Source organism: Saliniradius amylolyticus, from assembly GCF_003143555.1.
Classification (GTDB): Bacteria; Pseudomonadota; Gammaproteobacteria; order Enterobacterales; family Alteromonadaceae; genus Saliniradius; species Saliniradius amylolyticus.
Genome location: NZ_CP029347.1, coordinates 2,412,602 through 2,469,220, shown reverse-complemented (window position 1 = coordinate 2,469,220; position 56,619 = coordinate 2,412,602). Strand labels below are relative to the sequence as shown.

Sequence of the window (56,619 nt, the reverse complement as noted above, 5' to 3'; positions counted from 1 at the left end):
TTTATGTGGGATGTTATGGGTTCTGAAAGCCTTGAATTTAAAGGCTTTGGGGTATAATAAGTGGGTAATCCACAAGTTTGAGGCTGATCTGTGCCTCCCCCCTGAATTGGTGATCATGGATATCAGTAAATTGGAGCCAGTAGTGCATCGTTGGCTCGACTATAAATTAATGAATGAGGGTAAGTCGGCCCGTACCGTTGATAAGTACGCCGGTTACCTTCTGCGCCTGCAAAACTACCTGGATAAGCCGTTGCTGGAAGCTGAGCGGGACGATCTGGTTAACTTTACCGGCCTGCACTTACATTCTGAGGGGTTTAAACCTCGTAGCCGGCGCGCTGTGGTGGCTGCAGTAAGGGGGTTTTATGCCTGGTGTTTGAAGAACCAGCATATCAGCCAGGACCCGGCCAGGGATCTGGAGTACCCCAAAAGCGGCCAGCGCCTGCCCACCAGTATGAGCCTGAGCCATGCCGAAAAACTGCTGATGCAGCCGGATATTGCCACCTTCACGGGGGTGCGCGATGCGGCCATTTTGGCGTTGATGATGGGCTGTGGCTTCCGTATGGGGGGGATTACAGCACTAAATGACTCGAACCTGATTTGGTATAAACACCAGGATAAGGACCGCCTGGCCATTCGCGTTATCGAGAAGGGCGACAAGGAGCGGGTGATCCCAGTTCCAGTAGAGGCGATGTTGCTGCTGCAGGCCTATCTGGGCCACCGTGAGCTGCATGATATTGATCGGCTGCTGGAGAATGGTGATCGGGTATTGTTTGTATCAACGGGTAACCGTCTGGTACCGGCCTGTGACTATCGTGGCGAGGAACGCCGCCTTAGCGCCCGTTCTATTGATAAGTTCATCAAACGCTATGCAGAAGATGCCGGCATTCCCAATGCTGAGGCTCACGCCCACGCGCTGCGTCACCTGGTTGGTACCGAGCTGGCCGAGGAAAGCGCTACTTCATTCGAGATCCAATCTATCCTGGGTCATGCCGACCCTAAAACTTCCCAGACTTACATCAAGCTGGCCGTGCGTAAGCTGACGGACGTGCTCGATAAGGCCAACCCGCTGGAGAAACTGAACACCCCCATATCACCACTGGCCAAAGAGTTTAAGCGAGCACTATGACCATTAAGCCAATACGGGATCTAATACTGGTGAGACGCCTGGAGTCACAATCAGCCAGTATCATTGAGAACCCAAATCCCAAACCTGAACCCTATGGCATTGTGTTGCGTGTTGGGCCTGCTGTGCGTCATATTGCCACTGGAGAGAAGGTTTATTTCAATCGTTACTCTGGCATTGAACTGGAATCTAATGGTGAGACGTTATTGCTTCTTTCTGAGCCCGAAATCCTCGGATATTACACACCATGAGACTTTTCCCTTTGGGCGACTTTGGTGCTTAGAAATTATATACTTTGTACCACCACTTATTCTTAATCTCAGGTATATTAGAGTTTGACGGATAATTGAATGAGTCTTGGAAACTCCCTTTTGAAACGACCAAACCCTAAATCTATTCAACTGCACACAATAACAATATGCGCGGTTGGGTTAATTGTTATCTCTCTGTATATATTGATTTCACTGAGTTAGTAATATCAGGAGTTTTTATTAATGCGCGGTTCAAACTCTAGAAAAACAGATATAGATGAGTTGATGGGTAGGGTGGGGGCTCGGCATAGAGATACTGTTACCCCCTCAGAGGGGGGGAGGTACCAGAATAACTGCACAGATTTTAACTTTTGCATTGAGCCTACCGATACGGAGCGAATGCTGGCCGAAATACACCAAATGCGGCTTCCTGATGTTTGGCGCGATATCCTCGAAAGCATCGGGCCGTATAACTTTCTCACCGTATGGCGGCTGCTATCGCTGGAGGTCGAGGCGAAAGGTGAATTGCGGGTTTATGTTCCCGCTTTTTCCAAGTTCGAGAAGTTACAGCGCAACCTACTGATTAAAGGGCTGGAACAGGACGGCCTGCGGCCCGCTGAGATCAGAAATCAGGTAAGCGAAGTCACAGGAGAGGATGTGTCATTGAAGACAATACAGAGGGTTTTGCAGTGAATAAGCAGGCGGTTATTTACGTTCGGGTATCAACCAGCAAGCAGGCTGAACAGGAGTTGCCAATTGAAGGGCAGATAGTCCAGTGCAAGGAAAAGGCGCTATCGTTGGGCGCCACGGTCGTTAAAGTCTTTAAAGATGAAGGGCGTAGCGGTCGATCTGATAGTCGGCCAGAATTTCAGGCGGCTCTAGAATACTGCGAGCTCTTTTCCCCTGACTACTTCATCTGTTGGAGTACATCCCGTTTCGCCCGTAATCGGCTTGAATCGCAATTGAATAAGCGCCGCTTGAGCAAAGCTGGCACCCTGTTGGAGTATGTCACTGTTAATTTCGATGCCGATTCGGCTTCTGGGTTGTTGCATGAGGGCATACTGGAACTGTTTGACGAATATTACTCCCACCAGATTGGGGTTGATACCAAGCGCAGCATGATCCAGAACGCTAGGAAGGGGTTTTTCAACGGGGGCAAAGTACCTTATGGATACAACTCAGTGCCGGCTGAGTCCGACCCTAAGCGAAAGGAACTGAGGATCAATGAGTCAGAGGCCGCAGTAGTGCGTAAAATCTTCGACATGCGGCAGAAGGGACTTGGCGGTCACAGTATCGCATCTGAGTTAAACCGATTAGGTTTGATTTGTCGTAACGCCAGGTGGTCAAGGCGAATGGTGAGTAGTTTACTACGAAATCCCAGTGTTGCTGGCCAGATAGTGTTTAACAAAACAGGTCGCCACGGGGTACCTAACAGTCCCGACAAATGGATCGTCATCGACTCCCATCAACCAATAATCCCTCGTGAGATATTTGATCAGGTCCAGGAGATCATTGACTCAGTAAAATTCGACAATAAAACGGCTCATAACAGCACTTACTTACTTTCTGGTCTTGTTTATTGCGGTGTCTGTGAGCGGAAAATGCTTATTGAGAAGGCGAAAGGGGCTAGCAGAAAATACAGTTACTACAATTGCGGTACCAACAGCAGAGGCCCAGGTTGTGATTCTCGGAGAATCAATGCTGACATATTAGATCCATGGCTTGCTGAGCAAGTATGCGACCGAATCCTCACTCCAGAGAACTTATCTGGTTTGCTCAAGGAGTTTGCCGAACTCAGCATGACCTGGGAAAAGAAACAACGCCAGGATATTGGTCTTTTCCAGGCTGAACTAAACCGGTTAGAAGTCGCACAGGAGCGGCTTTATCAGTTACTAGAGCAGCCAGAATCAGGGCTGGGTGTACGCGAGCTGGGAAGTCGCATCAAACGCAATAACAAAAAAATAGACGAGCTTAACCAGAAAATTGCTGAACTCGAGTTACAACCAACCCCTAAAACCAGACTTACAGAGGGGGACCTGGAGGACTTAGCCAACACATTAAAAACCATCATCCTGGATACCGCCAGTCCCGTGAAGGTCCGAGAATTCCTTAGTCACCTGATAGAGATAGTAACGATTGGCACTGAAACGGTGAACATTGTTTACAGGCCTGATGTATTGATAGATGGAGATTGCCGACCGCAAGAACAAAAGTTCATAGCGGGGGCGATGGTGGCCCCACCCTGACTTGAACAGGGGACCTGCCGATTATGAGTCGGATGCTCTAACCAACTGAGCTATGGGGCCATCGGGGAGGTGATTGTTCTGAGTGCGTTAGTCACTCTGAGAACAATGTCGGCGGAGTATAAGCAACTTTAATGGGGATGTCATCAGGTCCGGGAGCGGTGGATTCCTGTTCGTCTAAAAAATCGCCGCTTCAGGCTAACGGAACAGAGAGACGGTGATTGGTTGTGAAAATTGGGGCGTTAGTCGTTGTCCACTTGATTCTCGATGACTTTAGTCCGAGCATTGGCACTGTGATTATTAACGGAGACACGTCAATGGCATTGCGGTGTGTAATGGCCGTGTTGCTGCTTATCTTTCTCAGCGCCTGCCATCCCTGGCAGAAGTCCAATGTATTGCCCGCTCAGCTTTGGTTTGAGGGCAAAGCCTTGCGCTGCGAACAGGCGATACTGATCAACGGCAAAAAGTGGCACCTGCAACATGCACAGTTGTTTTTGACCGATTTTCGTGATCAGGATGGAAATCCCTTACCCCTAAAGCCCGGGCTTTGGCAAAGTGAACATACGGCACTGCTGACATTGGAAAAGTTAGGTTGCTTGCTGGATAAGCAGACGCCCGCCAATCGTAATGTTGTGTTTGCCGAGTCGGTGAACTGGCAGGAACTCAAACAACTGCATTTTACGGTGGGCGTGATACCAGAAGAAAACCAGCACCATCCTCGGGTGCAGCCTTCGCCACTGGATCTGGCGGGAATGATTTATTCGGAAGAGGGCGGGCATCGATATGCTCGCGTGGACTTATTATCTGTGGCCGATCACTGGAGCTATACGCTGGGTTGTCCAATGCCTCATGAAACATCTGAGCTCTGCCCGGAAGGCGGACCCGTTCGTTATCAATTGGCGGTGAGCGAGGACTCGGACGTGCTGATTTTTCATCTGGACCAGCTAGTGAAAGGGCTTAAAACCTCAAGGCGGCATAGCTGCAGCCGAGACTTGCGCTATGAAGCTACCTGTCAGCGGGGTCGGCAAAATCTGGCCAATGGTGCTTTTACTCTGGAAGAGGATTAGTTTAGAGCATTTCTCCGGGGAATAAGAATGTGGCTCGCAAGCGCGCAGTCACAGGGGCTGGGAGAATAAAAGGTGCAGCCTGATAAAAACTTTGTTATCTTGCTTTAACACTCTGATTACTGAACCGATAACTTGAGTCGTGGGGTACGAATATGACCGAGAGGCCTTTTCTACTAAGTGGGCGTAATACTATTATTCATAAGCTGAGAAAGCTTGATCTGCTGGTGCTGAATGGCGACGATATGCCGGCGGTGGTTGTGACCCACAAAGGTGTTAAGGAATACGAGGGTAAGATTCCGGAAAACAAGCGCGAGGCCAAGATGATGGATATCGAGCTGGTGGATGTGACGCTGGGCGATAATTTTGGCGAAGAAAAGATCCTGCTGTTTGTCCAGACCCTCAACGGTAAGGAATACAAAATTGACTACAGCAAGGTGGGTTCGAAGTACTTCATCACCTTGCATCAAGCCAGCTTCCTGTAAGCCGAGCACCGAACATAAAAAGCAACGCCTAGGTGCGTTGCTTTTTTGTGTCCGGTGTTCACTGATCTCAAGATGGTAGTTGTCACAAAACCGACATATTTCTTTTCTCTCATACCGCTGTTAGCCTGATAGTCGCGCTGGCTGTCGGCCCGCCTTCCTTCATGGCTCTGCTTGTCTTAGTGCCAAGCGTAATCCTTGCGATAAATGTAATAAAACTGTCATAGATAATCCCTATCCTGTGCGCGAATTCGGCGGTCAGCACGACGCTGATCTTATGTCACAACCTAGGGTTTAAATTATGAGGCTTTTGAAATTACTTCCTCTGGCACTGCTCTCGCTGGCAGTGGCAAATCCATCTTTCGCACAGGATGACGGCCATCTGGAGCCTGTGATCGAAGAAGCAGGCAAGATCAACGAGTCTGCGGCCAAGTCACAAGCAGAAATCAACGACATGGCCAACACCATCGACGGCAAGGTGCAGAAGTTCAAGACCTTGAATAAAGAAATCGATGGTCTGGAAGTGTATAACCAGCAGCTGCGAAAGCAGATCAGCAACCAGCAGCAAGAAATGGAAGAGCTTAACGCCGCCATCGATGAGGTGAGCGTGATTGAGCGCCAGATAACGCCTCTGATGTTGCGTATGATCAAAGGCTTGCAGCAGTTTGTTGAGCTGGATGTGCCTTTCCTGCCGGAAGAACGCCAAGAGCGCATTACCAAATTACAGAATCTGATGGACCGGGCTGATGTGGCTCCGTCGGAAAAATTCCGCCGAGTAATGGAAGCCTACCAAATCGAGATGGACTACGGCCGCACTATGGAAGCCTACAGCGGCTTGCACATGGTGGATGGCCAGGAGCGTGACGTCGAATTCCTTCGCCTGGGCCGTACCGTTCTGGCATATCAAACTCGTGACGCCAGCAAGCAAGGCATCTGGAATAAGCAAACCCGTCAATGGGAAGAGCTGCCCTCAAGTTATCGCAGTGAGATCACCAAAGCACTGCGCATGGCCAAGAAACAACTGGCACCGGATCTGCTGATGCTGCCGGTAGCACTGACCGAATAAGAGAGCGAAGCGATGAGAACTGTATTTAAATATTTAGTAAGCGGACTATTTGCTTCGGTTGTCGCCACCGGCGCCGTCGCTCAAGAGCAAGACAAAGCCCTGGACCTCGACCAGTTACTGAAGCGTCTGGAGCAAGGTCAGATAGCTCAGAATCAGCAGAATGAGCGTCGTGAGCAAGAGTTCCGTCAGAAAGTAGCGCAGCAAGACCAAATGCTGGAGCAGGCACGTCAGGAACGTAATCAGAAATTAGCCACCAGTGAACAGCTGGAGCGCCAGTTCCAGGAAAACGAATACAAGTTGGGCGATATGAACAAAGCCCTGAGCGATCGTATGGGCTCACTCAAAGAGCTGTTCGGTGTACTGCAGCAAGTGGCGGGCGATACTAAGAGCAAGTTCCAAAACTCGGTGATTTCGGCTCAGATCCCCGGTCGTATCGAGTTTCTGGAAGACATGGCACAGTCTATGGGTAAGAGCTCGAAGATGGCTTCCATTGAAGAGATTGAGCGTGTTTGGTTCGAAATTCAGCGCGAGATGACTGAATCCGGCAAAGTCGTGAAGTTCGAAGCCGACGTGATTGAAGCCGATGGTGAGAAAGAGCGTGAGCAAGTGGTCCGCGTGGGCAGCTTCGCCCTGATCTCCGAAGACGACTACCTGATTCATAATCCAGCCACGGGCACCATTTCTGAGTTAGTGCGCCAGCCAGCCGACCGTTACGGCGATTCTGCTGAAAGGCTGCATGAATCTGACGGCGAACTGGTGAAATTCGGTGTGGACCCCACTGGCGGTTCTATTCTGGGGCTATTGGTACAGGCGCCGACACTGAAAGAGCGTATCGAGCAAGGTGGCCTGGTGGGCTACATTATTCTGGCTGTGGGCGCCATTGGTCTGCTCTTAGCGCTGGAGCGCCTGTTTACGCTGAGCATCATCCGCGCCAAGGTCAAAAAGCAGCTTAAGTCCGATACTATCAAGCAAACTAACCCTCTGGGTCGTGTGCTGCATGTGCGTGACGAGTTCCCGGATGCGGATACCGAGACTCTGGAGCTGAAACTCACCGAAGCCATTTTGGCGGAAGTACCGCGCCTGAGCCGCAACCTGACGATTGTTAAGATCATCTCTGTCGTGGCACCGCTGATGGGTCTGTTGGGTACAGTAACTGGTATGATTCTGACGTTCCAGGCGATTACCCTGTTCGGTACCGGCGATCCTAAGCTGATGGCAGGTGGTATCTCCTCGGCCCTGATTACCACGGTACTGGGTCTGGTGGTCGCCATTCCGATGACCTTGCTGTACGCCATTTTGAATACGCGCAGTAAGAACATCGTCCACATCCTTCAAGAGCAAGCTTCCGGTGTGATTGCAGAACGCGCTGAGCGGAGTTAATCATCATGTTCTTCATGGAGTTTTTTGAAGCCATTCGCGATTTTGTTGAGTCAGGAGGCCAAGTCCTCCTGGCCATCGGCATCCTGATCTTCGTGATGTGGCTGCTGATTCTGGAGCGCGTATTTTACGTGTTCATCTGGCACAAAAACTACAAGAAAGAAACCATTGCTAAGTGGAAGGCGCGCGAGGATAAGTCGTCCTGGAACGCCGAACAAATCCGTCAGGCGATGATTTCCCGGGTGAGTTTGAAACTGAATTCCAGTATCCCGGTAATTCAGGCGTTGGTCGCCCTATGTCCGTTGTTAGGCCTGATGGGAACGGTGACTGGCATGATTGAGGTATTCGATGTGATGGCCATTTCCGGTTCCGGTAATGCCCGTTCCATGGCGGCGGGGGTGTCTAAGGCCACCATTCCGACTATGGCTGGCATGGTGGGCGCGCTGTCGGGCGTTTTTGCCTCGACTTGGCTCAACCGCACCAGCAAAGCAGAACGCACCCACATCGAAGACGCACTGCCGTTGGATCACTAACGGACGAATTAAGAGAGACGTGTTATGAAACAGCATTTTCAGAATCTGGTAGAAGAAGAAGAAGCGCAAATCGATATGACCCCCATGCTGGACGTGGTCTTCATCATGCTGATCTTCTTCATTGTGACGGCGTCGTTCGTCAAGGAAGCCGGGATTGACGTGAATCGTCCTGAAGCCAGTACGGCAGTGAAGAAAAGCCGCGCCAACATTCTGGTGGCGATCAGTGATAAGAACCAGGTTTGGATTAACAAGCGTCAGGTGGATGTACGGGCCATACAGGCCAATATCGAGCGTCTGTACGCAGAAAATCCTCAGGGCAGTGTGGTGATTCAGGCTGACAAAGAAGCCAAAACCGAGACCCTAATCAAGGTTATGGATGCCTCGCGTGCCGCTGGCGTTTACGACGTATCCATTGCTGCCGCAGAAGAGTAATAGATTATGGCTAGACTTCTGATTGCACTTGTTCTGTCAGCGGCCATCACTCTGGGACTGTTCTTCCTGATGCAGTCCCTGATTAAAAGCGGTGGCAGTGCGATGACAGAGCCCCCGCAGGGCAGTGTGCTGGACTTTGTGCGGGTGAAACAAGAGGAAACGGTGGAAGAAAAAGACCGTAAGCCTAAGAAGCCACCCAAGCCGAAAGAGCCACCACCGCCGATGGAACAGCCGCAGATGGATTCGCCAACGCCCAATGCCGAAGGTGGTGCGGGCATGGACTTTAGCGCCGATGTGGGTGATGGCATGGCCCTGGAAGGTGGTTTAGCGCTGGACAGCGGTGACGGTGAATACCTGCCGATTGTCAAAGTGGCGCCGGTGTACCCTCGTCGGGCCTTGCAGCGCGGTATCGAAGGCTATGTGATCGTCGAGTTTACCGTCACCAAGCAAGGCACCGTTCGAGATCCGGTGGTCGTGGAAGCCAACCCCGAAGGTATCTTTGAACAGGCGGCCATGGACGCGGCTGTGAAGTTTAAGTACAAGCCTCGGGTGGTGAATGGCGAAGCAGCGGCTGTAGCCGGTGTTCAGAACCGCATTACTTTCCAGATCGATGGGTAAGGTGGAATGATGTTGAATAGAAAAATCATCACTAAGCTGACCTTAGTGGCATTGGTCACCGGAGCTGCCTATGTTTCTCCGGCACTGACCCCAGCTGGAAGCGCCCAAGCTCAGGAACAAGAGGAAAGGAAAACCCGCCGCACGCCTGCACTTCGTTCCAAGGTCTATGAGCAGTTGTCTCGTGCTCAGTCTCTGGCTGACGAAGATAAAGTCGAAGAGGCTCTGGATGTGCTTCGTAATGTGGAAGATAAAAAGCACTCCATGAACAGCTATGAAAAAGCCATGATGTATAACTTCCTGGGCTTTATTCATTACAACGCCGAAGATTATGCCAAGGCAGTAGAGTCTTTCGAGCAGGTGGTCGCTCAATCTCCCATTCCCGTGAAGTTTGAGATGACTACGCTTTTCTCACTGGCCCAACTGGAAATGATGCAGGGCAACTTCGATGCCAGTGTCAAATATCTGGAACGCTGGGAAACGCTGAACGAGGGAGAGATCCCAGCTAAGAATTACCTGCTTAAGGCTCAGGCGAAGTATCAGCAACAGTCTTACGAAGAAGCCCGGGACTATATCGACACTGCCATCGACAAGGTTAAGGCGGAGGAGAAAGTGCCCGAAGAAAACTGGTATGTGCTGCAACGTGCGATTTACTATGAGTTGAAGCAACCTGAGAAGGTTCGGGATATTCTCGCTGAGATGGTAAAGCACTACGATGAGGGTAAATACTGGGTTCAGCTTGGCGGTATGTACGGTGAGCTCGGTCAGGAAAAAGAGCAACTGGCGATTCTCGAAACCGCTTATCAAAAAGGTTACATCGAAAGCGGCGCCGATATGTTCAACCTGGCTCAGCTGTATTACTACCACAAGGCACCTTACAAGGGCGCTCGGCTGATGGAACTGGGCATGGAAGAGGGCAAGCTGGAACGTAACCTTCGTAACCTTAAGTTCCTGGCCAACTGCTGGACCCTGGCGAAAGAAGGTAACAAGGCAGTACCTGTATTGCAGTCGGCGGCGGAGCTGTCGGAAGACGGTCAGCTGGATGCTCAGCTAGGTCAGTTGCTGCTGAACATGGACCGTTTTGAGGAAGCCATCGCTGCGGCGGATCGCGCCATTGAAAAGGGTGGTTTGCGTAATCCGGGACTAGCGCATCTGGTGAAAGGCATGGCGCTGTACAATACCGAAGAGTATAACGGTGCCTTAAATGAGCTGGCCAAGGCCGAGGAGTATGACCGTACCAGGCGTATGGCTGAGCAGTGGAAGAAGTACGTCACCTCTGAAAAGCAAAACAAAGAGGCGATTGAAGCCAGTTTGTCGTCTTAATTACAACCTTAATGGGTACTAAAAAAGCCACCAGTATTAAGGTGGCTTTTTTATCTCAGGCGTTGTCCTTGAGTCGCAGAACAGAGCGTTAATCTACCCGCTGATAGCCGCCCTCGATGCCGTCTTTGGACAAGACCCACTGCCAGAGCTGAATGTCGCGGGCACGGAAGGCGCCAGCGCAGGACAGCAGGTAATAACGCCACATACGATAGAACCGCTCACTGAGCTTATCTTTGAACTGTGGCCAGGCGGCTTCGAAGTTTTGATGCCAGGCCATCAGGGTTTTGTCGTAATCGGCACCAAAGTTGTGCACGTCTTCCACAACGAAGAGATCATCTGCGGCATCGCCAATCTGGCCCACGGAAGGCAATTCGCCATTAGGGAAGATGTATTTATCAATCCAGGCATTGGTGGGCGTAGACCGGTCGTTCTTGCCGATAGTATGCAGCAGAAACTTGCCGCCTTCTTTCAGGCAGCGATGAGCCACTTCCATATAGGTTCGGTAGTTTTTATGGCCCACATGTTCGAACATGCCAATGCTAACAATATGGTCGAAGGTTTCATTCATCTCCCGGTAGTCCTGAAGACGGAAATCCAGCGGTAAGTCACGGTAGCGTCGCTTGGCCCAGTCGACCTGCTCTTTGGAAATGGTCACACCGACACACTCGACACCGTAATGCTCGGTGGCATAGGCCATAAAGCTACCCCAGCCACAACCGATATCCAGCACCCGCATACCGGGCTTGAGATCCAGTTTGCGGCAGATCAGATCCAGCTTGGCTTCCTGAGCCTCATCCAGTGTTTCGGCGTCTTTCCAGTACCCGCAGGTGTAGGTGAGACGTTTATCCAGCATGGTTTCGTAGAAGTCATTGCCCAAATCGTAGTGGTGCTCACCCACCTCCCAAGCCTTGTTGCTGGTCTGCCTGTTAAGTAAGCGATATTTTAAGGCATGCCACAATAGTCGGCTGGGTTGTATATGTTGCTCCAGGTGTGCTTTCAGGGCTCGGCAGATAAATTGGTCCACCGCCTGGCAATCCCAGGCGCCGTCCATATAGGCCTCACCCAATCCCAGATTGCCGTAGGCAAACACCCGTTCCGGCACGCCGGGCTCGGTCAGTTGGATATCCCACGGCTGATTGCCATTAACCTCAATGCCTGCCTTGGCCAATAATTCTGTAAATTCGTTATCGGCCCTGGAGTGACTGTCCGGCGCCACTCGGGTACTCATAGTGTCAGATTTCATTGGGTGCTCAACTCCCTATGTTCTTAAATCAGAAACTTATGGAATACAGCTTCGTCTTCTACCTTAGTACAAAGCCGCCGCTTTTTTAACCGCACTATTGATTTGAATGTTTTTCAGCGCAATCAATACAATACAGTACGCTGGGGTCGTACTCTAAACGGGCCGGTGCAATTGGCTCGCCACATTCAAGGCAAAAACCAAAGTCATCTTGCTCAAGACGCCGAAGTGCCATCTTGACCAGGTTGAGTCGGTGCTGGCGGCGCCGTTCCTGCTCTAGGGCCATCTGTTGCGCCTGCAACGCGTCCACGCGGGACAAACGTCCAACACTGGTTTGATCCAGAGTCACAGTATCCTGATCGCCACTCTCATCGCTGGCTTCGGAGGTGGCTTGTAACTCCTGTTGCATCTGCATCAGCTTCTTGTGGTATTGCGCATTTTTATTGGCCATCTCAGGCCGCCTTTTTGTTCTTGGCTTGCAGGTAGCTTAGGGCGGTATGCAATAACAAATTGGTGCCATCTTCGATGTCTCGCCAATGGGTCCACTCATCGGGAGCGTGGCTGATACCGCCAAGGCTGGGGACAAAGATCATGCCGGTCTCAGTGATACGGGCCATAAACTGTGCATCGTGCCCGGCTCCGCTGGGCATGACCTCGTAATCCAGGCCCAGCGCTTTGGCATGACGGCGAAAGGCATCGATGGCAGCTTTTGCCATAGGCTGAGGTTCGAGCCAACTGAGTTGTTCAAATTCGAACATCAGGTTATGACGCCGGGCGATGGAAGACAGCACTCGGCGACAGGCGTCGGCCACATTGCGCATCACCTGAGGGTCGGTGTCACGGCCTACCAGCGTGAAGTCAGCCTCGCCGGGCACCGTATGGGCGTACCCGGGTTTCAGGTCCACTTTGCCCACGGTGAGTCGGGTTTTGTCGGTGCCTTCTTCGTCAATAATACGGGGTATCTCATGGGCAAAGTCGGCCAGCCCCATAAAGGCATCGCTGCGCATGTCCATGGGCGCAGTACCGGCGTGGTTGGCCTTGCCAATGAGTTTCACAATCCACTTATAAACCCCTGAAATACCCTCCACCACGCCAATGGGTTTCTTGATTCTCTCCAATACAGGACCCTGTTCGATATGCAGTTCAAGGAAGGCACGAAAGTGTTCGGGTTTCACATGAGCATCCAGTGCATCAAACGCGTTCAAGCCGCACTCGGCCATGGCGTCTTTAAGGTACACTCCACTGGGGTCGTGGGCGTTTTCCAACCACTCTGGCGTGAGATCGCCGGCAATGGCCTGCGCACCGAGCATACCGCCGAAACGGCCTTCCTCCTCAGCAAAGGCATACACCTCCAGAGGCATCGGACAGTCCAGTTTGTTATCCCGAATTACCCGCATAATTTCCAGGCCGGCCATAACACCCAAAGTGCCGTCGAACATGCCTCCTGCGGGCACGGAGTCGATGTGAGAGCCAATCCCTAACACGGGCCCCTTCGGGTCTTTATGATTACAGCCAATAACATTGCCAGCACCGTCCATGCGGGCATGGAAGCCTTCTTTTTCAAACTTATCAATGAGCCAGCGGCGAGATTCCATATCGGCGGGGCTAAAACCGGGCCGGAAGATCCCCTTGGTTTCAGGGTCATATCCAATGTGTGACAGTTCCAGCAGATCATTTTGTAACCGCCCTATATCTATCGCCAATTGACTCATACACGCCTCCTGAAGTGATCTGTTAACAAATTGTTGTCATACTTTATTTTGTTTACTAACAAATGTAGCATGATGTTTAGCCAATTGAATCAAAGGTGTTCAATGAGGGGAATTCAGGGATGTTTGGTTATTTTACTAATACTTCTGTGCAGCCCGGTGACTGCGCAGGAAGAAATTATCTCTCGGGAAGGCTACTTTGTGCTGAATTTCGATAATTACAGCTCAAAGTATGACACTCTGATTATTGAACAAACCTCGCCCGATTCCTGGCAGCAGCGCTTCGATGTTACCGGTCAAAGGCAGGTGACTCTTTCTGGCTTTGCCGATGGCCTTTATCAGGCCCGCCTCACCGCTCCCGGGGAGGTGGAAGAGCCTGTGGTATTGGCCTCGATTCACGTAAAACATCACTCCTTAAATCAGGCTCTGACCTTATTTGGTTTGGGCTTACTCACTTTTTTGGCTTTAGTGATAAGCCTGATTACTCTGAGTCGCAAGGAGCATGAGAATGTTTGAAGCTCAGTTGGATGCCACGCTGGCCATCGCCATCTTGATCGGCTTTGGCGTTTTATGGATAGGTTTTGGTTGGTACCTAGGCAAGGACAACCGAAGCATTGACGACTTTGCTCTGGCAGGTCGCAATGTGGGGATCGCCTTTGCCACTGCCACCGCTATGGCGACGTGGATTACCAGTAATACCACTTTGGTCGCGCCCCAGCTTGCTTACCAATTCGGGGTTTGGGGAATGATAGGATATTCCATGGCGGCGCTGGGGCTGATTTTGTTTGCGCCCATGGCCAAGCGCATCAAAGAATTGATGCCTCACGGTTTTACCAGTGGCGATTTTATCCGCACCCGCTATGGTCGGTCCGCCTGGGCGGTGTTTATGGTGATTTCTCTTTGTTACGCCATGGGCTGGCTGGTGAGCCTGGGGATGGCGGGAGGCATATTACTGTCCTCTCTCAGCGATCTGGATTATCACACCGGTATGACGGCCATTCTGATTATCTGTGTGGGCTATACCTTGCTGGGTGGTTTAAAAGCTGTAATCGCGACCGACTTTGTGCAGTCTATCCTGATTCTGGTGGGCGTGGTCGTGATCGCCTGGTTTTGCATCGACAAGGTTGGCATCGATCAGATCCACGATAATGTGACTCAGTGGCAGCCTGAGCTTTTGAATCTGGCTTTTCCTGCCGCAATTATGTTCCTGTTCAATAACATTTTCTTCGGTATCGGAGAGATCTTTCACTCGAATGTTTGGTGGTCGCGAGCCTTTGCCTTTAAAGGCGGTGTGGGCAAGCGAGCTTTCCTGACCGGCGGCCTGCTGTGGTTGCCGATCCCCATCGTAACCGGGTTTATTGCTTTGGCCGCGTTGTCGCTAGGTATATTGCCGCCCAGTGCCGATATGGTGGGGCCGATGGTGGCTGCCCGGGTTCTGGGGTCAATAGGGGCCGTGTTTGTGTTTGTGATTGTGTTCTCAGCACTGGCCTCCAGCATGGACTCACTGCTGGCCGCGACCTCCGACCTGATTACCCAGGATGGCTATCGCAAGCTGATCAATCCCAACGCCGACAGTGATCGTTTATTGAAGATCTCTAAGCGGGTGATCATCGGCCTGGGGCTGATTACCTGGCTACTGTGTCTGCCCAAGATCACCACCTTGGGCGCGTTGCTGAATTTTACCGGCGCCTTTGTTGCATCGGCCATCTGGCCCATTGTGTTTGGGCTTTATCATCGTGGTTTGACAGGTCCCTTTGCCACTGCTGCCATGGCGCTAGGCACAACCACAGGCTTAGTGCTTTACTTTGTCATCGGTTTTTATGTGGCAGCCATCAGTTCGGCAGTGGTGTCGCTGCTGATCTGCGCTCTTGGATTGCTACTGGCTCGTGGCCAGTTTGATTGGCAACGATTCTCTGAGGAGGGGGCCAATGTATCTGAGTGAGTTTTATCTAACGCTATTGGTGACTATCGCGCTTGTCGGCACGGTATTGGCACCGATAATTTTACTATTGCTATATAAGCGAGATCTGAAGGATAAATCGTTATGGTAGATCCCAATCTTGAAAAGGTGGTGCATTTTGAACGCGACCGTCCCGATGTACAGGGCGACGCCCACCCGAAGAAGTTGCTGCGGGCGATAATTGAGGATGGTGATCACCTCACCAAACTATCGGCCCAGCACATTTATTCGGCGGATCAATTCGATCGTGACACTTTATTGCAATTATTCCGACTGGCGGCCAAGTATGAGGCTAATCCAGGGCGCTTTGCCACCTCGCTGGACGGTCAGATTCTGATCTCCGCTTTTTATGAGCCCAGTACCCGGACCCGTCTGTCTTTTGAAAGTGCCTGGCATCGCCTGGGTGGTGATATTATGTCTATCACCGATCGTTCCACCACAGGCATTGCCAAAGGTGAATCGTTGCGGGATGTTGGGGAGATGTTCAATAACTACGGTGATTGCGTCGTTCTCAGAGACACCGAAGAAAGCTCGGTGCGGGAGATGATGGGCGCCTTGCGTATTCCTATCATCAACGCCGGTAACGGTACCGATGAGCATCCGACTCAAGCCCTGGCTGACCTGTATACCATTTTTAAATGGCGGCCCGACCTGCTGACCGAAGAGCGCGGCCAGCCGCTGAATCTGTGTATCGTCGGTCTGCCCTCCAAAATGCGCACGGTACGCAGCCTGTTGAAGTTGCTGTGTGACTTCCCTGAGTGCTTCGGTACAGTCACCATTATCAACGATTTGACCATTGAAGAGATGTTCTGCCAGGACCAGCTGGAACAACTCACCGAAGCTGGTCTGAATATTAAAACACTGGATTGCCTGAATGATGCACTGCCGGAGGCGGATGTGGTGTACATCAACGCCATCTCCTGGGAAGGGGACTCCTTCAAGCAATACGGTAGCGTCTATCACCTCGACGCTGACTCTCCACTGAAAGAAAACGCCATCATTCTCCATCCCCTGGCCCGTGGCGAAGAGCTTTGCACCAGTTTAGACAGCACGCCCCACAACTGGTATTTCTCGCAGGCTCGCGGCGCGGTATTTCTGCGTATGGCTTTGCTGACCTGTCTGGTACAGCGAGCCGAACGCGTATTGGACGTCATTTAATTTTCCCGCCCCGGAAGCCCCGGGGCCTGTAAACCAGGAGACTCTATGTGTGGAATAGCGGGTATTTTTGCCAAATCTCCCAGTCAGGAAATCGACTCCCAGATTCTGGTCAATATGGCGGCCATTCAGCATCATCGTGGCCCCGACAACTACGGTTATTGTAACCCTAAGGACGTGGGCGTGGGTATGAGCCACGCCCGACTGTCGATTATCGATTTGAATGAAACACGAGGCCGCCAGCCTTTTTTCCTCAATGGTGGCCATACCATCTTTGCTCACAATGGTGAGTTTTATGACTTTCAACGCCTGAGAGCACAGTTGACCGCCGATGGTGAGTACTTTGTCAGTAAGAGTGACTCAGAGATAGTCCCCCACCTGGTCAAGCGTTTTGGTATGCAAGATACGCTGCCTTACCTGCGTGGTGAGTTTGCCTTTGCTCTGTTCGATGAGCAGGAAGACGCTTTGTATTTAGTGCGGGACCGTTTTGGCATTAAACCGCTGTACTGGACTCAGACCGATAACAATATTGTGTTTGGCTCCGAGGTTAAGGCGGTACTGGCTCACCCGGAGGTGACTCCAGAGTTCGACAGTCAGGGGTTGTTTCACCAACTGATCCAGGTTATGGTGCCGGGAACCACGGCCTTCAAAGGGGTCAACCAGGTAGAGCCGGGACATATGCTAAAAATCACCCGTGAAAACGGTGAGTTTCAGGTGCAAACCACCAAATACTGGGATATGGACTTTCCCGAAGCCGATAAGCGCGAGAAGAAAGACGAGCAGTATTATGTGGACGGTGTCAGAGACCAGCTCCTGGAAGCCGTTCAACATCGTCTGACCGCCGATGTTCCGGTGGGCTGCTACCTGTCCGGTGGCATCGATTCCTGCTCCATTCTGGGCTTGGCATCGGCCGCCTCGCAGCATCCGATCCGCGCCTTCACCATCAGCTTCGATAATGACGACTACGATGAGTCTAAGATCGCCGAGCAAATGGCTCAGGCCACAGAGGCTGAACAGGATGTATTGCAACTGAATGCCGACCTGCTGTATGACAACTTTGCCCGCACCATCTGGCATACCGAACGCACCATATACAATACACTGGCGGTAGCTAAACTAATGATGAGTCAGCATGTGACTCACAACAATTACAAGGTGGTGCTCACAGGCGAAGGCTCCGATGAGCTTTTTGCCGGTTATCCTGCCTTCCGCAAGGATATGTTCCTGCATGGTATGGAAGGGCCTGACGAGGCACAAACCGATGACTGGCAGAAAACGCTGGCCGAGTCGAACAAATTGTTTCAGGGGGCCATGCTACCGAAAGATGAGTATATCTCGGATGATATCGACAGTAAGGTGGGTTTTACCCCAAGCTGTCTTCAGCCTTGGTTAGGGTGTTCAGAGTATGCGTTTAACCTGCTTTGTCCCGAGCGGCGCAATGAGCTGGAAGGTTATGAGCCAGGCTCCGCCATTGCTGAACGGCTGGATAAAAACTTTCTCGAGGGCCGCCATCCGTTGGATAAGGCACAATATGTTTGGATCAAGACTATGCTGGAAGGTCAGATTCTGACCTGGGGTGGAGACCGCGTTGATATGGCCAACTCCATGGAGGCCCGCCCGGCGTTTTTGGATCACCACCTGGCCGAGTTTGCCGCCCAGATTCCGCCGGAATTCCGCATTAAGGGCTCGCGGGAGAAACACGTATTGCGAGAAGCCATGAAAGGGCTGCTGCCCGAGGTGTTGTATAACCGCCAGAAGTTTGCCTTTATGGCTCCGCCGGCACACACCGATGATAAAAAGTGGCGGAAACTGAAAGCCTTGTTCGCCAAATACGCTTCTCACGAACAGATAGAACGCGCGGGTATTATCGACGCCGATTATCTGGATAGCCTGATTGCTAAACAGGAGAGCCCGGAAACGCCTGATGCCGATAAGGTACAGATCGATGCGGTTTTAAACCATGTCCTTGGCATTATGGTATTGCATCATCATTTTATTGAGCAGGACATCTCTGAGTTGGCTCACGATAAGGCCCAGCAATTGGGCTGGGTGGTATAGAGGAAATGCTAAAGCAGTAAAAAAAGCCCCGCATCTGCGGGGCTTTTTGTGTGGCCCGGCATCTAATCGGCCTGATACACAATCTGTTCTTTCAGGGGGGCCAGTGCCGCCAGAATCCGGTTCTCCTGCTCGTAGGTTAATCCAATCAGACGCATGGCCTGTTGCACATGCTCTACTAAGCGGAAAAACTCGGCGTCGGTGACGTTTCGATCTGCATGAGCCTCATGCATCGACTTGCCCTCGTATTCACAGGGGCCGCCAATCAGCTCGCAGGTTTGGTTGGTCAACTCGGTGCGCAGATGGCGTTTCGGTACCCCTTCAAAGTGAGGCCCCAGAACAGGGTCGTTGTAGATGCGGTTGATGGCCAGGCCATAGACTTTATGAAGCGTTTGTTTACCGCCTATGTCGTCATAGAGGTTGGTTTTCGGGGCGCTGGCGCAGCCGAACAAAGTCAGTGCAGTAAAAATCAATAAACCGAGTCGAATCATAAATTCACCGTTAAAGAGAGATAAAAGCCAGTAGGATCGTCGTCAAAGGGCAGTTTGCCTAAATCGGTATAGGCTGCCGTCAATGACCAGTGTTTGTCCGGGAAGTAGGCCACAAAGATATCCTTGATGGTATCCGCTTCGCCCAGGCCTGTGAGGTTATCCGGCTGAGTGCGCCATTCAAAGCCGATGGCGGTATTGGGTGAAGGTAAAACCGCCAGGGAGCCTTCCCATTGCAACTGATAACTGTCTTCGGTGGCGCTCTCAAAGCCCAGTAAACCGAGGGTGTTGGCCTTGGTCATACGAGCGGTAACATTGGCCAGTAAATTATTCCCCCAGGCGCCGCCAAGCCATAGTTTAGTCGCGGACAGATACAAGTCGGTACCGCTGTCTTCGGTGGCCCCCAGTAGCATGGGCACACCTGTGTTCGGTAAGGGTACACTACCATCAGAGATAGCCAGTGATTGGTCGAAGTCATGGTTTTTTCGGTATTGTAGCCCCGCGGCAACTTGCGGAAGCCAGGGTGACGGACTGAATACGGCATCGCCGAACAGCTTGACCTTAAGACCAACGATGTCCTGTTCAATATCGGTGCCAGGCGCGGTTTGAATGGCTCCTGAAGTCAGCGCACTGAAGGTGTTGCCCACAACGCCACTGCCGATCTCCAGTGATTGGCGTTGAAGCGAAAGCTCCACGCGATCATAAAAAGTCACTGCCGCGCCCAACGTGTTAATCTGGTAGTCTCCGGCGCTGATATGTTGCAACGAGGCGGCCCCCTGAATTTCTTCCTGGCTGGCGTAACCGGCCATGACCGCCCAGGGCGTAATACCGCCACCGGCGCTGCCATCCACACCGGTAATACCGCCAGTGGCTAAGAGCTGGCTACCGGTATCGGCAATTGAACTGGCGCTTCCCAGCAAACCAACTAACAATAAAGAGAGCGAATGCCTCATAACATACCTTATGGTTGGAGTTTTACTCATGGTAGTGAAAAGCGGACTCAATACCAATCCACATAGACGTTTAATCACTTAGAAACACGAGTCATTATTCTGGCTTTGTCAGATCGGTTGGTGCAAAGTCTTCTTTGCAGTAACTCGGCTAACGGAGTATGTTGAAACCATTACAATGCAAGCGATAGTCTATGTTCTCAGTATTAATATGTGATGATTCTCTGGTCGCTCGTAAACAGGTGGCCAAGTGTTTGCCTACGGACTGGGATGTATCGGTACATTTTGCCAAGCATGGTGAGGAAGCTATCGAGGCCTTAAAAGAAGGCAAGGGTCAGCTGTTATTGCTGGATTTAAATATGCCGGTAATGGATGGCTACCAGGTATTGGAAACCATCCAACAGCAGCGGTTAAATACGCAAGTTATCGTCATTTCCGGCGATGTGCAGCCCGAGGCCCATCAGAGAGTGAAAAATCTTGGGGCATTGGCGTTTATTGAAAAACCCATTAAGCCCGAGCTCTTCCTGGAATTACTCAGTAAGCATGACTTGTTTCGCCAACATTCAGAGGCTGCGGCGCCTGAGTTGACCGATATTGATCCCAAGATGCGCGATGCCTATCAGGAAATCACCAACATAGCGATGGGACAGGCGGGGGATCATCTGGCTCGCATTCTTAATGTATTTGTCGAGCTGCCCATTCCCAATGTGAATCTTATCGAAGCGGCGGAATTGCAGATGATGCTGCAAAATATCGAAGACAAAGAGTCGGTGTCCGGTACCTGTCAGGGGTTTGTTGGACCGGGGATCAGTGGTGAGGCGCTGTTTATTCTCAGTGAGTCCAGCTTCTCTGATGTGGCAAAGATCCTTAATATCCAGGGCGCGGTGGATGACCGTTTGCAACTCGAACTGTTAATGGATGCGGCTAATATTCTAATCGGCACTTGCCTTAATGGGTTAGCCAATCAACTGGATATGCACTTTAGCCAAGGGCACCCGGTGGTATTAGGGCAACACCGCAACATCAGTGAACTTATCTCGGTCAATAAGACCCGCTGGCGCCGGACCTTGGCCATCGAGCTGAGCTATGGTCTGGAAGGGTATGACGCCCATTGTGAATTGATTCTGCTGTTCTCAGAAAACTCCCTGCCAGTATTGAACAATAAGCTGGCTCACCTGGTGGAGGATGCGTAATGAACGACAGTATTATGAGTGAGATGACCGAGTTTCACTGGATGATGGATATGCTGCAAACGGTGGACGTGGGACTGGTCGTACTCAACCGCCGGTTTGAAGTGAAGTTGTGGAACGGCTTTATGGAGAGCCATTCGGGCCTGTTGCCCAGCCAGGTGCGCGATAAATGCCTGTTTGATTTATTCCCTGAAGTGGATAAACAATGGTTTCAGGATAAGGTACGGCCTGTATTCGAACTGAAAAACCGCTCATTCATGGTTTGGGAGCAGCGTCCTTATTTGCTGAAGTTCCCCAATTACCGCCCAATTACCGGTACCGAGGATGTGATGTACCAAAATATTACCCTGTCACCGCTCACCAGCACCACGGGGCAAGTGGATAATATCTGTATGATGATTTATGACGTTACCGATGTTGCGGTGAGTAAGAAGATATTGGAGTCGGCACAGGTGACGTTAAGCGAATTAGCCGAAAGAGCAGAGTCGTAGAACGCAGATTTTGATGGCTTAGTCCGAATGTTGTTGCGATTTGCGTGGTAAGGCGCACAATATTTAATGAATTCTTAGTATCATCGGTTTATGCGTTATTACTTTGCGATCATCTTAGTTTCTGTCTCTGGCTGGGTTCAGGCGGCACTGAAGTGTGATGCCGATCTCCAGTACGGCGTTGTGGTTAATGAAAACCATGTACGGGTGCAGAAACACTCTCGCACTCTCTACCAGATCAATCAGCACCAGCAGCTTATCGTGCAAGGTCACTGGATTGAACTGCCCGCCCCTCAACAGCAGCAGTTAACCGAGTTTGCTGAAGGCTTGCACTATTCCATTCCCAAGGTGATTGTGTTGGCGACCGAAGGCGTCGAGTTGGCCATCAGCACCGTGGAGCAAGTTTACTCTGGCCTAATCGGCCAACGCAGCGATGGCTATGACCGCCTGCAGGATGCTTTATGGCGTGTCAGACGCAAGGTGCAAGGTAAATTCATTCATGCCAATTTAAATAATTACATTGGCCCACGCAGTTTAGAAAATGTGGATGCTATCGTGGAACAAGGCTTCGAATCGGAAATTGAACAGGCTTTCTCCACCTCATTAGGAGGCATATTATCCGCAGTAGGAGGTATTGCCAGCGAGGGCAATGACAACCTTGACGAACGGGTGGCAGCCCTAGCCAAACGGTTGGAGCGGATGGGCCAGAAGATTGCGCCTCAGGCCGACACCCTGAGAAAACAGGCAGAATGGTTTTGCAATGAAGTGAAACGCCTTGATGGCATTGAAGAGCAACTGCGTCGGCAAGTGCCGGAACTTCGACCTTACGATCTCATTATCACTGAGAACTAATGCAATTTGGTATAAAGTTTTTTGCTGTCCGCTACGATAAAGGCAAAAGCAGCCTGCACAAATAAAAAAGGTGTTTTATGATGCAGGTCATAGTAGCGAACAGGCCAGACGTCATAATAGGACGCTGAGTCGATACGGGGGATGGACTATTGCTGGCACTCTATTATCAAATTGAGAAAACCTTTTTCTACACCCTGACCCGCAAAATTGTGGGCAACGTGACTTTTTTATTTCTGTTTCAAGTCTTAACTCTGTGGCTGCTAATTTCGGACGCGCCCTGGACCCAAAGTGGCTGGCTAGTGGGTTTATTAGCAGTGATCTCCGTGTTGGCCTTCGTTTTTACCATTTTTTATCTGACGTATCTTATTGTGCGCCCGGTGCGCACAATTTTGAAAAACTTTGAGGATATCAACCAGCAGCAAGGAGATCTCAACGTACGCCTGCCTAAATTTACCTATGACGAATTTCGTCAATTATCGGACAGCTATAATTTGTTTGCCGACAATCTGTCGCAGATCCTGGGGGATATTGGCCGCCATGCGTTAAACGCGAAGAACCAAAACCAGGCCGTTGTCAGCAAAGTCAATGACACGACAGACAGTGTTCAACAGCAGGATGGGCTCAGTCAGGAGGTCATGGCCTCCAGTCAGCAGGTTAATGATGAGATTCAGGCCATTGTTGAGCGCACCGATGCAGTGGCTCAGGCCACCCGCAGCAATCAGCAAACCGCCGATGAGGCAACCCGTAAGTTGGTGTCACTGGCTGACGACATTGGCAATATTGACCAGTTACTCCGGCAGTTTGCGGCAACGGTGGATGGTCTCAAAGATAACGCCGATAACATCCGTAATATCCTTAAAATGGTGGAAGAGTTTTCCGACCAAACCAATTTACTGGCACTCAATGCTGCGATTGAGGCAGCCCGTGCCGGGGAAGCGGGACGAGGCTTTGCGGTGGTCGCCGACGAGGTCCGTTCGCTCTCGGTCAAGGTGAATGAAGCCACCGGTAAGATCAATAGCTTTATTAATGAAATGGAGTCCCTGGTTAAGGAGACTCAGTCCGAATCGGAAAATCTGATCAGCGTCTCGGATAAGGCCCAGAGTGAGATTACCGATACCTCAGAACAGTTCCAGGGTATGTTGCAGGAGCTCATCGCTAACTCCGAGCGCCTGGAACATGTGGGTGAGTCGGTGCATACTCTAAACCACACCTACAACGCGGCCCATGAAGCGGTGGGTAATATTTCCCGTCTTGGCGGTGATATTCGCGATAATATGCAACAGATAGAGCAGCAGATGCGGGAGTTGACGGTGGAAACAGAGACCACCGAAACCCAATTGCAGCGATTTTTGAAATAGTCCGACTGGTGCTAAACAAAAAGCTCCAGCAGGCTGTTGAGATAACGCCGTCCCTTGGTCGTGACCTGCCAGTGACGGTTGCTGTCGGCCAGAAGCCCCTGGTCGATACCTCTTTGGAGTGCATTGCTTACGCCAAATTCGGTTGTTGTCAGTCCCGTAAAGTGTTCGTAATCCAGCTTGGGGCAGGGCTCTACCAGGCGTAGCCGGTTCATCAGAAACTCAAAAGGGCGCTCCTCCGCCGGGACCTCGGTGCTCTGATAAAGGTAAGGACGGCTTAGATCCATATAACCCTTAGGGTGTTTTACCTTGACCCGCCGTTCGATGCGTCCCTGGTCGGCATCGGTGATTTTGCCATGAGCCCCACAGCCGATACCCAGGTAATCGCCAAAACGCCAATAGTTAAGGTTATGCAAACACTGCTGGCCGGGCTTGGCATAGGCGGATATCTCATATTGTTCATAACCTGCTTGAGAGAGCAATTTATGACCCTGCTCCTGAATTGCCCAAAGAGTGTCGTCCTGAGGCAGCTCAGGCGGCTGGGAGGCAAACAGAGTGTTGGGTTCGATGGTCAACTGATACCAGGACAGGTGCGGGGGCGCTTGAGCGATAGCCTGTTTGAGGTCGTCCAGCGCCTCTTCGGTGCTTTGGTCGGGGAGGCCGTGCATCAGATCCAGATTAAAGCTACGCAGCCCCGCCTGGTTGGCGTATCCGGCGGCCGCTTTTGCCTGGGCGCTGTCGTGAATCCGGCCTAAGCGCTCAAGCTTGTCGGCCTGAAAGCTTTGTACACCGATGGACAAGCGGTTGACTCCCGCTTCGGCAAAGCCAGCGAACTTTTCGCTTTCCACTGTACCGGGATTGGCTTCCAGAGTGATTTCCGCCTCAGAGGCCAGATCGACCCGCTCGGCTACGCCCTGCAACAGGCGGCCAATCCCCTCGGGGCTGAATAAGCTCGGGGTCCCCCCGCCAAAGAAGATGGTGCTGACCTGTCGGCCCTTTACCAATGGTGCGTCTTCTGCCAGATCATCCAGCAGGTGACTGATGTACTCGGCCTCCGGAAGGCTCTGTTGCTTTTGTCCGTGAGAATTGAAGTCGCAGTAGGGACATTTTTGCACGCACCAGGGAATATGAATATACAGCGACAGTGGTGGATTAACCAAATTCCGGCTCCAGCTTGCCGATCAGCTTCTGCGTGGCCTTACCGCGATGGCTGATACGGTTTTTGACCTCGGCACTCAGCTCGGCGGCGGTACAGTTGTATTCGGATACCCAGAACACCGGATCATAACCAAAGCCGCCATTACCCTGACGTTCATGGGCGATGCTGCCGAACCACTCGCCCTGGGTGATAATGGGCGTGGGGTCATTGGCGTGACGCATCATTACCATCACACAGACAAACTTGGCCTGGCGCTCCTTATCGTCCGTTTTTACCAACTCACGCAATAACTTACGCACATTTTCATCATCGCCGGCTTTCTCGCCCGCGTAGCGTGAGGATATCACCCCCGGCGCTCCCCCCAGGTTGGGTACCACCAGACCTGAATCATCGGCCACAGCAGGCAGACCAGTGGCCTCACAAGCATTTCGGGCCTTAATGATGGCGTTTTCCACGAAGGTGGTGCCGGTTTCGGCTGCTTCGGGGACATCGAATTCGCTCTGAACCCGCAGATTGACATTGAGCGGCGACAATAAGCGATTGAGTTCTCTAACCTTGCCCGGATTGCCCGTAGCCATAACCCAGTTGTGTTGCATGCTCGCTCCCGCAGATGGTATTTATTTATCCCTTAGTTTACCCTGAGAAGCCTTGTTACGCGATCCAAGCTTAGGAGCAGTCTGTGGTGCCTTTGGTCTTTGACCCTATCTACAGCCAGCTAGATTTACCTCGTCGGCATCGTTTTCCCATTGAAAAATACCAGGGCATTTACGATGCACTGATCGCCCAGGGTATAACCGAAAGCTGTTTTCATCGTCCGCAGCCTCTCTCTGAACAGCGTATCCTCGCTGAGTTTGATCCCGATTACATTGGGCCGCTGCTAGAGGGGGCATTGGATGCCAAAGCCATGCGGCGAATTGGCTTTCCCTGGTCATCGCAGCTCATTCGGCGCACTCGTACCGCTGTTGCAGGAACCCTGCTGACCGCCGAGTTGGCGTTGGCCCACGGTAAGGCGCTGAACCTGACCGGAGGCTATCATCACGCCCATTATGATTTCGGCTCCGGATTTTGTCTGGTCAACGACCTCTATCTGGCTGCCAACGCCATGTTAGCTTCACCGGATATTGATAAGGTGCTGGTCTTCGACTGTGACGTGCACCAGGGAGATGGCACGGCGGCACTGGCACAGGGGCGAGATGACATCATCACGGTCTCCTTACATGGCGAGAAAAATTTTCCCCACCGCAAACAAGTATCGGATATGGATTTCGGTCTGCCTAAAGGGACTCAGGATAATGAGTATTTGCCCGTGGTGGAAAATGCGCTGGATATGGCACTGAATCTGTATCGACCCGATGCAGTGATCTACGACGCCGGGGTGGATATACATATCGACGACGATCTGGGGCATCTGGATATCAGCACTCAGGGCGTCTATCAGCGGGATAGGCTAGTATTCAACCGCTGCGAGCAGGAGGGTCTGCCGGTAGCCGCCGTTATCGGTGGCGGTTATCAGCGGGATATTCCGGCGCTGGTGGAAGTACACCTGCAACTGTTTAGAGCGGCGGGTGTGATTTCGAATACTACCAGTCGGTCAGCGCCCGCATACTGAATTGCTGGCCGCGAAAGGCCATCACCACGTGCTGCGGCTCAATACGAACGATACGCAGATCGTCGTTAATGGCATCGCCTTCACCCAGTTCCTGACCGTTGACATTGACCCAGCGATCCTCAGGGTTTGAGGCGTACATATGGGCCGAAAAGCTCATGGAGGGTAACTCAGTCAAAGCCCAGGCAGGCAGCTCATGCACCATCACCACTTCATCATCAGGCAGGCTGGACTCGGGCTTGGTCACGGGGTGATCTTCGCTTTCTATGGCAGACACTGCCTGCTCGAATTTGCGCAATAACTCCGGTGAGATCTTATCGGGCTGATTGCCGGCTTGTTTTTCGGCCTCAGGAATAAGACGCTCTGATCCTTTTGCCGGATCGGGAGCCTGGTTAGTTGTGTCTGCGACCGTTTGTGATTCGGTTGCAGAGGTCTGAGGCTGAGTTTTCTGCTCCGGGGTCGTTGATGATACCGGAGAGGTGTTTTTGTCGGCTTCAGACGCGGTTACCGGGTCAGGCTCACTGAAAGACTGTGAGGTTTGTGAGGGCGTACCGACCCTGTCGGCTGAAGGAGCTGGCTGCAACCACCATTTTGGAGAGGTCGCCAGTAACCAGCCGATGGCAAAGCCGCTCAATAACATCAAGCTTAAGAACCCCGCTCGGCGGCCATAATACTGCCAAGGGGCGGGCAGCGACTGAATCGATGGCATAAACAGACTGCGATTAAATTGATCGGTGACGGCCTGTTCATGTTGGGGAGAGTTGCCGCTGGCAAAAAGCTTTTGGGTATCCGACAGGCTTTGCCGGTCTTTTGGCGTATCGTCCAGTTCTACGGTTTGGTCCGGGTCGATGGCCAGCTCCATCACGCCCATTTCTTTCAGGCCGTGTACCATGGCGTCGCTGGTGACCAGACCGGATTTGCGGATCTTCACCGGGCCATCCTGCCGGGTGATTTGCAGGATCACCATGCCGGGCTTGAGCTGGTTGATGGGAATCGTTTTAGCCATACCAGACTCCTGTCAGCCAGCCCAGGCCCACGCCTATAAGTCCGGTCGCGGCGACCAGGGCCGCCCAGCTTCTGTTTTGGCGCTGTTGCACTACGTCGGCGCCCAGTATTTGCTCGGCGGCGGCGACCAGTATATAGCGTTTTACCACGGGCAGCTGTTTGCTGAAGGTGAGTGTCAGCGCGCGGTCACACAACAGGTTTATCACCCGAGGGATGCCGCCGGTAATCTGATAGACCGCCGACAGCGCTGCTGCGCTGAATATCTGACTGTCGCCTCCGGCGATATGCAGACGATGGCCAATATAGGCCTTGGTTTCATGGGCGTTGAGTGGCATCAGATGGTAGCGTGCGGTGATGCGCTGGGCCAGCTGGCGCAGTTCATTGCGCTTTAAAAGCTGTTGTAGCTCGGGCTGGCCGATCAGCACCACCTTTAATAATTTCTCCCTGTTGGTTTCCAGGTTGGTTAATAATCGCAATTGCTCCAGCACTTCCGGCATCAGGTGCTGCGCTTCGTCCACAATCAGTACGGTACTGATGCCCTGACGGTGATTGCTGGCAAGATGAGCCAGAATTTTATCACTGAAATTTTTCAGACTGGGGTGCTGGCGGTCATGGTCGATACCCAGCTCATCGCATAACGTGGCGAGCAGCTCAAGAGCCGACAGGCTGGGGTTTAATATCATCGCCACCTGGGTGCTGTCTGGCAGTTGTTGCAACAGCTTTCGAGATACCGTGGTTTTCCCGGTGCCCACTTCGCCGGTGAGCATCACAAAACCGCCGCTCTCGCGCAGACCGAAGGTCAGGTGCGCCAGCGCCTCTTTGTGGCGGGGACTCATGTACAGATAGTCTGGATTGGGGGCGATGGAAAAGGGGTTATCCGTCAGCCCGAAATAGTTAAGATACATGCGCTCGCTATTATGCCCGCTCAGATAGAGCATTGGTCTAATGATGATTAGGTGCCTAAGTTAACCACTGCCGCAGGATCAAGTCAAAGTTGGTAGCGGGCTCCGACGTCTGTGATTCATTGTATATGATGAGTACAATAGCTTTATCCAAGTAAAGAGGCGATTTATGCAAACCTATCTGGTGGGCGGCGCGGTGCGCGACAAGCTATTGAGGCGGGAGGTCAAAGAACGCGACTGGGTGGTAGTGGGCGCGACTCCACAAGCCATGATCGATAAGGGGTATCGACAAGTCGGAAAGGACTTCCCGGTATTTTTACACCCCAAGACCGGTGAAGAATATGCGCTGGCCCGCACCGAACGAAAATCCGGTCAGGGCTATACCGGCTTTGACTGCTACGCCGCGCCTGATGTGACGCTTGAACAAGACTTGGTGCGTCGCGACCTGACCGTGAACGCCATGGCCGAAGATGAGCAGGGGCAGCTGATCGATCCCTTTAACGGTCAGGCCGACCTGGAAAAGCGCATTTTTCGCCATGTGTCCGATGCTTTTGTGGAAGATCCTTTGCGGGTGCTGAGAGTCGCCCGCTTTGCCGCTCGTTATCACGGTTATGGTTTTAGCATTGCCAGCGAAACTCAGGCTCTGATGAGTGACATAGCGCAAAGTGGCGAGTTGGAGTTACTCAGCGCTGAGCGTGTCTGGAAGGAAACCGAGCGCGCCCTGACCGAGCCCTGTCCAGAGGTGTATTTTCAGGTCTTGCGGGATTGTGGAGCACTGAGAAGCTGGTTTAGCGAGCTGGATGCGCTCTGGGGCGTGCCTCAGCCCGAGCAGTGGCACCCTGAAATTGACACTGGCGTTCACAGCCTGATGGTCCTGGAGCAGGCCGCACGCCTGTCTGAAAAAACCACAGTGCGCTTTGCTGCGCTGATACATGATTTGGGCAAGGGCGTAACCCCCAAAGACAAATTGCCCAGCCACCACGGCCACGAGCAGGCAGGCCTGAAACTGATTAAACGTCTGTGTCAGCGTCTCAGGGTACCCAATGAATTTCAGCAGCTTTCCTTGCTGGCCGGCGAGTTTCATACCCATATCCACCGTGCTTTTGAGTTAAAACCCGCTACAGTGGTGAAGGTCTTTAACCGCTGCGATGTCTGGCGCAAACCGCAGCGCTTTGCCGAGGTGCTGGTGGCCTGTGAGGCCGATGCGCGCGGTCGCACTGGCTTTCAAGACCGTGATTACCCGCAGGCCGAGTACATTGAGGCTGCATTTCAGGCCGCGCAGGCGGTGGATCCTCAGAAGATTGTAGCGCAAGGTTTTGAGGGCAAGGCTATCGGCGAGCAGCTTAGTCAGCAGCGCCAGCAGGCAGTGGCTGATATCAAGCGACAGTGGCAACAAAACTTATGACGCCGCCGGGTAACTTCTTTATACTCGCGCAGCATAACAACTGGAAAGTAAGAGTGTGTCTATCTTTCATAGACGCGCTCTGCTGGAGGTCGTTTTTTCATCCAGCAAGGCAGAAGGAGCGAGGTTTAGTGGTTCTAAATGAGCGACTGATAACACAGTTGGGTGGAAAAAACGGCCCCAGCCCTTTGGGTTGAGGCTAAAAATGCGTCACTCTGTGTTACTTCGCGGTTCATTTAGATGGCTAAACCACACCGCTCGTGCCTTGATTGACGCATTTTTTGCTCTCAACAGAGACGAATATGAAAGATAGACACACTCTAATAACCATGAATAAGATTTCTTTCGAGCAACTGGACCTGGACGACAAACTCGTCGGGGCCTGCAAAAAACTGGGCTTTCAGCATCCTACGACCATTCAGCAGATGACGGTGCCGGTGGCGATGGAAGGTAAAGATATACTGGCCTCGGCCCCCACAGGCACTGGCAAGACGGCAGCGTTTTTGTTGCCAGCCTGTCAGTTCCTGCTCGACTTTCCCCGCAAGGATCCCGGCTCCTGCCGTGTGCTGATCTTGTCACCAACCCGCGAGCTGGCTTTGCAGATACATCAGCAAGCCGAGGCGCTGACTCGATTCACCCATCTGACTTGTGGCGTCATCACAGGCGGCATTAACTATGGCACCGATCACGCCCAGTTAGACAAAAATCTGGATATTCTGGTGGCAACGCCGGGACGGTTGTTTGAGCATATAGAGAATGAGGCCTTCGAATGTCGGGATATCGATATCCTGATTCTGGATGAGGCCGACCGTATGCTGGATATGGGCTTTGGTAAAGTGGTCAATCAGATCAGCGCCGAGGCGCGTTGGCGCAAACAGAGCATGTTGTTTTCAGCTACACTGGAAGGGGAGGGTATTCGCCGTTTCGCCGAATCCATCCTCAAGGAGCCTGAATTGTTGCAGGCCGAGCCGCCGAAGAGTGAGCAGGGGAAGATCCTACAGTGGTATCATCTGGCCGACAGCCTGGAGCATAAGTTTGCCTTGCTGTGCCATATTCTAAAACAACAAACCGACACGGCTATCGTGTTTGTGAATAAGCGAGAACGCTTGCAGTCACTGATCCATCAGTTGCAAAGCCAGGGCATTGAAAATATCTATCTGCAAGGTGAAATGCCGCAGGACAAACGCAATCAGGCGCTGGCCCGCTTTAAGGCCGGAGAAGCCAAGGTGCTGGTGGCCACCGACGTGGCGGCGCGCGGTATCGACATTCCCAATGTGAGCCATGTGATCAACTATGACTTACCGCGCACTGCGGATGTGTATGTGCATCGCATTGGACGCACGGCGCGAGCGGGCGCCAAAGGCACGGCCATTTCGTTGGTGGAAGCGCATGATTTCCCCATGATCCCGCGTATCGAACGCTATATCGACCAGCGTCTGAAGCCTCGGGTCATCGACGAGCTTAGACCCAAGCACAAGGCACCCAGCCTGCCGCCAAAGAAGAAGAAAACGAAGGCTAAGAAAAAGCCAGCCACGAAAGGCCGTAACAAAAAGAAATAGAGCTATAGGGCTAATTTGCCATCAAGGGTTGGGACCACACCGACACGCCGTTAATCCGTCCATGGGGCGCGCCTGTTCGGCCTCCTTGCCTCACAGGGTCGGCTTTGGCCCCAACCCTTGATAGCCTGAGTCTTTAGCGGGGCGAGCCGAGTCAACCTCTGCGGGTGGGTTAGCCCTCACTCACCTCGGCATTATGATAGATGTTTTGTACATCATCGCAGTCGTTCAGCATATCCATGAGTTTTTCGAAGCTGGGCACGTCATCGCCGCTGACCTCGGTGTAAGTCTGAGGAATAAATGTGATCTCTTCCTCTTCAAACTCAATGCCCTCGAAAGCATCGGTGAGTGCGGTTTTGACCTTAAAAAACTCGGTATGTGGGGCATAGACCGTCACCATGCCGTCTTCCACTTCCACATCGTCTGCGTCGGCATCGCCTTCCATTAAGGCTTCCAGCACGGGCTCATCGTCCTCGCCCTTAAAGGAAAACACGGCCTGGTGGTTGAACATATGGGTTACCGAGCCCGGTGCGCCCAACTTGGAACTGGTTTTTGTAAAACAGTTCCGCACCTCAGTAATAGTACGATTTGGGTTGTCGGTCAGACAGTCTACAATGACCATACAGTTACCCGGGCCATAGCCTTCGTAACGGGCCGGGGAGTAATCCTCGCCAGCGCCTCCCTGAGCTTTCTCAATGGCTTTGTCGATGACATGGGCCGGAACCTGGTCCTTTTTTGCCTTGTCCATTAACTGGCGCAGGGCCAGGTTTGCGTCAGGGTCGCTGCCGCCGTTTTTGGCGCACACATAGATTTCTTTACCGTACTTGGAATAGACCTTACTTTTCGCGGCTTGCGTTTTGGCCATTGCAGCCTTGCGCACTTCAAATGCTCTGCCCATGGTTTGCTCTTGTTATCTTCGGTTGTTGTATTCAGTAGCGCTAGATTTTACCGCTATATTGGCGCTGATGGCTAGTGCCTGGCATCATCCTGCCGGCAAGTAACCCGCAGATAAAGCCACTCAGGTGATATTCCCAGGACATCAGATAATGTCCGCCGGGCAGCAACCCCCAAAAAAGTCCGGCATGCAGCAACAATAAGCCGATTGCGATAGCAAAGCGCCAGAACTTACCACTGGTGAAGCCGCTATAGAGCAAAAAACCAAGCAGACCATAGACCAGGCCACTGGCGCCGACATGAAGACCATCGCGACCAAATAGCCAAACCAGAACACCGGGCATCAGAATCAGCCAGAGTAATACTAGGCCAACCGCCCGTTGCCAGTGCAGTAGCAATGTCAGCCATAAGAGGGGAATCAGAATCAGCAGGTTGGAGGTCAGGTGGGACCAGCTATGATGCAAAAAGGGGCTGAAGACAATCCCCCACAGGTGATCGCTGTTGCGTGGAACCAGGCCCAGTGTCAGCCACTGACGACCCGTCAGAGTGTTAAGCACTTCCAGAATCAGTAATAAGGCGCAGAACCAGACTAAGTACTGGATCTGCGTCTTTAGCACGGCTTTCTTAATAATCTCGGTTACACCTGGTCACTGCGTAACTGTCTGATCGCCGACGCCATACGATCTTTTACTGCCGAAAGAGTCTCATTATCTTGCTGACAGGAATTGGCATGTTTGTCATTTTCAGCGGCGACTTTGGCCAACTCGGACATGTTTTGGCGTATATCCTGCGTAATGGAGCTTTGCTCTTCAATAGCGGTGGCAATTTGAGCATTCATTGATGCTATGGTGTTGATGGCTTCGGTTACCTCTTTCAGGTGAGAATCTGCTTCATGCACCTTTTCAACACTGGCCGCAGTTTGAGACTGCCCTTGCTCTATGGCCTCTACTGCACTTTTGGCACCATTTTGCACATTGGAGATCATCTGCTGGATCTCTTCAGTGGATTGCTGAGTTCGGGCGGCCAGTGTGCGGACTTCATCGGCAACTACCGCAAAGCCGCGTCCTTGCTCACCGGCGCGCGCCGCCTCAATGGCTGCGTTCAAGGCCAGCAAGTTCGTTTGCTCGGCGATGCCCTTTATCACATCCAATACCGAACCAATTTTATTGGCGTCTTCATCCAATGAGGCGATGACCTTGGAGGTGTTCTCAATTTGGTTGGAGGAATGGGTAATGGCATCAATGGTTGCTTTCATTACCTGGATGCTGGTGTCGGCAGCCGTGTTTGCGGAACTGGCCGCGGAGTCGGCCTCTTGTGCATTGCGGGCAATATCATCGCCCATCTGACCAAGCTGCTCCATAGAATTAAGGGCATGATCAGTGCCGTCATTGGTGCTACTTACCCCTCGGGTAATCGCGTTCGCACTATCGGACAGACTCAAACAGACTTCATCAAGTTGGCTTTGAGTATTATCCATCTGCTGGCAGACATTCAGAAGTTTAATCCTGAGTGTCTCTACGCCGCGGGACATTCGACCAATTTCATCCTCGTTATCAATCAGTAGCTGCTTGTCAAATTGTCCCTTACTGACATTACGTAAATGCGTAATCAGCGACACCAGTGGATGCACCACCATGCGGTTCATTATGAAACTTGAGATAACCAGACAGCCGACGATGGCCAGTAGCATGATGACAATGGTAATGGTAATAGCGGTGTTAGCATCTGACTGTAATTGTTGACTGTGTGTTGTGGCGGCAGAGGCAAGAGCCTCTCCGAGTTCTTCGAGCTGTTTGGTAGGGGCCCGATCGATGCCAGATACGGCATTGTCTCCGGCTTTGTGATCAAAGTTAGTGGCCAGGAACGCGTCATACCCTTTCTGATACTTTCTTTTAAGTCCTTCGTGAGTGTTCTGAAACTCCCGCATCTGGCTTTTAAAGCGATTGTCGACGGGCAAGCCTAAGAACTCATTTGCCATCTTTTGGATTTGTTCCTGACGCTCATTAAAGCGTCCCCAGTATTTGTCCAGCTGATCTCGGTCGTGTCCCCGCAACAAAACGTTCTTCCACTCCTGAACCTGACGTTTGAAGTTCAGATTCATCTTATCTGCCAGAGTCGCTGCACGAACCTCCTGCTCAACCAGCATTTCGTATTCTGATACCTGCTGAGAGAGGAGGCTGATACAATAGATGGCGACCAGCCCGACAAGTACAATACTGGCACCCATAAGGGCCATAATTTTGGGACGAAGTTTGCGCATGGAGGGACTTAACATCGTTGCTTTCCTATTTGATTTTTAAGGCGTTAGCGAAGCAGGCCTCACGCTAAAGCCAAAATGTGACAGAAATATGTCAGCACCTTACTAGTAACTCTTATCTGTAATCTTGCGTTAGCGCAAGTATTTAGTCATTGCTGTTAATTGCAGTTGCTGCCTGCGGACCGTAAAATACCCCGCTTGTTTTATAAGGCCACGCTATGAAAGTATCCGATTTTCACTTTGAACTGCCTGACCATTTGATCGCCCGTTACCCCAGTGCTGAGCGCACAGCCAGCCGTTTACTGACGCTGGACGGTTGTACCGGACAATTTCAACATCGGCGCTTCAACGATATTCTTGAGCTGTTAAACCCCGGAGATTTGCTGGTGTTTAACAACACTCGTGTTATTCCCGCCCGGTTATTGGGCCAGAAAGCGTCGGGGGGCAAAGTTGAGGTATTGGTGGAGCGAATTCTGGATGACCATCTGGTCCTGGCCCATGTGCGAGCCAATAAATCCCCGAAACCGGGCACAAAGCTTGTGGTAGGGAATGACCTAGAGTTGGAGATAACGGGGCGTCGTCAGGCGCTGTTTGAGGTCCAGTTCCCCAAGCACGAGCCCGTTCTTACTCAGTTGGAAGAGCATGGTCATATGCCCTTACCACCCTATATTGACCGCCCCGATGAAGACAGCGATAAAGAGCGCTACCAGACCGTTTACGGTGAAAAGCCGGGCGCGGTCGCTGCTCCCACTGCGGGGCTGCATTTTGATGAAACTATTCTGCAGAAGCTAACTGATAAGGGCGTTAACCAAGCGTTTGTGACTCTGCATGTTGGGGCGGGCACCTTCCAGCCGGTACGTGTGGAAAACATCCACGATCATATTATGCACTCCGAATACGCCGAGGTGCCGCAAGAAGTGGTCGATGCCATACAGGCTACCAAGGCTGCGGGTAATAAGGTGGTCGCCGTGGGCACTACTTCGGTGCGTTCTTTGGAGTCGGCAGCGCAAGCCTCGAAAGACGCACTGATCGCGCCGTTTTATGATGACACCAGCATCTTTATCTACCCCGGCTATGACTTTCAGGTGGTAGATGCCATGGTGACAAACTTCCACCTGCCCGAGTCTACCCTGATGATGCTGGTCAGTGCCTTTTCCGGCCGGGAACACATTATGAACGCCTATGCCGAAGCGGTGGCAGAGGAGTATCGGTTTTTCAGCTACGGCGATGCGATGTTTTTAACCCGTCAATAGAACGGCCGCTTAGACTCCGAGGGTGGCTTACTTTATACTGACCACCTCTGGTTTTTTCGGCACTGGACTGTTTTCCGGCGGCTGACAGGAATGATGATGAAATACGAATTATTAAAAACCGACGGTGCCGCACGGCGCGGTCGGTTGGTGTTTGAGCGCGGAGTGGTGGAAACCCCCGCCTTTATGCCGGTGGGGACCTATGGCACCGTGAAGGGGATGACTCCGGAAGAGTTGGCCGAGTCTGGTGCAGAGATCTGCCTTGGGAACACGTTCCATTTGATGTTGCGCCCGGGCACCGAGATCATGAAACAACACGGTGATCTGCATGACTTTATGCATTGGGACAAACCGATTCTTACCGACTCGGGTGGCTTTCAGGTCTTTAGCTTAGGGGACCTGCGGAAGATTACCGAAGAGGGCGTGACCTTTCGCTCGCCCATTAATGGTGAGAAGATCATGCTGACCCCGGAAAAGTCCATGCAGGTACAACGGGATCTGGGGGCGGACATTGTGATGATCTTTGATGAATGTACCCCTTATCCGGCTACCCGGCAGCAAGCGCGAGAGTCCATGGAACTCTCCTTACGGTGGGCCAAACGCAGTAAGGACGCCCACGAGGGAAACAAGGCGGCGTTGTTTGGTATCGTTCAGGGCGGTATGTACGAGGACCTGCGCGATAAGTCACTGGAAGGTCTCTGTGAGATCGGCTTCGATGGCTATGCCATCGGTGGCCTGTCGGTGGGCGAACCGAAGGAAGATATGATTCGGGTATTAGACAATACCGCCCACCAGATTCCCGTCGATAAACCTCGCTACCTGATGGGAGTAGGCAAGCCAGAAGATATTGTCGAAGCGGTGCGCCGCGGGATCGACATGTTCGACTGTGTGATGCCGACGCGTAATGCCCGTAATGGTCATCTGTTTGTGACCGAAGGGGTAATTAAGATCCGAAATGCGCGTCACCGTACCGATACCGGACCGTTGGATGAAAATTGTGATTGCTACACTTGTAAAAACTATTCGCGGTCATATCTACATCATCTCGACAAATGCAATGAGATTCTCGGCGCACGTCTGAATACCATCCACAACCTGCGTTATTATCAGCGGGTTATGGAAGGGCTAAGAGGTGCCATTGCCGACGGTAAACTGGATGACTTTGTGCAGACCTTCTACGCCCAAAAAGGGATGGAGGTGCCTGCATTGACAGCCGCACCCTCGTCGACCAATAACGAATAACAACAGTAACTATTAGGGGAACAATGATGAGTTTATTTATTTCCAATGCCTATGCTCAGGACGCTGGTGCCGCTCAAGGCGGTGGTTTTGAGATGTTGATCATGCTGGCTATCTTCGGCCTGATCTTTTACTTCATGCTGTACCGCCCTCAGGCTAAGCGCGTTAAAGAGCATAAAAATCTGGTTAACTCGCTGGGCAAAGGTGATGAGGTGTTGACTCAAGGCGGACTGGTAGGACGAATCACCAAGGTCAGCGAAGAGAAAGACTTTATCGAAGTGGAACTGAACGAAGACAACCGTATTGTGGTGCAGAAGAACTCGGTAACAGCCGTACTCCCCAAGGGCACCATGAAAGGCATTTAATGCAGACCACAGAATCGGGCATCACGCCCGATTCGCTTTTTAAGACAGTGTAAAGGAAAGATGTTGTGATTAATCAATATCCGCTATGGAAGTACATTATGGTGATCCTGGTGGTCGCCGTGTGTGCTCTGTATGCGTCTCCCAATCTCTACGGTGAGGACCCGGCGGTGCAAGTATCGGCCGGCCGTAACGCCGAGGTAAACACCCAAACCCTGGAGCAGGTGCAGCAAACCCTTCAGCAACAGAATATTGATGCCAAAGGCGTTGCCCTAGAAGAACAGCAGATCTTGGTGCGCCTGAACAGTGATGACGCTCAGTTGCCGACCCGTGAGGCGTTAGAACGCGCCCTGGGCGATGATTATGTGGTGGCGTTGAATCTGGCACCCGCAACCCCCGATTGGCTGGAAAGCCTGGGCGCCGGCCCCATGAAGCTGGGTCTGGACTTACGCGGTGGTGTGCACTTCTTAATGGAAGTGGATATGAGCGCGGCACTGGGCCGGGCACTGGAAAACCTGGAAGAAGATTTTCGCACCAGTCTGCGCGAGGAGCGCTTGCGTTATCGTCGGGTGGAGTTGGTTGAAAACGGTCTGGAAGTGCAATTCCGTGACGCCGAAACACTGGAACAGGCGGTCAGCTTTCTGGAAGAAAAAAATCCACAGCTGCGCATTGTTGAAGGCGATGAGCTGACGATTAAAGCGACACTGACCGAACAACGCTTAAAAGAGATTCGTGAATACGCTCTGAAACAAAATATCACTATCATGCGCAACCGAGTCAACCAACTGGGTGTGGCAGAGCCGGTGATTCAGCGGCAGGGCGCCGATCGCATCGTGGTGCAGCTGCCCGGCATTCAGGACACCGCGCGAGCTAAGGAAATCCTTAACGCTACTGCGACCTTGCAGTTCCGTATGGTGGATTTGGATCATGACGTGCGCGATGCGGTAGAAGGTCGTGTGCCACCAGGATCGCAGTTGTTAATGGACCGCAACGGTCAGCCACAGTTATTGGAAAAGCGCATTATGCTGACTGGCGATCATATCGTCGATGCCAATTCAGCGTTTGATGAATACGGTCGGCCTCAGGTGAGCATTAAGCTGGATTCGGAAGGTGGTGATAAGATGTCGCGTGGCACCAAAGATAATATCGGTAAGCCTATGGCGACGGTGTTTATCGAGTACAAGCCGACCCCTGAGAAAGACGACGAAGGTAAGACGGTGTTTGAAAAACACGAAGAAGTCATCAACGTCGCTACGATCCAGGCGCGCTTAGGTCGTGATTTCCGAATCACTGGCCTGGACTCGCCTCAGGAAGCACAAAATTTGTCGCTACTGCTGCGTGCCGGTGCTTTGGTGGCGCCGATTCAGATCGTCGAGGAGCGTACCATTGGTCCGAGCCTGGGTGCTGAGAACATTAACCTGGGTATGCAGGCCATTATCTGGGGGCTGTGTCTGGTGCTGGCCTTTATGGTTCTCTACTACAAGAAGTTCGGTATCGTGGCCAATATGGCGCTACTGGTAAACCTGGTGATGATCGTGGGCGTGATGTCTCTCATCCCCGGAGCCACGCTGACGCTACCGGGCATGGCAGGTATTGTACTGACGGTGGGTATGGCGGTAGATGCCAACGTACTGATCTTCGAGCGGATCCGAGAGGAGCTGCGCGATGGCCGCAGTCCGCAGCAGGCCATTCATCACGGCTATGACAGTGCCTTGTCTACCATCGCCGATGCCAATATCACCACCCTGATCGCGGCAATTATTCTGTTTGCTGTCGGTACCGGACCTATTAAAGGTTTCTCGGTGACGCTGGCCATTGGCATCCTGACATCGATGTTCACGGCTATTGTCGGAACCCGTGCGATCGTGAATTCAGTCTGGGGCGGTAAACGTCTCGAGAAGCTATCCATCTAGGGGGCAAAGATGCGCTTATTTAAGTTTGAAAATGAAGTTCGTTTCATGTCCCTGCGCATTCCGGCCAGTATCCTGTCCGGGGTGCTATTGCTGGTTTCTCTGGCATCGCTGGCGGTCAATCAGCTGAACTGGGGGCTGGATTTTACCGGCGGTACGGTGATCGAGGTGGGCTATCAGCAGCCGGCCAAGCTGCCCGACGTTCGTCAACACCTTGAAGCAGAAGGTTTTGGTAATGCCGTAGTACAGCATTTTGGCAGCAGTCAGGATGTGATCATCCGTCTGGCTCCCCGTGATGATATTAAGGCGGCGCAGCTCAGCGAGATGGTGCTGGATGCTCTCAAGGCTGGAAACACCGAGGTGGAAATGCGTCGGGTGGAGTTCGTTGGTCCTCAGGTGGGTCAGGAGCTGACCGAGCAAGGCGGTCTGGCCATGCTGGTGGCGCTGATCTGTATCCTGCTGTATGTGGCGATGCGTTTCGAATGGCGTTTTGCACTGGGCTCGGTAGCGGCCTTGATCCACGATGTCATCATTACGCTGGGATTGTTCTCGGTGCTGCAGCTTGAGTTCGATTTGACGGTACTGGCGGCTGTGTTGGCTGTCATTGGTTACTCCCTCAACGATACTATCGTGGTCATGGACCGGATCCGAGAGAACTTCCGTAAGCTTCGCAAGGGCGGACCGGAAGAGGTGATCAACGTCTCTCTGACGCAGACCTTTAACCGCACCATGGTTACCTCCATCACCACCGTGCTGGTGCTGTTAGCGCTGTTCTTTAAAGGTGGTGCGTTGATCCATGGCTTTGCCACCGCACTGCTGTTCGGGGTGATAGTGGGGACTTACTCGTCCATCTATGTCAGCTCCAGTGTGGCGCTGGCGTTGGGCATCAGTAAAGAAGACCTGATTCCGCCACAGGTGGAAAAAGAAGGTGCCGATCAGGATCCGATGGTGTAATTCTCTGGTTCTGATAAAGGCTCATAAAAAAACCCGGCGGATGCCGGGTTTTTTTATTGGAAGTTGTTGTTAGCCTTTCAGGTTGCGGGCGATGGCCTGTACCACTTTGGGACTTCCGCAGATAACGCTGCCGTTATCGAACATATCGTGGCCACCTCTGAAGTCGGTGACCAGACCGCCCGCTTCACGCACGATCAGTTCACCAGCGGCGATGTCCCAGGGCTTGATGCCTTTTTCCCAGTAGCCACCAAAACGGCCGGCAGCGACATAGGCCATATCCAGTGCTGCGGACCCTGTGCGGCGCACATCTTCGCACTGTTGGAAGATGTTAGTGAAACTGTTCATATAGCTAGGAAGACTGGCCTTATCCCGAAATGGGAACGCGGTTGCCAGGATGGCGTTCGATAAGTCTTTGTGGTTCTGACAGCGGATACGGTAGCCGTTCAGCTGGGCACCGTTACCACGGCTGGCAGTGAATAGCTCACCACGAAGAGGATCGAAAATCACCGCCTGGTCCAAACGTCCCTTGTACATCAGTGCGATGGATACACAGAAGTGGGGAATGCCTTTGATAAAGTTACTGGTGCCGTCCAGCGGATCGATGATCCACTTGAAGGTGTCATCGCCCTCGGTCAGGCCGCTTTCTTCGCCGACAAAGGTGTGTTCGGGATAGGATTGTTGAATCTTAGAGATGATGGCTTGCTCGGCTTCTCTGTCGATACGAGTGACAAAGTCGTTCTGCCCTTTCTCCTCGGTCATCAGATCATCACGATTTTCATAACCACGGGTAATAATGTTTCCGGCCACGCGCGCAGCGCGCACCGCTATATTCAGCATAGGATGCATAAGCTCACCACCAATTTTATAAAGAACGAATTCGGTTCGGCTGATTAAAAAATACACCAGCTCGAAGGGGGCGAGAGTCTACCAGAGCCGGACTGAATTGCAATCATAAAGGCATTATGTGGATTGGTCTTACCCTGTGATAAACTGCCGCCATCGAATACCTACGTTGATCAACATTTCTATGCACGACATTCGTATCGTTTTGGTGAATACCTCACACACTGGCAATATAGGCTCGGCGGCCCGCGCGATGAAGACCATGTGTCTGGACAGCCTGTATTTGGTCGACCCTGTGTCTGAGCCCGACGGCCATGCCAGCGCCATGGCTGCCGGGGCCACCGATGTCTTAGCTAAGGCAAAGACAGTGGCAACGTTGGAAGAGGCTATTGCCGATTGCGGTTTAGTGGTGGGGACCAGTGCCCGTGACCGGAGCCTGTCCTGGCCGATGTTAGGTCCAAGAGAATGCGGTGCGAAGATCGCCTCTGAGGCGCGCAATTATCCGGTAGCGCTGGTGTTTGGACGGGAAAATAGTGGCCTAACTAATGACGAGCTTCAGCAGTGTCATTTTCATGTGAATATTCCCGCGAACCCGGACTACAGTTCGCTGAATCTGGCCGCGGCGGTACAGACCCTCAGCTATGAGGTGCGTATGGCACTGCTGTCTGAAACAGAGATCCCCAACGAAGAAACCGAGTATCCCCTGGCTGAAGATTTAGAGCGTTTTTATAGTCATTTGGAACAAACGCTAAAGAAAACGAATTTTATCATTGAGAAGCATCCGGGTATGGTGATGTCAAAGCTTAGACGCCTGTTCAACCGTGCTCGTCCCGAGTCGACGGAATTGAATATACTCAGAGGAATTCTAACTTCCGTGGACAAAAGCATTAATGGTGAGTCCCGGTAGCCATAATAATTATGTTTGCCCGAATCAAAGAAGACATTCACAGCGTATTTCACCGCGACCCTGCGGCTCGTAACACCTTCGAGGTGCTGACTAACTATCCCGGCTTGCACGCCATATGGCTGCATCGTCTGGCCCATAAGTTGTGGCGGGCCAACTGGAAATGGCTGGCTCGTGCATTGTCCACTTTTTCACGTTGGCTGACAGGCGTTGAAATCCACCCGGGAGCGACTCTGGGGCGGCGCTTTTTTATCGACCATGGCATGGGTGTGGTAATTGGCGAAACCGCGGAAATTGGTGACGACGTCACTCTCTACCATGGAGTCACACTGGGAGGCACCACCTGGAATGCTGGTAAACGTCATCCCACCCTGGAGGACAATGTGGTGATTGGTGCTGGCGCTAAGGTGTTAGGCCCCATTACCATCGGCAAGGGGGCCAAAATTGGCTCCAATTCTGTGGTGGTTAAAGATGTGCCTGAGGAGGCCACCGTCGTGGGGATTCCTGGCCGGGTAGTAGTGCAGAAGCAGGACAAGCAGAGTGCCTCTAACCGGGATAAGATTGCGCAGAAATATGGCTTCGATGCCTATGCGGTGTCACCGGATAACCCCGACCCAGTTGCGAATGCTATTGGCCAGTTGCTGGATCATCTGCACTTGATCGATACCAAGGTGGAGGATATCTGTAAGGAAGTGAATGCTATGGGCGGTGATGTTTGCGATGAGTCGATACCCAGCATTGATTTAGATGACTTTGAAGGCATTGATACATCTGCCGAAGAGCCGAAAGACCACGACCAGTTTGACCCGAAGATCTGACCTAATACTTGACTGTTTTAGTCGGGCTTATACTTGACTAAAACAGTCGGACATGACATAGTATTTCCAGTTTTTAGTTCGGACTTCCTGTTATGAAACTCACTTCCAAAGGCCGTTATGCGGTGACCGCCATGCTTGATGTGGCCCTGCATTCCCAGAAGGGGCCGGTACCATTGGCGGACATATCCGAGCGTCAGGAAATCTCGCTTTCTTATCTGGAACAGCTCTTCTCTCGTTTGCGTCGTCATCAGTTGGTCAGCAGTGTGCGTGGCCCCGGTGGCGGTTACCAGTTAGGGCGTGGCGCCCATGAAATCGCCATTGGTGAGGTGATCAGTGCCGTTGATGAGTCGGTCGATGCTACCCGTTGCAATGGGCAGTCCGATTGTCAGGGGGGACAGCGTTGTCTGACCCACAGTTTGTGGTCCGATTTAAGCGACCGCATTTCGGTGTTTTTAAACAGCATCACCCTGGGTGAACTGATGGCCAAGCGCGATGTGCAGGAAGTAGCTGGCCGCCAAGACCAGTCCACCCGCTCAAAAGAAGACGATGATCTGAAGATTCGCCTAGAAATCACCTCGTAAACCGCAATGAAAACCCCTATTTATCTGGACTATGCCTCCACGACACCGGTGGATCCAGCCGTTGCAAAGAAAATGGCTCAGTGTCTGACGTTAGAGGGCTCCTTTGCCAATCCAGCGTCCCGATCTCACCGTTATGGCTGGCAGGCGGAGGAATTGGTCGATATTGGCCGCAATCAGGTGGCTGAGTTAGTCAACGCCGACCCTCGTGAGATTGTTTTTACCTCGGGTGCCACCGAGTCTAACAATCTGGCTATTAAAGGTGCCATAGAGGCTAATCACGGAAAGCATATTGTCACTGTTGTCACCGAGCACAAGGCGGTACTCGACCCCTGTGAAGTGCTTGAGTCTCGTGGTGTGGATGTGACCTATTTAACGCCGGAACAGGATGGTCTGATTCAGCCTGAGCAGATACGTCAAGCGCTGCGTGAAGATACGGCGCTGGTGTCGGTGATGCAGGTCAACAACGAAATCGGCGTGATTCAGGATATTGCCGCCATTGGACAAATTTGCCGTGAGGCGGGTGTTCTGCTGCATGTGGATGCGGCACAGAGCGCTGGTAAGTTGCCCATTGATCTGCAGCAGTTAGACGTGGATCTTATGTCTTTCTCAGCTCACAAAAACTACGGCCCCAAAGGAATTGGTGCGCTCTATGTTCGCCGTAGTCCGGATGTGCGTATTGAGGCGCAGATCCACGGTGGTGGCCATGAGCGTAAGATGCGCTCTGGCACCTTACCCACCCATCAGATCGTGGGCATGGGCGAAGCCTTTGCCCGCTCTCAACAGACAATGGAGGAAGAACGCCAGCGCATAGCACGCTTGCGTGACAAGCTCTGGGAAGGTATCCAGGACTTGCCAGGCGTTCAGGTAAACGGCTCTATGAGCCAGCGCGTGGCAGGGAACTTAAACGTCAGCTTTGCCGGTGTGGACGGGGAGGCCCTGATTATGTCTCTAAGAGATATTGCCGTATCCACCGGTTCTGCCTGTACCTCGGCCAGTGTAGAACCTTCCTATGTACTCAAAGCCATTGGGGTGTCCGATGAGCTTGCCTACAGCTCCATCCGCTTTTCGGTGGGGCGTTTTACCACTGACGACGATATCGATCATGCTATCAGCCACATCCGTCAGACCGTGAAACAGGTCCGGCAGATGAACGAGCTTTGGTAACCAATAGAGAATAGCTGAGAAGCCAAAGGGCGAATATAGAGTAGTTATAAAAGGCGACGCTCTATTCGTTAACTTTGTTTAAAGACAGCAATTAGGACTTGATTGCATAAATATTCTGCCTTTTCGTATCTTTGTCCGAAGTTCATATAATCCTTTAAAAATAATAGCTTACAAGTTAGTCACAGGGTGGCGGTAATAACATCATATGTGATAAATTCGCGCGCGCTTCAAACAAGCAAGGGAGAAGGGGCTCTCCTAAAAAGAAACAAGTAGCTCCGTATTAATCAACAAAAGGAACTAAAATGGAATTACGTAAATTGTTACCGCTTATTGCACTGTTGTCAGCCATAGCCATGCCTGTGACGGCAGGTTGGAATATGGGCGCTGGCTATACCAATTTTTCATCGGACCATAACCTGGTGAACATCAACCTCAAGGGAGTTACCTTCTCCGCCGGTTATGAATTTAAGCAGAAGGGCAGCAACTTTACCTGGATGCCAGAGTTCCGTTATGGCTTTGGTATAGGTGATGATACCGTCTATACCGGAGGCGCGGACGTTAGATTTGAAGCAGATAACTTTATAGCAGTGGGTGTGCGCGGCACTTACCATGTTTCACCTGAATTCAACCTGTTTTTCCAGCCTTCCTACGCAAACCTGGAGGTTACCGCAAGCGTTTTGGATCAGTCTGTCTCTGAAGACGACTGGGAGTTTGGATACGGCGGTGGTTTTGCTTTTAACGCCACAGAAAGAGCCTCTCTGGAGTTACTGTATGAAAACTTCGATGAGACGGATGTGGTCTCCGCAGGGTTTCGCTATCGCTTCTAGCCATAAGGCTTAGAACCCGCTTAGTACTCAGGCCTCAATCGGGGCCTGCTTCGTTTTAAGAGTTAAATAAAGCATTTTATTTTCAAAGACGTAATAGCTCCTTTGGCGCTGAGACCTCATGTCTACACGAATCAATAACGCCCAACTGGGAATTGACCTTGCTCTTGGGCTGGTCTTAGATTAGAGCAAGGATCACAACACCACAGGATCCATATGTTCCACTACACACTGGCGTTTTTCTTCATCACGCTCATTATGACTGGTTCAGCAAAAAGCGCTGAGCAGCAGTTGAATCTCTATACTGAGCATTTCCCTCCTTATAACTACCTTGAGAATGAGGCTGTTGTTGGTATTAATACCGAAGTGGTTCTGGCTCTTTGTGAACGTTCGGGTATCCAATGTCAAATTCGGCTCTATCCATGGAAAAGAGCACTGCATATGGCACTAAATGACCCGAGTGGAGCGGTGTTCTCGACATCCCGGACTTCGGAGCGACTCGACGAGTTCCAATGGGTTGGTCCGCTGAGCAATAGCAAAAGTTGCTTTTACAAACTAAAACAGCGCACGGATATCGTAGTCCACCGTCGAGAGGACCTGCTTAACTACACACTTGGAATCGTGAGGAACGATGTTTATCAGTATATTCTCAACGATTGGGGATTTGAGACAGGTAAGCAGCTGCTTGTTTATGCTGATAAACACCAGGATATTAGAGCATTTCTGGGGGGCAGACTGGATCTTATTATTGGCTCTCGAATCACCCTTCCCAGGCAACTCCAGGGGTTCGACCTTTCGGTCGAAGATTTGGAGGCAGTATTCCCGATTGAGGACCCCAGACTGCAAGGAAACTATCTGGCTTTAAATAATTCAATTAGCCCTTCAGCGGTAAGGAGACTGCAGCGTTCTCTGGACAGGCTGAGACAAGATAAAACGTTAAATAATATTGTTCGTCGCTATATTGAGCCGGTCGATGCGGACCGCCCCTGCCTGGTTAGGGAGACAGGGTAACATTCCAACGTTTTCGAATGTCAGACAGACTGCCATTTTTCTCAATCGCACGGAACGCGCGCCGGTACTTTTGTACCAGTGCTCTGGACGATTTGCGGTTAAACGCGATGCACAGAGGATGGTTGAGTGCCGTTAACTCAAACAGGGGGTGCAGTCTTTCAGGTGCTTTGCCCATTTTCCGGGCTCGTTCCATGATGGACGCCCGGGCACTAATAACGGCATCCACCCTTTGTTTGTATAGCATGCCCAATGCCTGTTCGGGCTTTACGATACGTACCAAGTTGTCGAAACCATTCTGACTGAGGTATTGCTCAGGATTGGAAGACTTGGTCACAGCGATAATATACTTCTGCATGTTGGCCAGCGACGAAACCGGACCTACTCCTGAGTCCTTCAACCCCCAGAAGAACAGTCGCTCTATATCCAGCACCCCGATGCAATGAAATCTTGGTTTGCGAATGTCATTGTATGCCAGTGAATAAATCATAGTGTTGGGCTTGAGCAAAGCCTGACGGTAAGTTCTGGCCCACGGCATTACTCGAATAACAGGAGTGTCTTGGGTATGCTCAAACAGAGCTCGGACAACCTCTGTTGAGTACCCTCCTAATGAGCCATCCGGGCGTTTCATCTGGTAGTGGTTCAGGTACTCGGTTACCACGTTGATTGTTTTAGCCCTGCCCGGAAAAACAACCAGTAAGAGAGAACACACTAGGATGGCCCGGGCCCATAACGTCATAGGTAATCCCCGAAAAAAACTACGCCAATACAGGCAAACTCACAGGCCGCAAAGACAGAAGTAGGACAGCTCAATAACATTCGCCTTAGTACCAAAGTTCGACTAACCGCCTTCTATGACTGCAATTAGTATTCAGTTTAATCAAAAAAGACTAACATGAATATGCTTTGGAGCGCTTTCACTCTGGCGAGTCCATGCCTTGGGGACAATGGGAATCGCGTATGCTGACCCAAATAAGACCCAGACCCCGAGCAGTATAGTGGAGTCGTACTCTTATCTACATGCCAAATACCCAGGGCTGCAGCGGGCTGACTTTCTACGCGCAAAACCCAACTTAGGGAGTAGGCAGTCCAGCGATAGTTGAATTAGGCGAAGTCATCGTTAAAACTCGTAGCTGATACTCACCTGAGCGCGCAGCGGCCTGCCAACAAAGTATCGGTAGTTGCCAAAGGCGTAGTCGGCCCGCTCGGCATAGTCTTTATTCAACAGGTTGTTGACTACCGCGCGAACCTGCCACTCGGGGCTGAGCTGCCAGCCTGCACTCAATGAAACCAATTGGTGACCGGGATATTGATGCTGGTTTTCCGGTTCCAGATAGTAGTCATCAATATAACGCCAGTTCAGGCTCAGGCGCAGACCGTCTTGCATGGCCCAGTTGAGTCGTGCATTGAGCAGTAACGGCGGTGCGGTATCTACCTCATTACCCTGAATCACAAGGTTGCCGTTCTCGGGGTTGTTGGCGTATTGGTGCTCAGACCAGCTGCCACTGACGCTGCTATCCAGGTTGCTACTGATACGCCACTGCCACTCGGCTTCTATACCCTGATGGTCGGTGTCGATGCCATTCACAAATTGCCGATCGCTGTTGCGATAGATACCGTCTTCTTTTTGGAGATGGTAGACGCTGAGGTTCAGGTAGTGACGCTCCGGCATCCAACGCAATCCCGCTTCCCATTGGGTGGCAGAGACACCCTGAATATCCGCCAGTTGTTGGCCGTTCTGCAGCCGGTACAGCTCTGAGGTATGTGGCGCGCGAAAGCCATCATCCCAGCTCAGGTATGCGGCCAGGTTTGCTGTGAGTTGATACAAGGCGCTGGCGCTGACCGAGGTTCGTGAAAACCGGTCGTTACGTGAGGCCGGGCGAGTATAACGGCAGCCGCCAAAACCACAGGCTTCACCGTTGTCGGTGAGATTCCCGGCCGCCATGTTGTTGTCATAGTCATAGCGGCGTTGCTCCCAGCGAACCCCGAGTGTCGTGCGAAGGCGTGTATTGATCTGGTACTGGGCCTGAGTGTAGATAGCGGACGTTTGGCTTATTACATCATAATCATAGTGTTTGCCTTGGGGCAGTACGGCGTTGAGAAAAGCCGAGTTGGTTTGGGTGGGCTCTGCCTGCGTCTGATGAAGAAAACCGTTACTGTAATCCAGATCCACTCCTGATTTTAGCGCCAGTCTGGCGGTTATTTCATTGTCCATGCTTGCCTGAAAGCCCAGGCTGTGGTGGCCATTTTCCTCTAATGGCTGGCCAGGCAGAAAATGCATCAAAAAAGTCATGTCATTGACTCTCAAGTAGGGCATGAACTGCCACCGGCCTAAGTCGGTCTTGGTTTGCCACTTGCTGGACACTCGTAGCGCACGGCTTTTTCTGAAGGCGTCAGGGGATTCGTTGACCCGTTTCAGACTATCCACTGTGTAAGCCGCCTTGCCTTGCTGCAAATAACCAGCGGTTTGCTGGTCCAGATCGGTGAGCGTCAGTCGGTTATCCACCTGCCACTGGCCGAGTTCGAATAGCGCCCCGCCGGACAGCTTAAATTGATCGTAGCCAGAATCATACTGGTAGCCGCCATCGGAGGCGGCGGTCAGGTGAAGTCGATAACGCGTCGAGTCATAACGTCCGCTGGTTCCCAACCCCAGGCGGTAAAAGGCATCGCTACCAAAGGTGGTTTTGACTTGGGAGGGATTATTATAAGAAGGTGCCAGAACATTCATCACACCATGAATCGCGTTACTGCCGTACAGCGCCGCCTGAGTTCCCTTCACCACCTCGATGGCGCTGGCCCACTCGAAATGGCTGTCAAACAGTTGGTTGACGTTACAAAAACCGGGCCCACGCAAGGGGATGCCATCGGCCAGCATCACAAACTCGGAACAGGATCCGGGGCCGGTGAGCACTGGAGAGCGGATGGACAATAACGATTCCTGCCCGTTACCACGGCTCAGCCAGCTCCCTGCACTGTGTCTGACTAACTGGTTTAGATGCTGAGCATCGGTATCGGCGATAACCTCTCCAGAAATAACACTGGTCTGGCCCACCGAATCCGCCTGGGTTACTTCGGTTCGGTCGGCTGTGGTGACAACCACTTCAATATTTTTCTCGCTGGCAGCCAGGTTCGTCGCACTGCCGAGCATAAGCAGCCCCAGCAGTCGTGTTAGTTGTTGATTCACCGCAGATGATCCCTTATTGAACTTGATAAGTAGTGCAAAGGCACAAAGTGTATTAGCTTTGGCAACAGGTACCTACACTAATAGGATCGGGATCAGAATGAAAACGACAACTGGATGGCTATTAGCGGTGAGCGCCGCTCTGAGTTTTACTTCACTGGCGGACAATGAAACCAGACAACTGTATTTGGAAAACTGTGCCTCGTGTCACGGCGACAATTATGGCGGTGGGATGGCGCCCAGTATGCTGGATGATGAATGGGTGAATGGTGGCTCTGTTAAGGCCATTGCCAGCTCTATTCGTCATGGCATTGAATCGCGCGGGATGCCAGCCTGGGAAGCTAAGCTTTCTGAATCTCAGATACAGAATCTGGCCAAACTCCTCCACTCGGCAGGGCAGCAACAATCGGATCCCCAAGTGACAAAACCAGAAGCGGGCTTTCATTCTGATTACCATAGCTTCGACCTGCAACAGGTACTCAGCACCGATGGGGTTATCTGGGCGTTTGACTTCCTGCCCGGTGGGAGCCTGATCTTTACCGAACGTAACGGGGATTTAATGCTTTTTGAGCAGGATCGGATGAACCGTATCGCCGGAACACCTGAAGTCTGGCACTTTAAACAGGGGGGCTTGCTGGATGTAAAGGTAGACCCGGAGTATACCGACAACGGTTGGATCTACCTGTCGTACAGCCAGAAGACAGGGAAGAACGACAATGGCACGGATGTCGGGTCGTTGGTCGTAATTCGCGGCCGCATTCAGGACGGACAGTGGGTAGACCAGCAACGACTCTGGGCGCCGCCAGAAGCTAAGCACATCAACCGTGGCTGGCACTTTGGCTCACGCTTTGCCATCGACGGGGACTATCTGTTTTTCAGTAACGGGGATGAGGGGTATCGGGACAGAGCCCAGGATATCGACATTCAAAACGGCAAGATCCACCGTATCTATAAGGATGGCCGAGTCCCTGAAGACAACCCATTCGTCGGCAACCCCGATGGTATGGACAGCATCTGGAGTTATGGTCACCGTAACCCTCAGGGCATGACGTTTACACCGGATGGCCAGACTTTATGGGCCACCGAGCACGGCCCCAAAGGCGGTGATGAGTTAAACCGGATTCAGAAGGGCGGGAATTACGGCTGGCCCAAGGCCACTTTTGGTATCAACTACGATGGTACCCCCATTACCGAACATACCTCATTGCCCGGTATGGTGGATCCGGTTCACCACTGGACGCCATCCATTGCCGCGGCCGGAATAAATTTTTATACCGGCAGTGCGTTTCCCCGTTGGCAGGGGGACCTCTTTGTGAGCAGTCTGGCAATGCAGGAACTGCATCGGATCAGGTTGAAGGATAACGAGGTGCTGGAAGACGAAGTCGTCTTGAAAGACGAAGGCCGGATCCGGGATGTCGCGACGGCGCCCGATGGTACCTTGTTCATCGCAATCAATGACAATGAAAACGGCGTTCACCGGATTATGCGGTTGCACCCGGCCGGTGACTGACGCTTAAACCTTTTTCGGGCGATTAAACAAAGACAGATATATTAGAAGTACAGTACGGGGCTCCTGAATAGGCAGCCCCGGTATCAGCGACAGGCTTTGACCTGACAGCTCTTCTGCATCAGTTAGAAATGGTAGGACACTCCCCAGCGCACCACGACAAGTCCGGAATCAATAGCTTGCTCATCATTAAGATCTATTTCATCACCGCTTACCGTCAGTTCTAGATGAGAAGAAAGGCTTTGATTGAACTGGTAATCAAAACCCACTCCATAAATATGACCGAAGCGGCTTTCCCCGGCGGTTCTGTCGCCAAGCTGAATATTGTAGTCGTATTGGGCGACACCCAGAGTGCCGTAAAGGCTTCCTCCCCAGCCCCATTCATGACCTATCATGGCCTTAACGCCATATTGATTTTCAACATTGACCGTATCGCCATTGTCGTAGGCTTTCGAATGAGACGTATTGTTAAAGAACACCTCACCGGAAACAAACAGGCCGCTTTCCAGCACTGACTTTTTGTATCCCGCATAGACCCCTCCAGAGGTCTTAGACTGATCGCGCTCCAGTGTACTTTCGCCTTCATCCAGCACAAATCCTGAGTGGACCATGCCCGCACCTGCGTAAATGCCTTCACTGGCGAATGCTGTGCTTCCCGAGGCAAGCATCCCTAGGGCGACGACGGGTGGTAGTAAAATAGGGTTGAGGTTTTTCATTGGACTTTGCTCCTTTTTGAATAAATCCATTATTTCCATACGACGATCGGTGTCTTAAGCCGATGAATCCCGAGTTTTATCTTCGACATACTCGAGTATGTCTCCGGGCTGACATTCCAGAACTTCGCATAGTTTCTCCAGGGTGGAGAATCGAACAGCTTTCGCCTTGCCTGTTTTGAGAACTGACAGATTGGCCAAAGTAACGCCAACACGTTCGGACAGCTCAGACAGGCGCATCTTTCTTTTCGCTAAAATCACATCAAGGTTGATAACAATTGCCATAAAAATACTGTGCCCGACAGTCAAGATGGATCAGATGGTCAGTTCGGATTCTTCTTGTAATCTAGCGGCGTGCTCCATGATTTTCGCCACAAGAATCAAGAACAGCCCAGGTACAAGGTAGCCCGTTTTTAACATGGCATGGCCTTGCCAGTCGGGCAGTTGGGGCAGAATGTCCCGGCTATACAGGTAAGCTCCGACAATGGTAGCCAGTAGGGTTTCGTACAGGAAAAGTCCCAGCAACAGACAGCCGATATAGAAAAAGTGCCGTGCGTTTTTAACAGTAAAGACCTTGTTCTGTCTGTACAGACGACACAGCAACCAGACTTGCAACAACACGGCCAGCCATAACATTTGCTCGAAACTCAAGATGGCGATAATCGCGAGCCGGTCCCCTGACAGAAATGAGGACAGAGACTGACTCCAGAGTTCACCACCCACATACAGCGTGATTGGGATATCGCTGACAAATAGTGAGTAGGGCTCAACCAGATTGGCAATCGCAGCGGCACACACGAGGGCGCTTAACCAGAGCGCTAGGTTTCGCACGGACGAGTAGTGGTCTTTTTCTGTCATAGTTAGGTTGTCATCAGGTCTGAGAATGTCCACAGGTTACCTTTCGTAATATCCCTTTTCAATAAAAATTTATCGAAAAACGATAAATTTTTAAGGGTGAGAGCTAATTAATGTAGCTCTGGCTTGTTATTATGATTCCGGTTTGGTGTGCTGACGCGCAGCATGAGTGGATCCTGACAGATGTCTTTGACTGGTTAAAACGCAGGGCGCAGAGAACCCGAAGTGACGGCACACAGAGGTTCTCTGTTAGAGACTGGGGTTTCAGGGGATAATGCGTTTGCATCCGTTTGGTGAATAGATTTCAGGCCTTGTCATTTTGACAGCGAGGGCATGCAGAAGCTGGGGTAACCATCAGGCTTTGCCAATGCATATTTATCCCTTCGAACTGACGGAAGCGACCATGCTCAATGCCAAAGCCCGGGATGGACGCTTTGATGGCCTCCAGAGCCTGGGCCGAGCCTATTATTCCCAATACAGGACCTAAGACTCCAATCGTTTGGCAGTTATGCTCAGGGCGGTGGCCGGTGTCGGGAAACAGGCATTCAAAGCAGGGCTTGTGAAGACGGCGAAAATCAAAGCTGATTAGCTGTCCACTGGTGCCAATTGCGGATGCCTGAATAAACACTTTTTTATGTGTTTGGCAGGCCTGGTTTAAGGCAAAGCTGGTGTCCAGACTGTCGGCGCAATCCAGCACAATATCCGCCTCGGCTACATAGTTGCTCAGCACTCTGCCGCTTAGTCTTGTCTTTACAGCCCTCACTCTAACCTCTGGGTTTAGCGCGTAAAGCTGCTGCTCGGCCACCTCAACTTTCGGCGCGTCAATATGGTTGATGCGATAGAGGGGCTGGCGATGAAGATTACTGAGTTCCACCTTGTCATTATCTGCCAGTGTTATACGGCCAATGCCCGCAGCGGCCAAGTACTGGGCCGCCGGGCAGCCAAGGCCGCCAACACCGACGATCAGTACATGGGTCCCGGCCAGCCTCAACTGGCCAGCCTCGCCAAGCTCTTGTAGCATCATCTGCCGGGCGTAGCGCAGACGCTCTTTGTCGCTCAGCATGTCAGGCCCTCCAGTCGGGATTGAAACACTTTGACTCTGGCCCGAACATCCTCGGCTTCGGTGATGGCACTGACGACGGCGACGCTCTCAATGCCGGTGGCAAGCACGCTGTCCAGGTTGTCGGCGTTGATGCCGCCGATGGCCACCTGAGGACAGTTTTTAATCAGGCGTACATAACGACCTAGTCGTTCGGTGCCTTGCAGCTGGCCGCTCATGTCCTTGGTCTTGGTATCGAAGATGGCCCCGAAAGCCATATAGCTGGGCTTGAGCGAGTGGGCCAGCATCATCTCGTACTCACCATGGGTCGAAACTCCTAGGCGAAGTCCAGCGCGAGCGATGGCGCTTAGATCGGCCTTTAGCAGGTCTTCCTGGCCCAGATGCACCCCATAGGCGTCCAATTCTATAGCAAGTTGCCAGTGGTCATTGATGAACAGCTGTACCTCGTTCTCCCGGCAAAGGGCAATGGCTTCGGTAAGTTGTTGACGAAGCTCATCAGGTCCAGCGTGTTTGAGCCTGATTTGTAAGGTTTTAACGGCCAAGGGAATCAGCCTGGTTATCCAGTCGACGCTGTCCACCACGGGATAAAGGCCCAGTGGCTTTGTTTTACAAGGGGCAAAGCCTGGCCCGGGGGGGAGCTCCAGCGGCTCCGGGTTTTGAAGCGCATTGGGCAGGGCGCGGGGAAAGAGCTCGATGTTCTCAGGCCAGCCAGGGTGGGGCAGGTTGGCCTCCGGGCTGTCTTTCGCCAGAGCCAGGCTATGGTTGATATAGGCTTTGGCCAGGGTTAGCGCGTCTTTCAGCGGATAATCTCTTGCCAGCAAGGCGGCGATAGCCGAACTGAAGCGACAACCGGTGCCATGGCTGTTAGACACTGCCTGTCTGGGACTTTGCAGCCAGTAATGATTCTGGCCACAGAGTCCATAGTCTAAGCAATGCCCTGCGGTATCATGGCCGCCTTTGATCACTACGGAGCCTGGGCCCATCCGTTGTATCTGCATGGCCGCCTGCACGCGATCATTGGGGGCTGTCGGACGCAGCCCCGTAAGGACTTCTGCCTCATCCAGGTTGGGAGTAATGACATCCACCAGAGGCAGCAATTGAGATTGTATGGCCTCCAGCGTACCCGGTAGTTGCAACTGACTGCCGGCAGAGGCATTAAGCACAGGATCTAATACGACCCACAACTCAGCGGCAGTCTTTTGGCGTAACTGGCGAATGAAATTGGCAATGATCGCCACTTGAGCCGGTGCAACAATAAGGCCGATCTTGATTCCTCTGAGGGCGATGTGTTTCACGGCAGAGAGTTGTTCCTGCAAAATCCTGTTCCCAACCGGTTCCACAGCGAATACGGCGTTCGGAGTTTGCGCGGTGAGGGCAGTGACCACCGTCTTTCCCTCGGCATTAAAGTCGGCCAAGGTCATTAGATCGGCCTGAATACCAGCGCCTGCGCTAGTGTCGGAGCCTGCTATGGTCAAAACCTTAGGTCGGCGCATGGTCGCTCTCCTGATGCCAAAAAGGGGTGCCCAGAGTAGGCGTGCTGGGGCTGGCCAGCTCTTTTTCGGGCATGATGCCACTGAGATAGGCCTGACGCCCGGCACGGGTAGCATCGGCAAAGGCCCGGGCCATGATAACGGGATCCTGAGACTGGGCGATGGCGGAGTTGAGTAATACACCGTCATAGCCCATTTCCATGACTTGGCAGGCATGAGAAGGTCGGCCCAGTCCTGCGTCGACGATAAGGGGCGTATCGGGCAGTCGCTCGCGCAGCGTCTGTAAGGCATAGGGGTTGAGTATGCCTTTTCCGGTACCGATGGGGGCCGCCCAGGGCATCAGAACTTCACAGCCCACGTCTACTAAGCGCTGGCATAGCACCAGATCATCGGTGCAATAGGGCAGTACCTTAAATCCTTCGTCGATAAGATGTCTGGCGGCTTCCACCAAGCCGAGAGGATCCGGCTGCAGGTTGTAATCATCGCCAATTAGCTCCAGCTTCAGCCAGTCGGTATCAAACAATTCTCGCGACATCCTGGCGAGGGTCAGTACCTCCCGGACGCTATGGCAGCCGGCGGTATTTGGCAGCAGCTGGAGATTCAACTGACGGATCAATTGCCAAAAAGCCTGTCCATCCCCTTGCGCTGGGTTCTGGCGGCGTAGCGAAAGCGTGACTACTTCGGCCCCCGATGCTTTGATGGCGTCATGCATAACATCGGGCGAGGGGTACAGGGCCGATCCAATTAAAAGCCGACTACTCAGGTTCTGGTCAAAAAGCTGCCAGTTTCTCTGTGTGAACATAAGTCAGCCCCCCTGTATGGGTGAAAACACATCCAGCCGATCGCCATCGGTAAGGAGGTGGTGTTCGCTATGCTGACGATCCAGAAACTCATCGTTAACAGCCAGTGCATAGGGCTCGGAAGGCGGCGCCTGCGCCAAAAGCTGAGCGACGCTGGTTCCGGCTTCCAGGGTCACAGGTTGTCGATTCAGGGTGATACTGATCATGGGTTTAGTCATCGTTAATGTCTCGCAGAATGATAAAGCTCCGCGAACTGACTTTGCTCGCGGCGTTGATTAAGGGCTCGATCGGCCCCCAGCTCAAGCATGGTGGTAGCACTGTGCTTGATTTCTTCCAGTAATGCTGGTGCCAGCAGAAAGCCGTGGCGGTAAAGGCCATTGACCTCAATAAGCGCGTTGTCAAAGCGAATAGCGGGGTTATTGTC

General features: G+C 52.1%; 58 protein-coding genes and 1 tRNA gene (1 of these 59 running past the window's edge). 35 read left to right on the top strand and 24 right to left on the bottom strand.

The window, feature by feature from the left end; all coding sequences use genetic code 11:
* The first annotated feature begins 115 nt into the window (after positions 1–115).
* The 4 genes from HMF8227_RS11545 (at position 116) to HMF8227_RS11530 (ending at position 3,620) form a co-directional block, all read left to right on the top strand.
* Positions 116–1,126, top strand: a complete 1,011-nt coding sequence (locus HMF8227_RS11545) for a tyrosine-type recombinase/integrase (protein ID WP_109341095.1) — start codon at positions 116–118, stop codon at positions 1,124–1,126.
* Positions 1,123–1,374, top strand: a complete 252-nt coding sequence (locus tag HMF8227_RS11540) for a hypothetical protein (protein ID WP_109340318.1) — start codon at positions 1,123–1,125, stop codon at positions 1,372–1,374. The genes HMF8227_RS11545 and HMF8227_RS11540 overlap by 4 nt, the downstream gene beginning before the upstream one ends.
* Before the next feature lie 399 nt (positions 1,375–1,773).
* Positions 1,774–2,067, top strand: a complete 294-nt coding sequence (locus tag HMF8227_RS11535; protein WP_162558589.1) for a hypothetical protein — start codon at positions 1,774–1,776, stop codon at positions 2,065–2,067.
* A complete protein-coding gene (locus HMF8227_RS11530; protein WP_109340316.1) occupies positions 2,064–3,620 on the top strand; it encodes a recombinase family protein in 1,557 nt (518 codons plus the stop codon). Before HMF8227_RS11535 ends, HMF8227_RS11530 begins: the two co-directional genes overlap by 4 nt.
* Here HMF8227_RS11530 and HMF8227_RS11525 read toward each other — a convergent pair.
* Positions 3,604–3,680, bottom strand: a tRNA-Ile gene (locus HMF8227_RS11525). The two genes, HMF8227_RS11530 and HMF8227_RS11525, sit on opposite strands and share 17 nt — an antisense overlap.
* Before the next feature lie 254 nt (positions 3,681–3,934).
* Here HMF8227_RS11525 and HMF8227_RS11520 point away from each other — a divergent pair.
* The 8 genes from HMF8227_RS11520 (at position 3,935) to HMF8227_RS11485 (ending at position 10,509) form a co-directional block, all read left to right on the top strand.
* Positions 3,935–4,684 carry an MbnP family protein gene (locus tag HMF8227_RS11520; protein WP_162558588.1) on the top strand — a complete coding sequence of 250 codons (750 nt, stop codon included), beginning with the start codon at positions 3,935–3,937 and terminating at the stop codon, positions 4,682–4,684.
* A gap of 152 nt (positions 4,685–4,836) precedes the next feature.
* Entirely contained in the window at positions 4,837–5,166 is a 330-nt protein-coding gene (locus tag HMF8227_RS11515) for a hypothetical protein (RefSeq protein ID WP_109340314.1), read from the top strand.
* A 298-nt stretch (positions 5,167–5,464) separates the two neighbouring features.
* Entirely contained in the window at positions 5,465–6,229 is a 765-nt protein-coding gene (locus HMF8227_RS11510; protein ID WP_109340313.1) for a DUF3450 domain-containing protein, read from the top strand.
* 12 nt (positions 6,230–6,241) lie between these two features.
* Positions 6,242–7,609 (top strand): MotA/TolQ/ExbB proton channel family protein, encoded by a 1,368-nt coding sequence (locus HMF8227_RS11505; protein ID WP_109340312.1) that lies wholly within the window; start codon positions 6,242–6,244, stop codon positions 7,607–7,609.
* A gap of 5 nt (positions 7,610–7,614) precedes the next feature.
* Positions 7,615–8,139 carry a MotA/TolQ/ExbB proton channel family protein gene (locus tag HMF8227_RS11500; RefSeq protein ID WP_239421296.1) on the top strand — a complete coding sequence of 175 codons (525 nt, stop codon included), beginning with the start codon at positions 7,615–7,617 and terminating at the stop codon, positions 8,137–8,139.
* 24 nt (positions 8,140–8,163) lie between these two features.
* Complete coding sequence (locus HMF8227_RS11495) at positions 8,164–8,571, top strand: ExbD/TolR family protein (protein ID WP_109340311.1); 408 nt, start codon at positions 8,164–8,166, stop codon at positions 8,569–8,571.
* Between the two features lie 6 nt (positions 8,572–8,577).
* On the top strand, positions 8,578–9,189 hold the full coding sequence (locus HMF8227_RS11490) for an energy transducer TonB (protein WP_109340310.1): 612 nt from the start codon (positions 8,578–8,580) through the stop codon (positions 9,187–9,189).
* 9 nt (positions 9,190–9,198) lie between these two features.
* Positions 9,199–10,509, top strand: coding sequence for a tetratricopeptide repeat protein (locus HMF8227_RS11485; protein WP_109340309.1), 1,311 nt, complete (start codon positions 9,199–9,201; stop codon positions 10,507–10,509).
* A gap of 88 nt (positions 10,510–10,597) precedes the next feature.
* Here HMF8227_RS11485 and cfa read toward each other — a convergent pair whose 3' ends face one another.
* From cfa to HMF8227_RS11470, 3 genes are all read right to left on the bottom strand, one after another.
* Entirely contained in the window at positions 10,598–11,752 is a 1,155-nt protein-coding gene (gene cfa / locus HMF8227_RS11480) for a cyclopropane fatty acyl phospholipid synthase (RefSeq protein WP_109340308.1), read from the bottom strand.
* A 94-nt stretch (positions 11,753–11,846) separates the two neighbouring features.
* Entirely contained in the window at positions 11,847–12,200 is a 354-nt protein-coding gene (locus tag HMF8227_RS11475) for a TraR/DksA family transcriptional regulator (RefSeq protein ID WP_109340307.1), read from the bottom strand.
* Between the two features lies 1 nt (position 12,201).
* Complete coding sequence (locus tag HMF8227_RS11470; protein WP_109340306.1) at positions 12,202–13,461, bottom strand: Zn-dependent hydrolase; 1,260 nt, start codon at positions 13,459–13,461, stop codon at positions 12,202–12,204.
* A 123-nt stretch (positions 13,462–13,584) separates the two neighbouring features.
* Between HMF8227_RS11470 and HMF8227_RS11465 the strand changes: the two genes are divergently transcribed.
* The 4 genes from HMF8227_RS11465 (at position 13,585) to asnB (ending at position 18,631) form a co-directional block, all read left to right on the top strand.
* Entirely contained in the window at positions 13,585–13,974 is a 390-nt protein-coding gene (locus tag HMF8227_RS11465) for a hypothetical protein (protein ID WP_162558587.1), read from the top strand.
* Positions 13,967–15,400, top strand: a complete 1,434-nt coding sequence (locus HMF8227_RS11460; RefSeq protein ID WP_109340304.1) for a sodium:solute symporter family protein — start codon at positions 13,967–13,969, stop codon at positions 15,398–15,400. Before HMF8227_RS11465 ends, HMF8227_RS11460 begins: the two co-directional genes overlap by 8 nt.
* 102 nt (positions 15,401–15,502) lie before the next feature.
* Positions 15,503–16,576: an aspartate/ornithine carbamoyltransferase family protein gene (locus HMF8227_RS11455; RefSeq protein ID WP_109340303.1), complete on the top strand. Its 1,074-nt coding sequence runs from the start codon at positions 15,503–15,505 to the stop codon at positions 16,574–16,576.
* A 45-nt stretch (positions 16,577–16,621) separates the two neighbouring features.
* Positions 16,622–18,631, top strand: a complete 2,010-nt coding sequence (gene asnB, locus HMF8227_RS11450; protein ID WP_109340302.1) for an asparagine synthase (glutamine-hydrolyzing) — start codon at positions 16,622–16,624, stop codon at positions 18,629–18,631.
* A 62-nt stretch (positions 18,632–18,693) separates the two neighbouring features.
* On the opposite strand, the gene HMF8227_RS11445 is transcribed toward asnB, so the two are convergent.
* Together HMF8227_RS11445 and HMF8227_RS11440 are read right to left on the bottom strand one after the other, a co-directional pair.
* Entirely contained in the window at positions 18,694–19,119 is a 426-nt protein-coding gene (locus tag HMF8227_RS11445; RefSeq protein ID WP_109340301.1) for a group I truncated hemoglobin, read from the bottom strand.
* Positions 19,116–20,069, bottom strand: coding sequence for a DUF3034 family protein (locus tag HMF8227_RS11440; RefSeq protein ID WP_239421295.1), 954 nt, complete (start codon positions 20,067–20,069; stop codon positions 19,116–19,118). Before HMF8227_RS11440 ends, HMF8227_RS11445 begins: the two co-directional genes overlap by 4 nt.
* 191 nt (positions 20,070–20,260) lie before the next feature.
* Between HMF8227_RS11440 and HMF8227_RS11435 the strand changes: the two genes are divergently transcribed.
* The 4 genes from HMF8227_RS11435 to HMF8227_RS11420 all read left to right on the top strand — a co-directional run bounded on the left by HMF8227_RS11435 (position 20,261) and on the right by HMF8227_RS11420 (position 23,954).
* Complete coding sequence (locus HMF8227_RS11435; protein WP_109340299.1) at positions 20,261–21,259, top strand: response regulator; 999 nt, start codon at positions 20,261–20,263, stop codon at positions 21,257–21,259.
* On the top strand, positions 21,259–21,747 hold the full coding sequence (locus HMF8227_RS11430; RefSeq protein WP_239421293.1) for a PAS domain-containing protein: 489 nt from the start codon (positions 21,259–21,261) through the stop codon (positions 21,745–21,747). Before HMF8227_RS11435 ends, HMF8227_RS11430 begins: the two co-directional genes overlap by 1 nt.
* 90 nt (positions 21,748–21,837) lie before the next feature.
* Positions 21,838–22,596 carry a DUF2884 family protein gene (locus HMF8227_RS11425; protein ID WP_109340298.1) on the top strand — a complete coding sequence of 253 codons (759 nt, stop codon included), beginning with the start codon at positions 21,838–21,840 and terminating at the stop codon, positions 22,594–22,596.
* 149 nt (positions 22,597–22,745) lie between these two features.
* Positions 22,746–23,954: a methyl-accepting chemotaxis protein gene (locus HMF8227_RS11420; RefSeq protein ID WP_109340297.1), complete on the top strand. Its 1,209-nt coding sequence runs from the start codon at positions 22,746–22,748 to the stop codon at positions 23,952–23,954.
* Between the two features lie 11 nt (positions 23,955–23,965).
* Here the strand turns inward: HMF8227_RS11420 and hemW are convergent, their stop codons facing one another.
* Both hemW and rdgB read right to left on the bottom strand, forming a co-directional pair.
* On the bottom strand, positions 23,966–25,111 hold the full coding sequence (hemW, locus tag HMF8227_RS11415; RefSeq protein WP_109340296.1) for a radical SAM family heme chaperone HemW: 1,146 nt from the start codon (positions 25,109–25,111) through the stop codon (positions 23,966–23,968).
* Positions 25,104–25,706, bottom strand: coding sequence for an RdgB/HAM1 family non-canonical purine NTP pyrophosphatase (gene rdgB, locus HMF8227_RS11410; protein WP_109340295.1), 603 nt, complete (start codon positions 25,704–25,706; stop codon positions 25,104–25,106). The genes hemW and rdgB overlap by 8 nt, the downstream gene beginning before the upstream one ends.
* 83 nt (positions 25,707–25,789) lie before the next feature.
* Here rdgB and HMF8227_RS11405 point away from each other — a divergent pair, with 83 nt between their 5' ends.
* Positions 25,790–26,719, top strand: coding sequence for a histone deacetylase family protein (locus HMF8227_RS11405; RefSeq protein ID WP_109340294.1), 930 nt, complete (start codon positions 25,790–25,792; stop codon positions 26,717–26,719).
* Here the strand turns inward: HMF8227_RS11405 and HMF8227_RS11400 are convergent.
* Complete coding sequence (locus HMF8227_RS11400; RefSeq protein ID WP_109340293.1) at positions 26,691–27,722, bottom strand: general secretion pathway protein GspB; 1,032 nt, start codon at positions 27,720–27,722, stop codon at positions 26,691–26,693. The two genes, HMF8227_RS11405 and HMF8227_RS11400, sit on opposite strands and share 29 nt — an antisense overlap.
* On the bottom strand, positions 27,715–28,626 hold the full coding sequence (locus HMF8227_RS11395; protein WP_109341092.1) for an ExeA family protein: 912 nt from the start codon (positions 28,624–28,626) through the stop codon (positions 27,715–27,717). Before HMF8227_RS11395 ends, HMF8227_RS11400 begins: the two co-directional genes overlap by 8 nt.
* Before the next feature lie 166 nt (positions 28,627–28,792).
* Here HMF8227_RS11395 and HMF8227_RS11390 point away from each other — a divergent pair, with 166 nt between their 5' ends.
* Both HMF8227_RS11390 and srmB read left to right on the top strand, forming a co-directional pair.
* On the top strand, positions 28,793–30,028 hold the full coding sequence (locus tag HMF8227_RS11390) for a multifunctional CCA addition/repair protein (protein WP_109340292.1): 1,236 nt from the start codon (positions 28,793–28,795) through the stop codon (positions 30,026–30,028).
* A 299-nt stretch (positions 30,029–30,327) separates the two neighbouring features.
* Positions 30,328–31,584, top strand: a complete 1,257-nt coding sequence (srmB, locus tag HMF8227_RS11385; protein ID WP_239421291.1) for an ATP-dependent RNA helicase SrmB — start codon at positions 30,328–30,330, stop codon at positions 31,582–31,584.
* A 169-nt stretch (positions 31,585–31,753) separates the two neighbouring features.
* Here srmB and HMF8227_RS11380 read toward each other — a convergent pair whose 3' ends face one another.
* From HMF8227_RS11380 to HMF8227_RS11370, 3 genes are read right to left on the bottom strand one after another with little or no spacing between them, the layout of a single operon-like run.
* Positions 31,754–32,479 carry a YebC/PmpR family DNA-binding transcriptional regulator gene (locus HMF8227_RS11380; RefSeq protein WP_109340290.1) on the bottom strand — a complete coding sequence of 242 codons (726 nt, stop codon included), beginning with the start codon at positions 32,477–32,479 and terminating at the stop codon, positions 31,754–31,756.
* 40 nt (positions 32,480–32,519) lie between these two features.
* On the bottom strand, positions 32,520–33,092 hold the full coding sequence (locus HMF8227_RS11375; protein ID WP_162558586.1) for a rhomboid family intramembrane serine protease: 573 nt from the start codon (positions 33,090–33,092) through the stop codon (positions 32,520–32,522).
* A gap of 20 nt (positions 33,093–33,112) precedes the next feature.
* On the bottom strand, positions 33,113–34,750 hold the full coding sequence (locus tag HMF8227_RS11370; protein WP_109340288.1) for a methyl-accepting chemotaxis protein: 1,638 nt from the start codon (positions 34,748–34,750) through the stop codon (positions 33,113–33,115).
* 200 nt (positions 34,751–34,950) lie between these two features.
* On the opposite strand from HMF8227_RS11370, the gene queA reads away from it, so the two are divergent.
* The 5 genes from queA (at position 34,951) to secF (ending at position 40,447) form a co-directional block, all read left to right on the top strand.
* On the top strand, positions 34,951–35,985 hold the full coding sequence (gene queA, locus HMF8227_RS11365; RefSeq protein WP_109340287.1) for a tRNA preQ1(34) S-adenosylmethionine ribosyltransferase-isomerase QueA: 1,035 nt from the start codon (positions 34,951–34,953) through the stop codon (positions 35,983–35,985).
* A gap of 96 nt (positions 35,986–36,081) precedes the next feature.
* Positions 36,082–37,224, top strand: coding sequence for a tRNA guanosine(34) transglycosylase Tgt (gene tgt, locus HMF8227_RS11360; RefSeq protein WP_109340286.1), 1,143 nt, complete (start codon positions 36,082–36,084; stop codon positions 37,222–37,224).
* A 26-nt stretch (positions 37,225–37,250) separates the two neighbouring features.
* Positions 37,251–37,586 carry a preprotein translocase subunit YajC gene (gene yajC, locus HMF8227_RS11355; RefSeq protein WP_109340285.1) on the top strand — a complete coding sequence of 112 codons (336 nt, stop codon included), beginning with the start codon at positions 37,251–37,253 and terminating at the stop codon, positions 37,584–37,586.
* 65 nt (positions 37,587–37,651) lie between these two features.
* On the top strand, positions 37,652–39,496 hold the full coding sequence (gene secD, locus HMF8227_RS11350) for a protein translocase subunit SecD (RefSeq protein WP_109340284.1): 1,845 nt from the start codon (positions 37,652–37,654) through the stop codon (positions 39,494–39,496).
* A 9-nt stretch (positions 39,497–39,505) separates the two neighbouring features.
* The gene (gene secF / locus HMF8227_RS11345) at positions 39,506–40,447 is read left to right on the top strand and encodes a protein translocase subunit SecF (RefSeq protein ID WP_109340283.1); all 942 of its coding nucleotides are present in this window, start codon (positions 39,506–39,508) and stop codon (positions 40,445–40,447) included.
* 69 nt (positions 40,448–40,516) lie between these two features.
* On the opposite strand, the gene suhB is transcribed toward secF, so the two are convergent.
* Positions 40,517–41,293 (bottom strand): inositol-1-monophosphatase, encoded by a 777-nt coding sequence (gene suhB / locus HMF8227_RS11340; RefSeq protein ID WP_109340282.1) that lies wholly within the window; start codon positions 41,291–41,293, stop codon positions 40,517–40,519.
* A gap of 181 nt (positions 41,294–41,474) precedes the next feature.
* Between suhB and trmJ the strand changes: the two genes are divergently transcribed.
* The 6 genes from trmJ to HMF8227_RS11310 all read left to right on the top strand — a co-directional run bounded on the left by trmJ (position 41,475) and on the right by HMF8227_RS11310 (position 46,592).
* Positions 41,475–42,197 (top strand): tRNA (cytosine(32)/uridine(32)-2'-O)-methyltransferase TrmJ, encoded by a 723-nt coding sequence (gene trmJ / locus HMF8227_RS11335; RefSeq protein WP_109340281.1) that lies wholly within the window; start codon positions 41,475–41,477, stop codon positions 42,195–42,197.
* 11 nt (positions 42,198–42,208) lie between these two features.
* Positions 42,209–43,012 (top strand): serine O-acetyltransferase, encoded by an 804-nt coding sequence (cysE, locus tag HMF8227_RS11330; protein ID WP_109340280.1) that lies wholly within the window; start codon positions 42,209–42,211, stop codon positions 43,010–43,012.
* Positions 43,013–43,104: 92 nt separating this feature from the next.
* Positions 43,105–43,593, top strand: a complete 489-nt coding sequence (gene iscR, locus HMF8227_RS11325; protein ID WP_109340279.1) for a Fe-S cluster assembly transcriptional regulator IscR — start codon at positions 43,105–43,107, stop codon at positions 43,591–43,593.
* Positions 43,594–43,599: 6 nt separating this feature from the next.
* Positions 43,600–44,757, top strand: a complete 1,158-nt coding sequence (locus HMF8227_RS11320) for an IscS subfamily cysteine desulfurase (protein ID WP_109340278.1) — start codon at positions 43,600–43,602, stop codon at positions 44,755–44,757.
* A gap of 302 nt (positions 44,758–45,059) precedes the next feature.
* Positions 45,060–45,584: an outer membrane beta-barrel protein gene (locus HMF8227_RS11315; RefSeq protein ID WP_109340277.1), complete on the top strand. Its 525-nt coding sequence runs from the start codon at positions 45,060–45,062 to the stop codon at positions 45,582–45,584.
* 213 nt (positions 45,585–45,797) lie between these two features.
* Positions 45,798–46,592 (top strand): substrate-binding periplasmic protein, encoded by a 795-nt coding sequence (locus HMF8227_RS11310; protein WP_109340276.1) that lies wholly within the window; start codon positions 45,798–45,800, stop codon positions 46,590–46,592.
* Here the strand turns inward: HMF8227_RS11310 and HMF8227_RS11305 are convergent.
* A complete protein-coding gene (locus HMF8227_RS11305; RefSeq protein ID WP_109340275.1) occupies positions 46,576–47,328 on the bottom strand; it encodes a substrate-binding periplasmic protein in 753 nt (250 codons plus the stop codon). The genes HMF8227_RS11310 and HMF8227_RS11305 overlap by 17 nt on opposite strands.
* 381 nt (positions 47,329–47,709) lie before the next feature.
* A complete protein-coding gene (locus HMF8227_RS11300; protein ID WP_162558585.1) occupies positions 47,710–49,773 on the bottom strand; it encodes a TonB-dependent receptor in 2,064 nt (687 codons plus the stop codon).
* A gap of 97 nt (positions 49,774–49,870) precedes the next feature.
* Here HMF8227_RS11300 and HMF8227_RS11295 point away from each other — a divergent pair, with 97 nt between their 5' ends.
* The gene (locus HMF8227_RS11295; protein WP_109340273.1) at positions 49,871–51,280 is read left to right on the top strand and encodes a PQQ-dependent sugar dehydrogenase; all 1,410 of its coding nucleotides are present in this window, start codon (positions 49,871–49,873) and stop codon (positions 51,278–51,280) included.
* Between the two features lie 122 nt (positions 51,281–51,402).
* Here HMF8227_RS11295 and HMF8227_RS11290 read toward each other — a convergent pair whose 3' ends face one another.
* The 8 genes from HMF8227_RS11290 to HMF8227_RS11255 form a co-directional block, all read right to left on the bottom strand.
* On the bottom strand, positions 51,403–51,993 hold the full coding sequence (locus HMF8227_RS11290; protein ID WP_162558584.1) for an outer membrane protein: 591 nt from the start codon (positions 51,991–51,993) through the stop codon (positions 51,403–51,405).
* A 54-nt stretch (positions 51,994–52,047) separates the two neighbouring features.
* The gene (locus tag HMF8227_RS11285; protein WP_109340271.1) at positions 52,048–52,275 is read right to left on the bottom strand and encodes a helix-turn-helix domain-containing protein; all 228 of its coding nucleotides are present in this window, start codon (positions 52,273–52,275) and stop codon (positions 52,048–52,050) included.
* Positions 52,276–52,305: 30 nt separating this feature from the next.
* Positions 52,306–52,881, bottom strand: coding sequence for a DUF2975 domain-containing protein (locus tag HMF8227_RS11280; protein ID WP_204101053.1), 576 nt, complete (start codon positions 52,879–52,881; stop codon positions 52,306–52,308).
* Positions 52,882–53,149: 268 nt separating this feature from the next.
* Positions 53,150–53,908: a HesA/MoeB/ThiF family protein gene (locus HMF8227_RS11275; protein ID WP_109340269.1), complete on the bottom strand. Its 759-nt coding sequence runs from the start codon at positions 53,906–53,908 to the stop codon at positions 53,150–53,152.
* Complete coding sequence (gene thiE / locus HMF8227_RS11270; RefSeq protein WP_109340268.1) at positions 53,902–55,398, bottom strand: thiamine phosphate synthase; 1,497 nt, start codon at positions 55,396–55,398, stop codon at positions 53,902–53,904. Before thiE ends, HMF8227_RS11275 begins: the two co-directional genes overlap by 7 nt.
* On the bottom strand, positions 55,385–56,197 hold the full coding sequence (locus HMF8227_RS11265) for a thiazole synthase (RefSeq protein WP_109340267.1): 813 nt from the start codon (positions 56,195–56,197) through the stop codon (positions 55,385–55,387). The genes thiE and HMF8227_RS11265 overlap by 14 nt, the downstream gene beginning before the upstream one ends.
* Before the next feature lie 3 nt (positions 56,198–56,200).
* Positions 56,201–56,413 carry a sulfur carrier protein ThiS gene (gene thiS / locus HMF8227_RS11260; protein ID WP_109340266.1) on the bottom strand — a complete coding sequence of 71 codons (213 nt, stop codon included), beginning with the start codon at positions 56,411–56,413 and terminating at the stop codon, positions 56,201–56,203.
* 2 nt (positions 56,414–56,415) lie between these two features.
* Positions 56,416–56,619, bottom strand: the final stretch of a protein-coding gene (locus HMF8227_RS11255) for an FAD-dependent oxidoreductase (protein ID WP_109340265.1). 942 nt of this gene lie beyond the right edge of the window; 204 of the gene's 1,146 nt are visible here — the last part of the coding sequence; its start codon lies beyond the right edge, outside the window — the gene reads right to left on this strand; the stop codon is at positions 56,416–56,418.

Bases quoted from the DNA above. Each gene is read 5' to 3' on its own strand.
- HMF8227_RS11545 (WP_109341095.1), top strand. From the start codon at position 116: ATGGATATCAGTAAATTGGAGCCAGTAGTGCATCGTTGGCTCGACTAT.
- HMF8227_RS11540 (WP_109340318.1), top strand. From the start codon at position 1,123: ATGACCATTAAGCCAATACGGGATCTAATACTGGTGAGACGCCTGGAG.
- HMF8227_RS11535 (WP_162558589.1), top strand. From the start codon at position 1,774: ATGCTGGCCGAAATACACCAAATGCGGCTTCCTGATGTTTGGCGCGAT.
- HMF8227_RS11520 (WP_162558588.1), top strand. From the start codon at position 3,935: ATGGCATTGCGGTGTGTAATGGCCGTGTTGCTGCTTATCTTTCTCAGC.
- HMF8227_RS11515 (WP_109340314.1), top strand. From the start codon at position 4,837: ATGACCGAGAGGCCTTTTCTACTAAGTGGGCGTAATACTATTATTCAT.
- HMF8227_RS11510 (WP_109340313.1), top strand. From the start codon at position 5,465: ATGAGGCTTTTGAAATTACTTCCTCTGGCACTGCTCTCGCTGGCAGTG.
- HMF8227_RS11505 (WP_109340312.1), top strand. From the start codon at position 6,242: ATGAGAACTGTATTTAAATATTTAGTAAGCGGACTATTTGCTTCGGTT.
- HMF8227_RS11500 (WP_239421296.1), top strand. From the start codon at position 7,615: ATGTTCTTCATGGAGTTTTTTGAAGCCATTCGCGATTTTGTTGAGTCA.
- HMF8227_RS11495 (WP_109340311.1), top strand. From the start codon at position 8,164: ATGAAACAGCATTTTCAGAATCTGGTAGAAGAAGAAGAAGCGCAAATC.
- HMF8227_RS11490 (WP_109340310.1), top strand. From the start codon at position 8,578: ATGGCTAGACTTCTGATTGCACTTGTTCTGTCAGCGGCCATCACTCTG.
- HMF8227_RS11485 (WP_109340309.1), top strand. From the start codon at position 9,199: ATGTTGAATAGAAAAATCATCACTAAGCTGACCTTAGTGGCATTGGTC.
- cfa (WP_109340308.1), bottom strand. From the start codon at position 11,752: ATGAAATCTGACACTATGAGTACCCGAGTGGCGCCGGACAGTCACTCC.
- HMF8227_RS11475 (WP_109340307.1), bottom strand. From the start codon at position 12,200: ATGGCCAATAAAAATGCGCAATACCACAAGAAGCTGATGCAGATGCAA.
- HMF8227_RS11470 (WP_109340306.1), bottom strand. From the start codon at position 13,461: ATGAGTCAATTGGCGATAGATATAGGGCGGTTACAAAATGATCTGCTG.
- HMF8227_RS11460 (WP_109340304.1), top strand. From the start codon at position 13,967: ATGTTTGAAGCTCAGTTGGATGCCACGCTGGCCATCGCCATCTTGATC.
- HMF8227_RS11455 (WP_109340303.1), top strand. From the start codon at position 15,503: ATGGTAGATCCCAATCTTGAAAAGGTGGTGCATTTTGAACGCGACCGT.
- asnB (WP_109340302.1), top strand. From the start codon at position 16,622: ATGTGTGGAATAGCGGGTATTTTTGCCAAATCTCCCAGTCAGGAAATC.
- HMF8227_RS11445 (WP_109340301.1), bottom strand. From the start codon at position 19,119: ATGATTCGACTCGGTTTATTGATTTTTACTGCACTGACTTTGTTCGGC.
- HMF8227_RS11440 (WP_239421295.1), bottom strand. From the start codon at position 20,069: ATGAGGCATTCGCTCTCTTTATTGTTAGTTGGTTTGCTGGGAAGCGCC.
- HMF8227_RS11435 (WP_109340299.1), top strand. From the start codon at position 20,261: ATGTTCTCAGTATTAATATGTGATGATTCTCTGGTCGCTCGTAAACAG.
- HMF8227_RS11430 (WP_239421293.1), top strand. From the start codon at position 21,259: ATGAACGACAGTATTATGAGTGAGATGACCGAGTTTCACTGGATGATG.
- HMF8227_RS11425 (WP_109340298.1), top strand. From the start codon at position 21,838: ATGCGTTATTACTTTGCGATCATCTTAGTTTCTGTCTCTGGCTGGGTT.
- rdgB (WP_109340295.1), bottom strand. From the start codon at position 25,706: ATGCAACACAACTGGGTTATGGCTACGGGCAATCCGGGCAAGGTTAGA.
- HMF8227_RS11400 (WP_109340293.1), bottom strand. From the start codon at position 27,722: ATGGCTAAAACGATTCCCATCAACCAGCTCAAGCCCGGCATGGTGATC.
- HMF8227_RS11395 (WP_109341092.1), bottom strand. From the start codon at position 28,626: ATGTATCTTAACTATTTCGGGCTGACGGATAACCCCTTTTCCATCGCC.
- HMF8227_RS11390 (WP_109340292.1), top strand. From the start codon at position 28,793: ATGCAAACCTATCTGGTGGGCGGCGCGGTGCGCGACAAGCTATTGAGG.
- srmB (WP_239421291.1), top strand. From the start codon at position 30,328: ATGAAAGATAGACACACTCTAATAACCATGAATAAGATTTCTTTCGAG.
- HMF8227_RS11380 (WP_109340290.1), bottom strand. From the start codon at position 32,479: ATGGGCAGAGCATTTGAAGTGCGCAAGGCTGCAATGGCCAAAACGCAA.
- HMF8227_RS11370 (WP_109340288.1), bottom strand. From the start codon at position 34,750: ATGTTAAGTCCCTCCATGCGCAAACTTCGTCCCAAAATTATGGCCCTT.
- queA (WP_109340287.1), top strand. From the start codon at position 34,951: ATGAAAGTATCCGATTTTCACTTTGAACTGCCTGACCATTTGATCGCC.
- tgt (WP_109340286.1), top strand. From the start codon at position 36,082: ATGAAATACGAATTATTAAAAACCGACGGTGCCGCACGGCGCGGTCGG.
- yajC (WP_109340285.1), top strand. From the start codon at position 37,251: ATGAGTTTATTTATTTCCAATGCCTATGCTCAGGACGCTGGTGCCGCT.
- secF (WP_109340283.1), top strand. From the start codon at position 39,506: ATGCGCTTATTTAAGTTTGAAAATGAAGTTCGTTTCATGTCCCTGCGC.
- suhB (WP_109340282.1), bottom strand. From the start codon at position 41,293: ATGCATCCTATGCTGAATATAGCGGTGCGCGCTGCGCGCGTGGCCGGA.
- trmJ (WP_109340281.1), top strand. From the start codon at position 41,475: ATGCACGACATTCGTATCGTTTTGGTGAATACCTCACACACTGGCAAT.
- cysE (WP_109340280.1), top strand. From the start codon at position 42,209: ATGTTTGCCCGAATCAAAGAAGACATTCACAGCGTATTTCACCGCGAC.
- iscR (WP_109340279.1), top strand. From the start codon at position 43,105: ATGAAACTCACTTCCAAAGGCCGTTATGCGGTGACCGCCATGCTTGAT.
- HMF8227_RS11320 (WP_109340278.1), top strand. From the start codon at position 43,600: ATGAAAACCCCTATTTATCTGGACTATGCCTCCACGACACCGGTGGAT.
- HMF8227_RS11315 (WP_109340277.1), top strand. From the start codon at position 45,060: ATGGAATTACGTAAATTGTTACCGCTTATTGCACTGTTGTCAGCCATA.
- HMF8227_RS11310 (WP_109340276.1), top strand. From the start codon at position 45,798: ATGTTCCACTACACACTGGCGTTTTTCTTCATCACGCTCATTATGACT.
- HMF8227_RS11305 (WP_109340275.1), bottom strand. From the start codon at position 47,328: ATGACGTTATGGGCCCGGGCCATCCTAGTGTGTTCTCTCTTACTGGTT.
- HMF8227_RS11295 (WP_109340273.1), top strand. From the start codon at position 49,871: ATGAAAACGACAACTGGATGGCTATTAGCGGTGAGCGCCGCTCTGAGT.
- HMF8227_RS11290 (WP_162558584.1), bottom strand. From the start codon at position 51,993: ATGAAAAACCTCAACCCTATTTTACTACCACCCGTCGTCGCCCTAGGG.
- HMF8227_RS11285 (WP_109340271.1), bottom strand. From the start codon at position 52,275: ATGGCAATTGTTATCAACCTTGATGTGATTTTAGCGAAAAGAAAGATG.
- HMF8227_RS11275 (WP_109340269.1), bottom strand. From the start codon at position 53,908: ATGCTGAGCGACAAAGAGCGTCTGCGCTACGCCCGGCAGATGATGCTA.
- thiE (WP_109340268.1), bottom strand. From the start codon at position 55,398: ATGCGCCGACCTAAGGTTTTGACCATAGCAGGCTCCGACACTAGCGCA.
- HMF8227_RS11265 (WP_109340267.1), bottom strand. From the start codon at position 56,197: ATGTTCACACAGAGAAACTGGCAGCTTTTTGACCAGAACCTGAGTAGT.
- thiS (WP_109340266.1), bottom strand. From the start codon at position 56,413: ATGACTAAACCCATGATCAGTATCACCCTGAATCGACAACCTGTGACC.